This window comes from Onishia taeanensis, assembly GCF_900100755.1.
Lineage (GTDB): Bacteria > Pseudomonadota > Gammaproteobacteria > Pseudomonadales > Halomonadaceae > Onishia > Onishia taeanensis.
Map to the genome: position 1 here is coordinate 115344 of NZ_FNCI01000003.1, position 57214 is coordinate 172557.

General features: G+C 59.8%; 54 protein-coding genes and 1 tRNA gene (2 of these 55 only partly in view). 43 read left to right on the forward strand and 12 right to left on the reverse strand.

What is annotated here, in order from left to right; translation table 11 throughout:
* Positions 1-366: the start of an ABC transporter substrate-binding protein gene (locus BLR71_RS05150; protein ID WP_175491618.1), read on the reverse strand. 768 nt of this gene lie to the left of the window's left edge; only the first 366 of its 1134 coding nucleotides appear in the window; it begins with the start codon at positions 364-366; its stop codon lies beyond the left edge, outside the window.
* Positions 367-613: 247 nt separating this feature from the next.
* Between BLR71_RS05150 and BLR71_RS05155 the strand changes: the two genes are divergently transcribed.
* Positions 614-2323: a potassium/proton antiporter gene (locus BLR71_RS05155; protein ID WP_092523784.1), complete on the forward strand. Its 1710-nt coding sequence runs from the start codon at positions 614-616 to the stop codon at positions 2321-2323.
* 94 nt (positions 2324-2417) lie between these two features.
* A tRNA-Ser gene (locus BLR71_RS05160) sits at positions 2418-2507 on the forward strand.
* Positions 2508-2706: 199 nt separating this feature from the next.
* On the opposite strand, the gene BLR71_RS05165 is transcribed toward BLR71_RS05160, so the two are convergent.
* Together BLR71_RS05165 and BLR71_RS05170 are read right to left on the reverse strand one after the other, a co-directional pair.
* Entirely contained in the window at positions 2707-5271 is a 2565-nt protein-coding gene (locus tag BLR71_RS05165; protein WP_092523786.1) for a putative bifunctional diguanylate cyclase/phosphodiesterase, read from the reverse strand.
* A 412-nt stretch (positions 5272-5683) separates the two neighbouring features.
* Positions 5684-6586, reverse strand: coding sequence for a LysR family transcriptional regulator (locus BLR71_RS05170; RefSeq protein ID WP_092523788.1), 903 nt, complete (start codon positions 6584-6586; stop codon positions 5684-5686).
* Positions 6587-6690: 104 nt separating this feature from the next.
* On the opposite strand from BLR71_RS05170, the gene BLR71_RS05175 reads away from it, so the two are divergent.
* The 20 genes from BLR71_RS05175 (at position 6691) to BLR71_RS05270 (ending at position 28565) form a co-directional block, all read left to right on the forward strand.
* The gene (locus BLR71_RS05175; protein ID WP_092523791.1) at positions 6691-7812 is read left to right on the forward strand and encodes a muconate/chloromuconate family cycloisomerase; all 1122 of its coding nucleotides are present in this window, start codon (positions 6691-6693) and stop codon (positions 7810-7812) included.
* Positions 7813-7825: 13 nt separating this feature from the next.
* Positions 7826-8116 carry a muconolactone Delta-isomerase gene (gene catC, locus BLR71_RS05180; protein ID WP_092523793.1) on the forward strand — a complete coding sequence of 97 codons (291 nt, stop codon included), beginning with the start codon at positions 7826-7828 and terminating at the stop codon, positions 8114-8116.
* A 68-nt stretch (positions 8117-8184) separates the two neighbouring features.
* The gene (gene catA, locus BLR71_RS05185; RefSeq protein ID WP_092523795.1) at positions 8185-9159 is read left to right on the forward strand and encodes a catechol 1,2-dioxygenase; all 975 of its coding nucleotides are present in this window, start codon (positions 8185-8187) and stop codon (positions 9157-9159) included.
* Between the two features lie 128 nt (positions 9160-9287).
* The gene (locus tag BLR71_RS05190; protein WP_092523798.1) at positions 9288-10667 is read left to right on the forward strand and encodes a Rieske 2Fe-2S domain-containing protein; all 1380 of its coding nucleotides are present in this window, start codon (positions 9288-9290) and stop codon (positions 10665-10667) included.
* A gap of 32 nt (positions 10668-10699) precedes the next feature.
* Positions 10700-11188, forward strand: a complete 489-nt coding sequence (gene benB / locus BLR71_RS05195) for a benzoate 1,2-dioxygenase small subunit (protein ID WP_092523801.1) — start codon at positions 10700-10702, stop codon at positions 11186-11188.
* Positions 11189-11226: 38 nt separating this feature from the next.
* Entirely contained in the window at positions 11227-12255 is a 1029-nt protein-coding gene (benC, locus tag BLR71_RS05200) for a benzoate 1,2-dioxygenase electron transfer component BenC (RefSeq protein WP_092523803.1), read from the forward strand.
* Positions 12252-13082, forward strand: coding sequence for a benzoate diol dehydrogenase BenD (gene benD / locus BLR71_RS05205; RefSeq protein ID WP_092523805.1), 831 nt, complete (start codon positions 12252-12254; stop codon positions 13080-13082). Before benC ends, benD begins: the two co-directional genes overlap by 4 nt.
* Before the next feature lie 76 nt (positions 13083-13158).
* Positions 13159-14418, forward strand: a complete 1260-nt coding sequence (locus BLR71_RS05210; RefSeq protein WP_092523807.1) for a benzoate/H(+) symporter BenE family transporter — start codon at positions 13159-13161, stop codon at positions 14416-14418.
* 128 nt (positions 14419-14546) lie between these two features.
* Positions 14547-15752, forward strand: coding sequence for a benzoate/H(+) symporter BenE family transporter (locus BLR71_RS05215; RefSeq protein WP_092523809.1), 1206 nt, complete (start codon positions 14547-14549; stop codon positions 15750-15752).
* A gap of 536 nt (positions 15753-16288) precedes the next feature.
* Positions 16289-17227 (forward strand): sugar ABC transporter substrate-binding protein, encoded by a 939-nt coding sequence (locus BLR71_RS05220; RefSeq protein WP_092523811.1) that lies wholly within the window; start codon positions 16289-16291, stop codon positions 17225-17227.
* Between the two features lie 357 nt (positions 17228-17584).
* Positions 17585-18433 (forward strand): ABC transporter permease, encoded by an 849-nt coding sequence (locus tag BLR71_RS05225; protein WP_245696351.1) that lies wholly within the window; start codon positions 17585-17587, stop codon positions 18431-18433.
* 13 nt (positions 18434-18446) lie between these two features.
* Positions 18447-19406, forward strand: coding sequence for an ABC transporter permease (locus BLR71_RS05230; RefSeq protein ID WP_092523813.1), 960 nt, complete (start codon positions 18447-18449; stop codon positions 19404-19406).
* Positions 19403-20977 carry a sugar ABC transporter ATP-binding protein gene (locus tag BLR71_RS05235; RefSeq protein WP_092523816.1) on the forward strand — a complete coding sequence of 525 codons (1575 nt, stop codon included), beginning with the start codon at positions 19403-19405 and terminating at the stop codon, positions 20975-20977. The genes BLR71_RS05230 and BLR71_RS05235 overlap by 4 nt, the downstream gene beginning before the upstream one ends.
* A gap of 40 nt (positions 20978-21017) precedes the next feature.
* On the forward strand, positions 21018-22097 hold the full coding sequence (locus BLR71_RS05240; protein WP_092523818.1) for a maleylacetate reductase: 1080 nt from the start codon (positions 21018-21020) through the stop codon (positions 22095-22097).
* Entirely contained in the window at positions 22094-23461 is a 1368-nt protein-coding gene (locus BLR71_RS05245; RefSeq protein ID WP_092523820.1) for an amidohydrolase family protein, read from the forward strand. Before BLR71_RS05240 ends, BLR71_RS05245 begins: the two co-directional genes overlap by 4 nt.
* Positions 23458-24378, forward strand: coding sequence for an NAD(P)-dependent oxidoreductase (locus BLR71_RS05250; RefSeq protein WP_092523822.1), 921 nt, complete (start codon positions 23458-23460; stop codon positions 24376-24378). Before BLR71_RS05245 ends, BLR71_RS05250 begins: the two co-directional genes overlap by 4 nt.
* Positions 24379-24382: 4 nt before the next feature.
* A complete protein-coding gene (locus tag BLR71_RS05255; protein ID WP_092523824.1) occupies positions 24383-25243 on the forward strand; it encodes an intradiol ring-cleavage dioxygenase in 861 nt (286 codons plus the stop codon).
* A gap of 45 nt (positions 25244-25288) precedes the next feature.
* The gene (locus BLR71_RS05260; protein WP_092523826.1) at positions 25289-25879 is read left to right on the forward strand and encodes a malonic semialdehyde reductase; all 591 of its coding nucleotides are present in this window, start codon (positions 25289-25291) and stop codon (positions 25877-25879) included.
* Between the two features lie 109 nt (positions 25880-25988).
* Entirely contained in the window at positions 25989-26726 is a 738-nt protein-coding gene (locus BLR71_RS05265) for a sulfite exporter TauE/SafE family protein (RefSeq protein WP_092523828.1), read from the forward strand.
* Positions 26727-26789: 63 nt separating this feature from the next.
* Positions 26790-28565: an ABC transporter substrate-binding protein gene (locus BLR71_RS05270; RefSeq protein WP_245696352.1), complete on the forward strand. Its 1776-nt coding sequence runs from the start codon at positions 26790-26792 to the stop codon at positions 28563-28565.
* A 25-nt stretch (positions 28566-28590) separates the two neighbouring features.
* Here BLR71_RS05270 and BLR71_RS05275 read toward each other — a convergent pair whose 3' ends face one another.
* Positions 28591-29394, reverse strand: coding sequence for an SDR family NAD(P)-dependent oxidoreductase (locus BLR71_RS05275; RefSeq protein ID WP_092523832.1), 804 nt, complete (start codon positions 29392-29394; stop codon positions 28591-28593).
* Positions 29395-29931: 537 nt separating this feature from the next.
* Positions 29932-30711: an IclR family transcriptional regulator domain-containing protein gene (locus tag BLR71_RS05280; protein ID WP_092523834.1), complete on the reverse strand. Its 780-nt coding sequence runs from the start codon at positions 30709-30711 to the stop codon at positions 29932-29934.
* 354 nt (positions 30712-31065) lie between these two features.
* On the opposite strand from BLR71_RS05280, the gene BLR71_RS05285 reads away from it, so the two are divergent.
* The 10 genes from BLR71_RS05285 to BLR71_RS05330 all read left to right on the forward strand — a co-directional run bounded on the left by BLR71_RS05285 (position 31066) and on the right by BLR71_RS05330 (position 40876).
* On the forward strand, positions 31066-31884 hold the full coding sequence (locus tag BLR71_RS05285) for a CoA transferase subunit A (RefSeq protein ID WP_092523836.1): 819 nt from the start codon (positions 31066-31068) through the stop codon (positions 31882-31884).
* A gap of 14 nt (positions 31885-31898) precedes the next feature.
* The gene (locus BLR71_RS05290; protein ID WP_092524439.1) at positions 31899-32672 is read left to right on the forward strand and encodes a CoA-transferase subunit beta; all 774 of its coding nucleotides are present in this window, start codon (positions 31899-31901) and stop codon (positions 32670-32672) included.
* 155 nt (positions 32673-32827) lie between these two features.
* Positions 32828-34030, forward strand: a complete 1203-nt coding sequence (gene pcaF / locus BLR71_RS05295) for a 3-oxoadipyl-CoA thiolase (RefSeq protein ID WP_092523838.1) — start codon at positions 32828-32830, stop codon at positions 34028-34030.
* Positions 34031-34108: 78 nt separating this feature from the next.
* Positions 34109-34897 (forward strand): alpha/beta fold hydrolase, encoded by a 789-nt coding sequence (locus BLR71_RS05300; RefSeq protein ID WP_092523840.1) that lies wholly within the window; start codon positions 34109-34111, stop codon positions 34895-34897.
* Positions 34898-34947: 50 nt separating this feature from the next.
* Positions 34948-35778, forward strand: a complete 831-nt coding sequence (locus BLR71_RS05305; RefSeq protein ID WP_092523842.1) for a 3-oxoadipate:acetyl-CoA acetyltransferase — start codon at positions 34948-34950, stop codon at positions 35776-35778.
* A 388-nt stretch (positions 35779-36166) separates the two neighbouring features.
* Positions 36167-37093 (forward strand): LysR family transcriptional regulator, encoded by a 927-nt coding sequence (locus tag BLR71_RS05310; protein WP_092523844.1) that lies wholly within the window; start codon positions 36167-36169, stop codon positions 37091-37093.
* A 114-nt stretch (positions 37094-37207) separates the two neighbouring features.
* On the forward strand, positions 37208-38239 hold the full coding sequence (locus BLR71_RS05315; RefSeq protein ID WP_092523846.1) for a TRAP transporter substrate-binding protein: 1032 nt from the start codon (positions 37208-37210) through the stop codon (positions 38237-38239).
* A gap of 97 nt (positions 38240-38336) precedes the next feature.
* Positions 38337-38828: a TRAP transporter small permease gene (locus tag BLR71_RS05320; RefSeq protein ID WP_092523848.1), complete on the forward strand. Its 492-nt coding sequence runs from the start codon at positions 38337-38339 to the stop codon at positions 38826-38828.
* Positions 38825-40102 carry a TRAP transporter large permease gene (locus BLR71_RS05325; protein ID WP_092523850.1) on the forward strand — a complete coding sequence of 426 codons (1278 nt, stop codon included), beginning with the start codon at positions 38825-38827 and terminating at the stop codon, positions 40100-40102. Before BLR71_RS05320 ends, BLR71_RS05325 begins: the two co-directional genes overlap by 4 nt.
* Before the next feature lie 84 nt (positions 40103-40186).
* On the forward strand, positions 40187-40876 hold the full coding sequence (locus BLR71_RS05330) for a M15 family metallopeptidase (protein WP_245696353.1): 690 nt from the start codon (positions 40187-40189) through the stop codon (positions 40874-40876).
* A gap of 83 nt (positions 40877-40959) precedes the next feature.
* Here the strand turns inward: BLR71_RS05330 and BLR71_RS05335 are convergent, their stop codons facing one another.
* Positions 40960-41991: a zinc-dependent alcohol dehydrogenase family protein gene (locus tag BLR71_RS05335; RefSeq protein WP_092523854.1), complete on the reverse strand. Its 1032-nt coding sequence runs from the start codon at positions 41989-41991 to the stop codon at positions 40960-40962.
* Positions 41992-42231: 240 nt separating this feature from the next.
* Between BLR71_RS05335 and BLR71_RS05340 the strand changes: the two genes are divergently transcribed.
* The 5 genes from BLR71_RS05340 to acuI all read left to right on the forward strand — a co-directional run bounded on the left by BLR71_RS05340 (position 42232) and on the right by acuI (position 49400).
* The gene (locus tag BLR71_RS05340; protein ID WP_092523856.1) at positions 42232-42984 is read left to right on the forward strand and encodes a ZinT family metal-binding protein; all 753 of its coding nucleotides are present in this window, start codon (positions 42232-42234) and stop codon (positions 42982-42984) included.
* A 142-nt stretch (positions 42985-43126) separates the two neighbouring features.
* Entirely contained in the window at positions 43127-44491 is a 1365-nt protein-coding gene (locus tag BLR71_RS05345; protein WP_092523858.1) for an efflux RND transporter periplasmic adaptor subunit, read from the forward strand.
* Positions 44488-47634: an efflux RND transporter permease subunit gene (locus BLR71_RS05350; protein WP_092523860.1), complete on the forward strand. Its 3147-nt coding sequence runs from the start codon at positions 44488-44490 to the stop codon at positions 47632-47634. Before BLR71_RS05345 ends, BLR71_RS05350 begins: the two co-directional genes overlap by 4 nt.
* 64 nt (positions 47635-47698) lie before the next feature.
* Complete coding sequence (acuR, locus tag BLR71_RS05355; RefSeq protein WP_092523862.1) at positions 47699-48340, forward strand: acrylate utilization transcriptional regulator AcuR; 642 nt, start codon at positions 47699-47701, stop codon at positions 48338-48340.
* Positions 48341-48416: 76 nt separating this feature from the next.
* The gene (gene acuI / locus BLR71_RS05360) at positions 48417-49400 is read left to right on the forward strand and encodes an acrylyl-CoA reductase (NADPH) (protein ID WP_092523864.1); all 984 of its coding nucleotides are present in this window, start codon (positions 48417-48419) and stop codon (positions 49398-49400) included.
* A gap of 191 nt (positions 49401-49591) precedes the next feature.
* Here acuI and BLR71_RS05365 read toward each other — a convergent pair whose 3' ends face one another.
* Positions 49592-50125, reverse strand: coding sequence for a hypothetical protein (locus tag BLR71_RS05365; RefSeq protein WP_092523866.1), 534 nt, complete (start codon positions 50123-50125; stop codon positions 49592-49594).
* 284 nt (positions 50126-50409) lie between these two features.
* Between BLR71_RS05365 and BLR71_RS05370 the strand changes: the two genes are divergently transcribed.
* From BLR71_RS05370 to BLR71_RS05395, 6 genes are all read left to right on the forward strand, one after another.
* Entirely contained in the window at positions 50410-51078 is a 669-nt protein-coding gene (locus BLR71_RS05370) for a Bax inhibitor-1/YccA family protein (protein ID WP_092523868.1), read from the forward strand.
* A 224-nt stretch (positions 51079-51302) separates the two neighbouring features.
* On the forward strand, positions 51303-51695 hold the full coding sequence (gene tusD, locus BLR71_RS05375; RefSeq protein WP_092523870.1) for a sulfurtransferase complex subunit TusD: 393 nt from the start codon (positions 51303-51305) through the stop codon (positions 51693-51695).
* Between the two features lie 69 nt (positions 51696-51764).
* Positions 51765-52196: a sulfurtransferase complex subunit TusC gene (gene tusC, locus BLR71_RS05380; protein ID WP_092523872.1), complete on the forward strand. Its 432-nt coding sequence runs from the start codon at positions 51765-51767 to the stop codon at positions 52194-52196.
* 119 nt (positions 52197-52315) lie between these two features.
* A complete protein-coding gene (gene tusB / locus BLR71_RS05385; protein ID WP_092523874.1) occupies positions 52316-52606 on the forward strand; it encodes a sulfurtransferase complex subunit TusB in 291 nt (96 codons plus the stop codon).
* Complete coding sequence (locus BLR71_RS05390; protein ID WP_092523876.1) at positions 52606-52959, forward strand: TusE/DsrC/DsvC family sulfur relay protein; 354 nt, start codon at positions 52606-52608, stop codon at positions 52957-52959. Before tusB ends, BLR71_RS05390 begins: the two co-directional genes overlap by 1 nt.
* Before the next feature lie 76 nt (positions 52960-53035).
* Positions 53036-53614 (forward strand): acyl carrier protein phosphodiesterase, encoded by a 579-nt coding sequence (locus BLR71_RS05395; protein ID WP_092523878.1) that lies wholly within the window; start codon positions 53036-53038, stop codon positions 53612-53614.
* Here the strand turns inward: BLR71_RS05395 and BLR71_RS05400 are convergent.
* The 5 genes from BLR71_RS05400 to fdh3B form a co-directional block, all read right to left on the reverse strand.
* The gene (locus tag BLR71_RS05400; RefSeq protein ID WP_092523880.1) at positions 53601-54818 is read right to left on the reverse strand and encodes a molybdopterin molybdotransferase MoeA; all 1218 of its coding nucleotides are present in this window, start codon (positions 54816-54818) and stop codon (positions 53601-53603) included. The genes BLR71_RS05395 and BLR71_RS05400 overlap by 14 nt on opposite strands.
* A gap of 74 nt (positions 54819-54892) precedes the next feature.
* Entirely contained in the window at positions 54893-55423 is a 531-nt protein-coding gene (gene moaB, locus BLR71_RS05405; RefSeq protein ID WP_092523882.1) for a molybdenum cofactor biosynthesis protein B, read from the reverse strand.
* Positions 55420-55737, reverse strand: coding sequence for a DUF1244 domain-containing protein (locus BLR71_RS05410; RefSeq protein ID WP_092523884.1), 318 nt, complete (start codon positions 55735-55737; stop codon positions 55420-55422). Before BLR71_RS05410 ends, moaB begins: the two co-directional genes overlap by 4 nt.
* A gap of 119 nt (positions 55738-55856) precedes the next feature.
* Positions 55857-56909, reverse strand: coding sequence for a formate dehydrogenase subunit gamma (locus tag BLR71_RS05415; RefSeq protein ID WP_092523886.1), 1053 nt, complete (start codon positions 56907-56909; stop codon positions 55857-55859).
* A 9-nt stretch (positions 56910-56918) separates the two neighbouring features.
* Positions 56919-57214: the final stretch of a formate dehydrogenase FDH3 subunit beta gene (gene fdh3B, locus BLR71_RS05420; protein ID WP_092523888.1), read on the reverse strand. It continues 331 nt past the right edge of the window; 296 of the gene's 627 nt are visible here — the last part of the coding sequence; its start codon lies beyond the right edge, outside the window; it ends in the stop codon at positions 56919-56921.

Genomic DNA, 57214 nt, shown 5'->3' on the forward strand with positions numbered 1-57214 from the left:
CGGGGTGGTGATGGTGAGCGACACGCCACGCCGCTTGAGCTCGCCATGCGCCTTTGCGATCAATAGAGCGGCGTGTTGCGGTGACGGGTACCAGTCGAGAACCACGTGCAATTCGCGCGTCGGCGGCGGCTCGATGGGTTCGGGAGACCCCTGAATTACTGAAGGGACTTCGACGACAGTCTCTGTCGCTTTGGGACCACTATCAGAGGCGGCGCCTTGCTCGCCTCCACTCGTTGAATCGCCGCCTGTGGCCTCGGCCGACGAGGTTTGCGCTGATGCTCTTGGTTGGGCTTCTTCTGCCATAGAAGACGATTGCGGCTGTGTCTCGTCGTCGGTGGGCTGGGCCCATGCGGGGCCGGTCGCCAATGTCGCTGCCATCAGGATGGCTGGCAGCAGCCTGGCGAGTCGGGCGGTGTGCCTGGCTGGCAGCATCGAGCATGTTGTCATCAACTGTGGCTTCCCAAGGCAAAGGGTTTGTCGGGCCCATCGGCCAATTCGGCAGTAGTTTATCCCTCTTCTATATGTATGAGCCACCCGCCACCCTGTGAGCACGTCGCTGGCTTCCTATGGCTGTGACATAATAAGCGCTGGTTTGGCTTGACCACGGACGATCATGGATAGCATCAATACCCTTTTTCTGCTCAGTGGCTTTCTGATTGCCTTGAGCATTCTAGCAAGCCGCCTTTCTACCCTGTTTGGGCTTCCTCTGCTGGTCATCTTTCTCGGCCTTGGCATGCTTGCCGGCGAGGAAGGGGTGCTGGGCATAAAGTTCGACGACTATTCCCTGGCCTTTCTGATCGGCCACTTGGCGCTGGCCATGATTCTGCTCGATGGTGGCCTGCGCACTCGCTTGAAAACCTTCCGGGTGGGCTTCAAGCCTGCCCTGTCGCTTGCCACCCTAGGGGTCTTCATCACCAGCGGCGTGGTGGGGCTGATTGCCATGTGGGTCTTCGACCTGACCCTCATTCAGGGGTTATTGGTGGGCGCTATTGTCGGCTCTACCGATGCCGCCGCCGTGTTTTCGATGCTGGGTGGGCAGGGCATCAACCTGAATGAGAGGGTGGGAGCTACCCTGGAAATCGAATCCGGCACAAACGACCCCATGGCGATCTTCTTGACGCTGACACTGGTCGAGGTGCTGGTCGGTGATCTGCGAGGGGTGACCGGCACCCTGATGTTTCTGCTCTCTCAGTTCGGCCTTGGACTGGCGATCGGTCTGGGGGCTGGCTGGTGCATTGCGCGCCTGCTGCGCTGGTTGGATTTGGCCCCGGGGCTTTATTCCCTGCTGGCGCTGGCACTTGGTTTCTTCGTGTTCGGTGCCACCAGCTGGCTAGGTGGTAGCGGCTTCCTCGCCATCTATCTGACGGGGCTGATGATCGGCAACCAGCCAGGGCGTCACCTGGATTTCATTTTGCCGGTTCACGATGGACTGGCCTGGCTCAGTCAAATCGGCCTGTTCCTAGTGCTGGGGCTGCTGGTTAACCCCAGTGAGGTATTCGAGTTCGCGCTGCCCTCGCTGATGGTCGCGCTGGCGCTGATCTTCTTGGCGCGCCCGCTGGCGGTGTTGATCGCGATCAAGCCTTTCTTCAAGTTTCGCTGGCGAGAAGTCGGCTTCATTTCCTGGGTGGGGCTACGTGGTGCCGTGCCGATCGTGCTGGCCATCTTCCCGGTTATCGGCGGCGTCGCGAACGCGTCGCTGTATTTCAATGTCGCCTTCGCCGTGGTGCTGCTGTCGCTGCTCATTCAGGGCGGCTCATTGCCGTTCATGGCGCGATGGATGAAGGTCGAGGTTCCCGCCACTATCACACCGAATCGGCGCGGGCCACTCGGCGTATTGCCGGAAAACGACTATGAGATGTTCGTCTACAAGGTTGAAGATCAGGCCCTAAACGACGTACCGATTCGCCTGCTGCGTTTCCCTTCAGGGGCTCTGATATCGGCCATGTTTCGTCAGCATGTCATGCTGCATCCCAAGGGCAGCACTCGACTACGTGAAGGCGATGTGGTCTGCGTCATCGGTCGCACTGATGACCTTCCGGCCCTGAACCGCCTCTTCAATGGCGATGCAAAACTCGACCGTGCCCGTGCTTTCTTTGGCACCTTTACCTTGCAGGGAGATGCCTTGATGTCGGATGTGGCCGAAGCCTATGGCCTGACGTTAAGCCCAGGTGAACAGGAGATGACGCTGGGTGAATACGTCTCGCTGCGCGTCGGTGGGCACCCGGTAGTGGGCGATGACGTCGACTGGCATGGCTTCCACTGGGTGGTCAGCGAAATGCGCGGTAACCAGATCACCCGGGTCGGTCTGCGTCTCTACTATTAGACATGGGCCGTTGCGACATTATGTCGTAACGCATTGATCGCAAACTGCCTCTTGACGAATAAAGCAAAGCTGGTAGTATATGCACTCGTAAGCCGGAGGGATGGCAGAGCGGTTTAATGCACCGGTCTTGAAAACCGGCGTAGGCTAATACCTACCCAGGGTTCGAATCCCTGTCCCTCCGCCACCGAATTAAGCAAAAAAGCCACCTGCGGGTGGCTTTTTTGTGCCTGAACGTTGGAGAAGCTAGATTTCGCCTGCATTGGTTGCGTGCATGGAGCGGGTGTATGCTCGTTGCCTCATCCTTTGGCCGTTTTCGTTTTCACTGCCTTCCGCAGACAGTGCTCACGCAGACGTAGAAGCCGTACATAATGTATGTCATGCCTTTAGGCTGGGCGTTGGGGGCTGGATAAATATTCCACTATCTCATTCAAAGGTAGCGGCTTTGAATAGAGGAACCCTTGGATGAAGTCACACTCTTCTGCAACCAGAAAATCTTTCTGGCTCTCGTGTTCCACGCCCTCGGCAACTACCTGACAACCTAGCTTTTGAGCCATTGCAATGGTCGCTCTAACGATCGTTGAATCCTCATTGTTTATACCGACGCCATCAATGAAGGTTTTGTCTATTTTTACTTTGCTGACGGGTAAGTTTCTTAGATAGCTGAGACTTGAGAACCCTGTGCCGAAATCATCGATAGAGGTGCCCACCCCAATTTTCTTCAGCGATTTTATTTTTGCCACCGACTCATATTCGTCTTTCATTAGGAGGCCTTCGGTTATTTCTATTTCCAGGCTGCCCGGCGCCAGGGAGTTTTCTTTTAAACAGCTTTCGATATGGGGCAAGAAGTCCTCCCTGAGGAACTGTAAGGGTGAGACATTGACAGCGATGCTGACCTTGATCTCGCAGTCTCTGGCTATCGAGGCGATATCCTGACAAGCCCTTTCTATTACCCAGGCTCCAATAGAGGAGATGAGGCCGATCTCTTCTGCAAGCGGTATGAATTTCCCTGGGCTGATATAGCCTTTTCCAGGGGAGTACCAGCGTATAAGGGCTTCCAGGTAGGTTCGAGAGCCTTCCCGGCAGGGGATGATTGGCTGGTAGTGAAGCTCGAGCTCCTCATTCTTCAATGCTTTTTTCAATTCTTTGCCAAGCGTTAGCCTTTCTCTCACGCTCTGACTCAATGCGTCGGTGTGCCAATGGTAAGTGTTCTTGCCACTGCTTTTGGCTCTAAGCAGCGCCATGTTGGCGTGCCGCACTACATCACTGTCTGAGCCATTATTATCGACGCATATGCCGATGCTGGCTGGTGCCTCGACTTCATATTCCGCCACGTGGTAAGGCGCGCGTAACCTTTCGAGAATCGCCTGAGCTAACGTAGCGGCTTCTCCTTCAGATCGCATGTCATGACGAAGCACTACGAATTCATCGGCACCAAAATGGGATAGGATGTCACTTTTTTTCAAGCACCCAGTGATTCTGCGTGACGCCTCTACGATGATCTCATCCCCAGATACGTGTCCCAGAGACTCATTCACATCTTTGAAGTTATCCAGGTCGATATACAGCAACGCCATTCTGGATTCGTGTTGGTGAGATACTTTCTTGGCGTACTCAAGTCTGCTGAGAAAGCTGGTTCGATTGGGAAGGTGTGTTAATGGGTTGTGCGCCGTAAAGTAAGCGAGCTTATCTTGGTAGTGCTGTTTCTCACTGACATTGTTCTGAATGCCAATAAGGTGAGAGGTGATGCCATCTTCATCGCAAACAGGGGCTATGTGTAGGTCATTCCAGAAAACAGTACCGTCCTTTCTATAGTTCAAGATGGTCTCGCGGAAAGCAGAACCTTTGGATAGCCCGCTGCGGATTCGGCCAATGGATTCGGTTGAGGTATCTTTTCCTTGTAAGAACCTACAGTTCTTTCCGATAGTTTCATCCTGGCTATATCCGGTCATATTATAAAAAGCCGGGTTGGCGTGAACTATCGGTTGGTCCTTGGCTCTGGCATCGACGATAACCACACTGTTGGGGGTGGCTTCGACACTTCTACGAAATATCCTTAGTGTGTCCTCATCCCTTTTTCTGGCTGTGATGTCTTTAGCCATGCCGTGGATACCGATGACCTCTGTCCGGGCAATGATTGGAATGAACGTCACCAAGACAATTGAGTCCCGACTGCGAAAAGATGAAATATCGCATTCGAACCTTGATGTTGTCCCTGAAATTGCAGTGCGGAAATGTCTATCTACCGCTTCTTTATACTCTTGCTTGATTCGGCCAATGAAGGGAGAGGCCAAGATATCTCGTTCTTCAGCTTCCAGTAGAGATGTGGTGGCTTCATTGACGCTCTCGAAATTGCCTCTGAGGTTTAGCGAGAAGACGGCGTCGGGGTTCCTCGAGAATAGGCTTTCATACCTGTTTTGAATGAGCGCTAGTGACTGTCTGTCACTGTGCCGGCTGATGGCCAGAGACGTTAGTCTGGCGGTGCGTTTGATGAGCTCGACATGACGATCATCTGGCTGGCCATCACGGCTAAAATAGCTGGCGAGTGTACCTAATAGCACGCCATCCTGGTTTTTAACTGGATAAGACCAGCAAGAAAGAAGACCACTGCTTATCTCTACGTCTCGAAGGTCCGACCAGTTGTTTGCATAGCCAATGCTCTCTGTGGCGCCAGCTTCAGAGAAGAGAGTGGTATGGCCGCAGCTGCCGGCATTCGGGCTGGTGGGAATGTTGTCAAGGAGTCGGCAAAAATCGCGTGGCAAGGAGCCGTTCGCAGCAAGCGACAGGCTTCTGCCATGATCATGTGTCAGCATCACTGAACACATGATGTCACCGGCCTGACGTTCGACCATCAGGCAGATGGCCTGGAGCGTCTCTTCGAGAGGCTTGCCCATGGCAATCATTTCTTGGATGCCTTGCAGGGCTTTGAGCTCTAGGTAGGTGCTCTCCATGCCTTCTTTCTCCCGTGCCAAGGCTCATGGAATCAATCATTTATCGCTCGAGCTTATCCTGGCGATAAACCTCTGTCCAAGGCAAAGGCTATGCTCGCCTAATGGTTTTTTGAGCCTGTAGGATATCTCCATTGTGCATGAGTTGGAGATGTAGGAACGCCGGGGCGGAACTTATCGGCATGAATGAACCAGTTCGGTGAAAAAATCGCTGTTTGCCTATGGGAACCGGCATATTAGCTAGACTGGAATTAATGGCCGGGGCCACCTCCCTCTACTTTATTCGCTATTTTTTCGATAACGCAGTGTTGATAGGGCTCGCGACACAGGCTGTTGAAGCCCGAGCCGAGGCTAACCATGAAGGTGAGTGTCACTGGCGGCTTGATTTGCCTGTATGCGCTTGATAGCCCATCCCTCAGGGGTAGCGGCCACTTCGACGGTTCTCGACCAGCACGGCGAGGATGGCGTTGGCGGCCTGCATGATCTCATTTGGCTTTTCCCCTTTTCGCCGGCTGCAGAGGATGGGAATGGTGATGTGCTTCTCGGCCAGATAAACATAGTTGATACCGTCGCGCTGAAGCCTGCGAACCTGTTCCGGTACCAGGGTGATGCCCAGGTCCGAGGCCACGAGCCCCAGCGCGGTCTGCATTTCGTTGGCTTCCTGCGCGACTCTTACCCGCAGCCCTCGGCGGCGGAACATGCCGAGCACGCTGTCCGCCATACTGGGGCGCGGCGTGGCCGGAAACAGGATCAGTGGGTATTCGGCTAGCTGCGCCATGGTCGGCGTGGTGCCTTCGAGAGGGTGGCCGTTAGGCAGAGCCGCCATCATTGGCTCTTCAAACAATACTTCCTGCTCTATATCCGGATCGTCGATGCGCAACCGACCGAACCCCAGATCAATACGCCCCGCCTTCAATGCCTGAATCTGCTGCACGGTGGTCAGTTCCGCCAGCGTCAGTTCAAGGTCCTCCTTTTGTCGTAGCCCTCGCACCAGCAACGGTAGCTGGCCATAGAACACCGACGGAACGAAGCCGATCCCGAACAGCTGGTGCTTGTTGCGGGCGATACGCCGGGTGCCAGCGATGGTGGTGTCGACTTTTTCCAGTATCTGCAGGGTATGCTCATGAAAGAACTGACCCGCGGGGGTGAGGGTCAGCCCTCGGGAACTTCGCTCGAATAGTCGAGCTCCTATTTCTTCTTCTAACTGATTGATCTGGCGAGTTAAAGGGGGCTGAGCCATGTTCAGCCTGGCGGCCGCTCGGGTCATGTTCAGCTCTTCGGCCGCTATGCAGAAGTACCGCAGGTGGCGCAACTCCATGATACCTCCAGGGTATGGAAAGGCACTTAAACAATATTGGTTCCGTCTGCAGGCTGCAATCAAACTGCCCTGCAATTACCAGATTCCTGGACCTCGGAGCCGCCATGCCCCCCGTGATCAACACAATCGAGACGTTGCTGGTCGACCTGCCGACCATCCGCCCGCACAAGCTTTCCATGACGACGATGGCATGCCAGACCATGGTCATCGTGCGGATGCATCACAGCGATGGTGTCGAGGGAATCGGTGAGGGCACCACCATCGGTGGCCTGGCCTATGGTCCCGAGAGTCCCGAGAGCATCAAGACCAATATCGATACCTACCTGGCGCCTCTGCTGGTCGGCCAGCCCTCTTGCAACATCCAAGCGCTACGCGCTCGGCTGAATCGGCATGCCCGCGGCAACGCCATCGCCAAGTCGGCACTGGAAACCGCATTGCTCGACGCTCAGGGCAAGCGCCTTGGCCTCTCGGTCGCCGAGTTGCTGGGGGGTGCCCGCCAGGTGCATCTGCCGGTGCTCTGGACCCTGGCCAGCGGCGACACCGAGAAGGACATCGATGAGGCCCTGCTGCGGCTCGAGCAGCGCCGCCATTGCAACTTCAAGTTGAAGATCGGAGCCAACCCGGTGGATCAGGATGTGCGACATGTGGCGGCGATCAAGGAAGCCCTGGGTGACAGGGCCAGCATCAGGGTCGACATCAATCAGGCCTGGGACGAGCCCGCTGCGGTGCGCGGCATTCAGGCGCTCCAGGATGCCGGTATCGATTTGATCGAGCAGGCCATTTCCGCCCGCGAGCATGCCGGTCTGATCCGGCTGTCACAGCGTTTCAATGTGCCGATGCTGGCCGACGAGGCCGTTCAGGATGCCCGCGACGGGTTCGAGCTGGCGGCGGGCGGCTTCAGTGGCGCCTTTGCCCTGAAGATCGCGAAGTCCGGCGGGCTCTATGGAGTGCTGGAGTTGGCCCATGTGGCCAAGGCCGCCGGCATCGGCCTTTACGGCGGCACCATGCTGGAAGGCTCCATCGGCACCGCAGCGTCCCTGCATGCCTGGGCGACCCAGGACGACATGGCCTGGGGCACCGAGATGTTCGGTCCGCTGCTGCTCAAGGACGACATTGTCGTCGAGCCACTCCACTACCACGAGTTCGGGGTCGATCTCCCGCAAGGGCCAGGACTCGGCATCACCTTGGATGAAGACAAGCTCTCACACTACGCACGCAAGTACTGAGAAGGAGAACGTCATGCTGTTTCAGGTGGAAATGACCGTCAAGCTGCCGCCGTCCATGCCGGCCGAGCAGGCCGCCGAGATCAAGGCGACCGAGAAGGCTTACTCACAGGAACTGCAGCGCGCAGGCAAGTGGCGCCATCTGTGGCGCGTAGCCGGCAGCTACTCGAACGTCAGCATCTTCGATGTTGAAGACAACGCCGAATTGCAGGAGCTGGTCAGCAATCTGCCGCTCTTCCCCTATATGGATATCAGCGTCAAACCCCTGTGCCGTCATCCGTCCTCTATCCGCGAGGATGATGCCTGAAACGCGGATAACGCACGCCAGCGTCCGCGAGCGGAATGGAAAACCATAACAAACGAGGATAATCGACCATGACCGTTAAGATTTTCGACACCCCCGAGGTTCAAGACTTTCTGACAACCGTCGCCGGCTTCGACCAGGACGGCGGCAACGAGCGTACCAAGCAGATCATGCATCGGCTGCTTTCCGACTTGTACCGCCTGATCGATGACTTCGATGTCAGCGAGGAGGAGTACTGGTCCGCCGTCAACCTGCTCAACGCCTTGGGCAGTCAGACACAGTTCGGCTTGCTGTCGCCGGGTCTGGGCTTCGACCACTATCTGGACATGCGACAGGACGCGATCGATGCCGAGGCCAAGCGCAGCGGCGGCACGCCGCGGACCATCGAGGGGCCGCTCTATGTGGCAGGCGCGCCGCAGGCCGAGGGCTTCGCGCGGATGGACGATGGCCAGGATACGGATGGCGAGACCATGTGGCTGACCGGTCAAGTACGTGATGTCGAGGGTAACCCGGTGGCTGGCGCCAAGGTCGAGATATGGCACGCCAACTCCAAGGGCGGCTACTCCTTCTTCGACCAGACGCAGAGCGAATACAATCTGCGCCGCACCATCCTTACCGACAGCGAGGGTCGTTACACGGCTCGCAGCATCATCCCCTCCGGTTACGGCGTGCCGGTAGGTGCTCCCACCGATGTGGTGCTGAAGGCTCTGGGCCGGCATGGCGAGCGTCCAGCGCATATCCATTACTTCGTCTCCGCACCGGGGCATCAGCACCTGACGACCCAGATCAACCTGGCCGGCGACCCCTACACCTTCGACGACTTCGCCTTTGCTACCCGCGAGGAACTGGTGGTTCCTGCCCGCCGCAGCGAAGACGCAGCCGAGATTGCCAGCCGCCAGCTGGACGGTCCCTTCGCTGAAGTGGTGTTCGACGTCGAACTGGCCAAGACCGACGCCCCCGAGCTTCAGGTTCGCCACAAGCGTCCGCGGGCTATGGAAGACGAGCAGGACCAGGCGAGCCAACTGGCTGGTACCGCCAGGGTCTGATCGCACAGATCGACACCTTTCCCTATCTGTATCCAACGTGTCCGTGTTGCCGGCTCTGCCGGGAGCACGGCCGGGCCCCTGCGCCCCAATAACGTCAATAATATGATCGCCAAGCAAGGATCACCGTCATGACTACCCAGCTTGATCTTCTCGAGCAACGCGTCCGCGGCGCCGTCGTCGACGACGCTGACAACGGCGTCTTTCGCTGCCACCGCAGCATGTTCACCGACCTGACCTTCTTCGACCTGGAGATGAAGCACATCTTCGAGGGTAATTGGTTGTTCTTGGCCCATGAGAGCCAGATTGCCGAGCCGGGTGACTACTTCACCGTGACCATGGGCCGCCAGCCGGTGGTGATCACCCGCGACAAGGCCGGTGAGCTGCATGGCCTGATCAATGCGTGTGCTCACCGTGGCGCCACTCTTTGCCGGCGAAAGCGGGGCAACAAGGGCACCTTCACCTGCCCGTTCCATGGCTGGACCTTCAAGAACGACGGCAAGCTGCTCAAGGCCAAGAACGAGAAGAACGGCGCTTATCCGGAGGGGTTCAAGCAGGAGGGCTCGCATGACCTCAAGCACCTGCAGCGTTTCGAGAACTACAAGGGCTTCCTGTTCGGCAGCCTGAGTGACGATGTGATGCCGCTGGAGGACTATCTCGGGGAAACCCGCAAGGTGATCGATAATATCGTCGACCAGGCGCCGGAAGGCCTCGAGATTCTGCGCGGAACCTCGTCGTACACCTACAACGGCAATTGGAAGCTGCAGGCCGAGAACGGTGCCGACGGTTACCACGTGAGTTCGGTGCACTGGAACTATGCTTCGACCATGGAGCGTCGCAACTACGATGCCGGCGGCACCAAGGCCGTGGACGCCGACGGTTGGTCGAAGAGCAAGGGCGGCTTCTACTCCTATGAAAACGGCCACATGATGCTGTGGACCCGGCTCATCAACCCCGAGGTACGACCGGTCTTCAATCGCAAGGATGAGATCGCGGCTGAGCTGGGTGAGGCCCGGGCCGACTCCATCGTCAATCAGACCCGCAATCTCTGTCTCTACCCCAACGTTTACCTGATGGATCAGTTCTCCACCCAGATCCGGGTGCTGCGTCCGCTTTCCGTGGACAAGACCGAGGTCACCATTTACTGCTTCGCGCCCAAGGGCGAGCCCGCGGAGAGCCGCCGGGTCCGCATTCGCCAGTACGAAGACTTCTTCAACGTCTCGGGCATGGGCACGCCGGATGACCTCGAGGAGTTCCGCGCCTGCCAGGACGGCTATAACGGATCACTGGCCGAGTGGAGCGATCTTTCTCGCGGTGCCAAGCAATGGATCTCCGGGGCCGATGAGAACGCCCAAGCCATCGATATGAAGCCGCTGCTCAGCGGGGCCTCCCCGGAAGACGAGGGCCTCTATGTGCTGCATCACCAGCACTGGGTCGAGGAGATGCTGCGCGCTATCGACAAGGAACGCAGCCGGTTTATTCCGACAGCGCCCGCCGCCCAGAACGCCTAAGGTCTGCACGAATAGAGAAGGGGAGAACAGACATGAGCATCAGCTACCACGACATCCAGGCGTTCCTATACCGGGAAGCGCGCCTGCTCGACGACCGCCAGTGGGACGCCTGGCTCGAGTGCTATCACCATGACGCCGAGTTCTGGATGCCGGCCTGGGATGACGACGATCAGTTGACCCGGGACCCGCACGCCGAGATCTCACTTATCTATTACCCGAACCGTGAGGGCTTGGAGGACCGGGTCTATCGGATCAAGACCGAGCGCAGCGGGGCGAGCACTCCCGAGCCCCGCACAACCCATCAAGTCACCAATCTCGAGGTGCTCAAGGAGCAAGGCGACACAGTGGAGTTGCGCTTCAACTGGCACACCCTGAGCCACCGCTACAAGAAGACCGACAGCTACTTCGGCTGCGCCTTCTACACCTTGGATGTGTCGGGGGAGACGCCGCTGATCACCAGAAAAGTCGTGCAACTCAACAACGACTACATCCATCAGGTCATCGACGTTTATCACGTCTGATCGGGTCACGCTGACCCGGTGCGGGAGGAGATTCGACCATGAGCTACAACATTGCACTCAACTTCGAGGACGGCGTCACGCGTTTCATCGGCTGCAAGGAGGGGGAAACGGTCCTCGATGCGGCCTATCGCCAGAAGGTCAACCTGCCGATGGACTGCTCCGACGGCGTCTGTGGTACCTGCAAGGGTCACTGCGAGCAGGGCAAGTTCGATTTGGGCGACGAGTATCTCGATGACGCGCTCTCCGACGAGGAGGCCGCCGAAGGCCAGGTGCTGACCTGCCAGATGGTGCCATCGTCGGACTGCGTCATACAGGTGCCGGTGGCCTCTACGCTATGCAAGACCCAGGTGGGCAAGATCCAAGGCACCCTGGCGGCGGCCGAGCAACTGTCCGAGGGCAGCATCGAGCTGGCGGTCGACCTGGACGAGGGCGGCGAACTGGCCTTTCTGCCGGGCCAGTACATCCATATCGATGTGCCGGGCAGCGGTCAGCACCGCTCTTACTCCTTCAGCTCGAAGCCAGGTGAGGCGCGCGCCACCTTCCTAATCCGCAACATTCCCAATGGTCTGATGAGCGGCTACCTGACCCAGCAAGCCAAGGTCGGCGACCGTCTCTCTCTCACTGGGCCACTGGGCAGCTTCTATCTGCGCGAGATTACTCGTCCTGTGCTGATGCTGGCTGGCGGCACGGGCCTCGCACCCTTCCTCTCGATGCTCGAGCAGCTGGTGGAGAAGGGCAGCGACCAGCCGATGCACCTGATCTACGGCGTCAACAAGGATGATCACCTGGTCAAGGTCGATGCGCTGGACGCGTTCGCCGAGAGGCTACCGACGTTTACCTACTCCACTGTGGTGGTGGACGAGGCAAGCACGCATCCGCGCAAGGGCTATGTCACCCATCACATGGACGCTGAGGTGCTGCACGACGGCGATATCGACGTCTACCTGTGCGGGCCACCGCCGATGGTTGATGCCGTGCTCAAGCACTTTGACAAGGAGGGCATCGTGCCGCAGAGCTTCCACTACGAGAAGTTCACGCCTAATCAGGCACCGGGAGAAGTGGCATGAGCGCGCAACGCATCGACGGCTTAGGCTCTCAGGGCTCACGTCTTCAGAACTTACGTTTCCAGGACAAGGTCATGGTGATCACCGGCGCCGCCCAGGGGATCGGGCGGCGAGTGGCCGAGCGGGCCGGCGCGGAGGGAGCACGCCTGGCCTTGGTGGATCGTTCGGAATTGGTGGAAGAGGTCGTGGACGATCTGCGAGCTCAGGGCGTGGAGGCGATCAGTGTGTTGGCCGACCTGGAGACCTGGGCCGGGGCCTCTGACGTCATGGCCAAGACAGCCGAGCATTTCGGTCGTATCGACATCCTGATCAACAACGTAGGTGGGGCCATCAACTTCAAGCCGTTCACCGAATTCAGCGAAAGCGAGATCGCCGCCGAAGTCCAGCGCTCGCTGATGCCGACACTGTGGTGCTGCCGAGCCGTGTTGCCGCTCCTGGTCGAGCAGGGTGGCGGCGTGATCGTCAACGTCTCGTCAGTGGCGGCCCGGGGTATCCATCGAATTCCCTATTCGGCGGCGAAGGGAGGCGTCAATGCACTGACCGAGTCTCTGGCCTTCGAGTACGCCGAGCACGGTATTCGTGTGGCGGCCGCCGGCATCGGAGGGACCGAGGCGCCGCCGCGCAAGATTTCCCGGGGTACCCCGGAGCCCAGTAACGAGACGGAACGGGCCTGGTTTCAGGCGCATATCGACCAGACCAAGCAGAGCTGCCTGATGAAACGCTACGGCACGCTCGACGAGATGGCCGCCCCGATTCTGTTCTTGGCCTCGGACGAGGCGAGCTATATCACCGGCAGCGTACTGCCGGTCGGCGGCGGCGATCAGGGCTGAGCCCTGGACCTCTACGCATTCGAGGTCTGCCGAAGCTACCAAAAACGACAACGACAATAATTCCCTGGAGCACACCATGAAACATCTCGAGAGAGGCGTCGGCCTAGCGTCGGCGCCGCGGGACTTCCTGCGCGACTTGAATGCCGACAACCTGAGCGCCGGCGTGGTTGCCGGTATTTTTGGCCTCAGCGCTGGCATCATCCATATCAGTGCTGGTACCGCCGCCGGGCTACCCAAGGATTTCACCCTGCTATGGGTAATCAGCTACCTCTTCATCAACGGCCTGTTCGGCTTGCTGCTCCCGGCCTACTATAGGCTGCCTCTGCCGATGGCCAACTCCATTCCCGGGGCCCTGCTGTTCGCCGCCATCATTCCCATGGTTGGGCTCAATGAGGCCCTGGGGGCGACGCTGATGGCGGGCGCCATTTCGGTGGTAGTCGCCTTGGCTGGCTGGATGAGCCTGGTGATGCGGCTCATCCCCATGCCCATCGTCATGGGGATGGTGGCTGGGGTGCTGCTCAAGTTCGGCACCAACATGGTGATGCCGCTGCAGAATGCCTTGATACCGGCGATGGTGATGATCCTGGCCTTTTTCTTCTCGGCGCGATTCCTGCGCCGAGTTCCTCCGCTGGTAGTGACGCTGGCGGTGGGCGTGATCTATATGGGCTTCTCCGGTGCCGACTTTTCAAGCGTGGAGTTTTCGTTCCGCATGCCCGAGTTCATCGCGCCGGCCTTCTCCATGGATGCCTTTCTGGCCTATGGGCTGCCGCTGGCGCTGATCCTGGTGGGCATGGAGACGCCTGCCGGAGTGGGGTTGGTCAAAGGCATGGGCTTCAAGGAGGTGCCGGCCAACGCCATCACCTTCGTTGGTGGCATTGGCACCATGGTGTCTGCCTTTTTCAATCTCCATAGCACCTGCATCGCCGCGCCGATGACCGGTATCTGCTCTTCCCCTGAAGCAGGTGCCCATGACAAGCGCTGGGTGGCGGCAGTAATCGTTGGTGTTATTTTCGTGATTGCCGCTCCTTTTTATGGTTTTGTGTTTAGCCTGATCGAGGCGATGCCGAGCTATTTCATTGCGATCATTGCCGGCTTGGCGCTTTTGAGAGTGATCAGCTCGGCGATGCACATTACCTTCTCCGGTAAACATGAAGTCGGGGCGATGTTCTCCTTCCTGATCGCCGTGTCGGGCCTGCAGATCTTCGGTATCGGCGCTTCGTTCTGGGCGCTGATCCTGGGGGCGCTCATCTCTATGCTGGTAGAGTTCCAGGACTTTGACTTCTCGCTGGAACGCGCGGCCCTTCGCAAGCGGTTCTCAGCCAAGAAAGCAGGCTGACCGATAGTGCCGGCGTGTTGACGTCGGCACTGTCATGGCGCTTTCTCTTTGTGGCCCGCGATTGCCTTGGCAGCGCGGGCGTTTTCAGCTCTGCGCTGCGCGAAGGTGCATCGCTACTCGTGCCGAGGATGACTGTGATATTCAAGGATTGGTCGATATCTGCGATTACCGCCGGTTTTGTCGCCGTGCTGGTGTCTTACTCCGGGCCACTGATGATCTTCTTTCAGGCCGCCCAGAGCGCCGAGGTCTCAAACGCCATGATCACATCATGGGTCTGGGCGATTTCCATTGGCGCTGCGGTCTCGGGCATTCTGCTCAGCCTGTTGCTCAAGGTCCCTGTGGTCACCGCCTGGTCGGCGCCTGGCACGGCCTTGCTGGTCACCCTGTTTCCCGACCTTTCGCTAGGCGAGGCGGTGGGGGGCTATCTGGTGGCGGCAGCGGTGATCTTCGTGATCGGTGTGACCGGCTCTTTCGATCGCATCATTCGGCGGATCCCGCCAGGCATCGCCAGCGCCATGATGGCGGGCATCCTGTTCCAGTTCGGTGTCGGGGTTTTCGTGTCGTTGGAGTCGGTGCCGGCCCTGGCCATCGGCATGATCCTGGCCTATCTGGTCTTCAAGCGGTTGAGCCCGCGCTACAGCCTGGTACTGCTGTTGGTGGTCGGCGTCATCCTCGCGGTGGTGCTCGAAGACGCCAGCCTCGATGGGGTGACGCTGAGCCTGGCCGACCCGCAGTTCATCGCTCCGGAATGGAGCTGGAATGCCATCCTTAGCCTCGCCATGCCGCTAGTGCTGGTCAGCATGACCGGGCAGTTTCTGCCAGGCATGACGATCATTCGCAGCGCTGGCTATAACACGCCGGCCAAGCCCATCGTCACGGTGACCAGCCTGGTTTCCTTTGTCACTGCTTTCTTTGGCGGTATCACTACCGCGACTGCGGCTATCACCGCGGCCATTTGCACCAGCAAAGAGGCCCACGAAGACCCGGACAAGCGCTATGTGGCTGGGGTCGCCAACGGGGTTTTTTACCTGATCGGTGGCACCTTTGCCGGGACCATCGTGGCGCTGTTCACCTCGTTGCCCGGCGAGTTCATCGCAGTGCTGGCGGGGCTGGCGCTGATCGGGGCCATCTCCAGCAACATCCAAGCCTTTGCCTCCCGAAAGGATCACCTTGAGGCCTCGGTGATCACTTTCATCGCCACGGCGTCCGGCATGAGCTTCCTGGGCTTAGGGTCGGCCTTCTGGGGAGTGATAGTGGGCGCTTTGGCCTACAACCTCCTGCACCGGCGCTTTACCTCGGGAAAGTCGATGCAAGTCTCCGATAGCGAACGATAGGTATCCTGACCGAGCCAGGCCCACATGGCGCGACTAGAAAGCGGTGGGCCAGGCTAGGCAGCCAGTGGGTGCCGGTATGCTGTTGCTAGCGCGAGACGCTTTATCGGCAGCATGCTGGGCATGGCTCGATGCGGCGCTATCCAAGAATACGCCAAGCCTGACGGTGAGATCACGCAACGGGTCTTGCCGTCGCCCCGCCTTAATGACTATCAGTTGAGACGTTGAGTCGGGTGCGAGTTATTTTATTTCCCTCGTTATTTTGATCATCAAAGCGCAGTATATTCGCAGCCGTCGTGATACTTATTGTTTATATACTATAGTCTATAGCATATGTGTTCTGCTGAAGCCTTGTTGATGATAATCCTTTTTTGTCAGTATCTTACGGTTTCATTCTGGAGCTGTTTCGAAAAAGTCCAGATTGGATATTTCTCCATACTGGTCGCGTTGCCCGCATGCAAAAGTGACGGCTAAGATGTCGCTGACAGTTGGGTCGCCAGCCCTGAATTTAATTATTAATAAAATAAAAGGTTATTGTCATGTTTAAAAAGAAAGTTCTAAGCGTAATGGTAGCTACATTAGTTTCAGGAGCTGTCTACGCACAAGATGAAGTAAGAATTGGTATTACACAAAACAACGTCGGTGTGGATAGTTATCAGACCACCTACGAAAAGGCATTCGAGGAAGCCGCTGCGGCAAATGACAATGTCGATGTTGTCGTCCTTGATGCCGGTGGCGATGTGGCTCGCCAGATCGGTCAGGTTCGTAACCTGATCCAGCAGCAAGTCGACGCCATTATCATCTGGCCGACCAACGGTCAGGCAGTTATACCGGCCATTAGGCAAGCCTACAACGCGGGCATCCCGGTGGTGGTGACCAACTCCAAGATCGCCGATGCTGGCCTTGAATACATCGCCGCCTTCTCTGGGCCGGATAACGTCCAACAGGGCGCTTCCTCCGCCGAGATGATGTGTGAAGCCCTGGATGGCGAAGGGCAGATCGTTCAGATTGCCGGGCAACCCGGCTACACCACTGCCATGGAGCGTTCACAAGGTTTCGAGGATCGACTGGCAGAGGCCTGTCCCGGCGTCGAAATTCTGGAGACCCAGCCCGCAGACTGGAACCGCGAAAAAGCTCAGCGGGTCATGGAGAACTTCCTCACCAAGTATGACGTCATCGATGGTGTCTATGCCGGTGACGATAACATGGGAGTTGGTGCACTCAATGCAGCCAAGAGTGCCGGCAGAGCAGGGGATATCGTTTTCATCGGTGCCACCAACTTCGCGGTGGGATACGAAGCCATCGAGCGTGGCGAGTACTACGGCTCGATTTATCAGTCCCCGGTAGACGATGCCGAAGCGGCGCTTCAGACGGCACTTGATGTCCTGGCAGGAAAAGACGTTCCGAAGATGAACTTCTTCGAGACTCCCAAAATCACGGCCGACAATCTGGCCGAGTTCGACAAGCCGGTGTTCTAAAGGCTTCCGCCGAGGTGCATGAGAGTCAAGCCTCATGCGCCGCTGCGCTTCGCCAAAGAAAGTCCGTTGGTTTGAGGGATGTCTCTGCAGTGTTCTGTTCTTTCTCCGGGAATGAAGCAGTACTTGGAAAGTCAGCCCACTGAACGGACAACCGGTGACCTTTGGAAAAAGGTTGCGCCCATATAGGTGAGTGACATGGCTTCTGCAGAACATACCAAGCAAGGCTTCATGCTCAGCAAGAAACACAAGGCAGGTCTCCTGAACTTCTTATCGGCTCAGGGAATTCTTGTATTCTTCTTGATTTGCATGTTTGCGTTCTCGTTAACGTCCGAACAGTTTCTTTCCCAGTCAAACATCATGACGGTAGTCCGGCAGGCATCGATCATCGGTATCATCGCGGTGGGCGTCACGGTGGTGATTATCGGCGGCAATCTGGACCTTTCGGTAGGGTCCATGCTGTCGTTCTCCACCGTCCTGGTGGTGGATCTCCACGACAAGATCGGCCCGGTCGGCGCCATTCTGGTGATGTTCGCCCTGACCCTGATGCTCGGTGCCTTGAACGGCCTGTTGGTCGGGTTCATGCGCCTCAATTCGCTCATCGTGACGCTGGCGATGCTCTCGGCTATTCAGGGCCTCGTGCTGATCTACAGCGGCGGCCAAAACGTCGATATCGCCAATCAGAGCGACACATGGTTCGGGGTGTTCGGGCAGGGGTATCTGCTGGGCATTGCCGTTCCGATCATCATCTTTTCCCTGCTTGCCATCATCGTCCAAGTCGTCATGTCGTTTACCGGCTATGGCCGCCGCATCTTCGCTATCGGTGGCAATCCCGTTGCGGCGGTCTATTCCGGTATTCGCAAGAACTGGTGCGTGTTCAGCACCTACATGATCTCGGCTTTTTGTGTGGCCTGCGCCGCTCTGGTGCTGGGGGCACGTGTAATGGGCTCCCAGAACAACGTCGGGCAGGGGTATGAGTTGCTCGTGCTGGCCGGGATCATCCTTGGCGGCACCAGCTTGTTGGGTGGCGCCGGCAGTATCTGGAAGACGGTCATCGGTGTGTTGATCCTTGGCTTCATCCAGAACGGCCTACTCCTGATGGGCTACCCCTATTACACCCAGTGGCTAGTGACCTGGGTCATCATCATCCTCGCGGTATGGCTGGATCTTGCCAATAAGCGCAAGCGTCTGCTGACCCGCCACTCCTGACAGGGTGAATATCATGATTGATATAAAGCGTTTCATGAGCGGCAGTGCCTTCATCCAGCCGATTTGGGTCTTCGTCGTCGCTATCACCATCTTCTTCAGCATCATGTCCGACTACTTCCTGTCGGTGGGCAACCTGACGAACATCCTCGTCCAGACCTCCACCATCGGGCTGATCGCGCTGGGCATGACCTACGTGATGATCAACGGCAACATCGACCTCTCGGTGGGGGCCACTCTGGGCTTGGCGGCCTCGCTTTCGGTGGGCCTGCAGGACTATGGCATCACCGTTGCGGTGCTGGCCGCCATTGCCACCGGCGTGGCGCTGGGCGCGCTGAATGGCCTGCTCGTTTGGAAGACCGGCGTCAATGCCTTCATCGTCACCCTGGGCGCGATGATCGGGGTGCGCGGCCTGATCTTCGTCTACACCGAGGAGCAGTCCTTTTACGCCAGCAACTTCGCCTTCTCCGACTTCGGTGCCAGCACCATTGGCCCCATTCCCGTGCTGGCCATCATCTTCCTTCTCTGCACCCTGGCGATGCACCTGGTACTCAAGAAGACAGGCCATGGCCGCAACACCTTTGCCGTGGGCGGCAATCCCGAGGCGGCCATGGATGCCGGCATCCGCATCGGGCGCAACATGATGATCAACTTCATGATCGTCGGCTTCTTCGCGGCCCTGGCCGGTGTCCTGCTGGCCACGCAGATGGGCGCCTCAACACCCAACCTTGGCCGTGACTACGAGCTCTGGACCATCACGGCTGTCGTGCTTGGCGGCACCAAGCTGACCGGCGGCTACGGCAGCATCATGGGCACTCTGGGGGGCGTGCTGGCCATCGGCGTCTTGCGCAACGGCATGAACATGATGCAAGTGCCGGCTTTCTATGTGTTGGTCATCCTCGGGGTGATCCTGATTGCGGTGCTGATCATCGATCAGCAGATCAACCTCAAGTCTTTCAAGGGGGTGCAAGCATGAGCGCTGCAACGGTGACACAGGCTTCAGATGCGCCTGGGAAAGCAGAAGCGCCCATCCTCTCGCTGGTGAACATCACCAAGAAATTCCCGGGGGTGATCGCGCTCAACATGGTCAGCTTCGATGTTCGGGCAGGTGAGGTTCATGCCCTGCTCGGCGAGAACGGTGCCGGTAAATCCACGCTGATGAAAGTGCTGGCCGGCAAGCACAAACCCAATGGCGGTCAGATCCTGCTCGAGGGCAAAGAGAAGGTTTTCGATAACCCCAAGCGCGCCAAGAAGAGCGGCATCGTCTTGATTCACCAGGAGCAGTCGTTGGTGCCGGAAATGTCGGTGGCCGAAAACATCTTCCTGGGAAGCCTGCCCAAGAAGTGGGGCAACTTGGTCGATTGGAAGAGACTGCACCGGGAGAGTACTGAAATTCTCGATCGGCTGAAGTGCTCTTTCAGCTCGAAGGACATGGTAAGCGATCTTTCTATCGCCAAGAAGCAGATGGTCGAAATCGCACGGGCGCTGGTGTTTACCCCCAAAGTGGTGGTCTTCGATGAGCCGACGGCATCGCTTACCGACCATGAAAAGCCCGTGCTCTACGACATCATCAACACCTTGCGTGAGCAGGGCGTCGGCATCGTCTACATCTCCCATCGCATGGACGAGATATTTCACCTCTCGCAGCGCATATCCGTGCTGCGGGACGGCGAGTACAACGGCACGGTGAACACCGCCGACACCAACGAGGATGAAGTCACCAAGCTGATGATCGGCCGTAGCCTCGAGTTTGACCATGCCAGCAAGCCGAAGGACTTCGGCGACAACATGCTCGAGCTGCGAGGCCTCACCGTCGATGGGATGTTCCGCGACGTCAGTTTCAGTGTCCGTAAGGGCGAGATCGTCGGCATGTACGGCTTGGTTGGGGCGGGGCGCTCGGAGGTGGCGGAAACCATCTTCGGCCTGCGCAAGCCCTCAGGGGGCGAGATTCTGCTCGATGGTCAGGTCGCTCAACTGCGCTCTTCCCATGAGGCGGTCGCCCAGGGAATCGCGCTAGTGCCGGAGGACCGCAAGGATCAGGGGCTGATACTGGGGATGAACTGTCGCGACAACATGACCCTGGCGGGCCTCGAGACCGTCTCCAAGAACGGGTTCATGAGGCCCGCTGCCGAGAAGACGGTCTACGACAAGTATCAGCAGGCGATGAAAATCAAGACGCCCGGCTGGCGGCAGAAGGTGGGCAACCTCAGCGGCGGCAACCAGCAGAAGATCGTCATCGGCAAGTGGCTACATACCCAACCTAAGCTGTTGATCCTCGATGAGCCGACCCGCGGCATCGACGTGGGTTCCAAGTCGGAAATCCATGCCCTGATCAAGGAACTGGCCAGAACCGGCTATGCGGTGCTGGTGATCTCCTCGGAGATGCCCGAGGTGCTGGGCGTCAGCAATCGCATCATCGCCATGTACGACGGCAAGGTGACCGCCGAATTCGACGGCGATGCCGTTTCCGAGGATGCGCTGGTGCAGGCCATCACCGGGCAGTACGTGACCAGTGCCGGCAAGCCGGACGATCAGCCAGCTGCCTGATGCCCGATCCGTGGCTCATCCCATCAACAAGGACAACATCATGATGCCGTTTATCTACAATGGCCTACCTTCTCGGGTCATCTTCGGCCAGGGCACCCTGGCCGGGGTGGCGGAAGAGGTCAAGGCGCTGGGTTGCCATCGGGTGCTGGTGCTTTCCACGCCCGAGCAGGAAGGCCAGGCACGCCAGGTGCTGGAACAGCTCGGTCAGCTGGGGGCAGGCGTCTTCGCCGGGGCCCGCATGCACACGCCGGTGGAGACCACCGAGGAAGCAATGCGTGAGCTTGCCTCGTTTGGTGCCGATGGCGTCGTGGCGATCGGCGGTGGTTCCACCATCGGGCTCGGCAAGGCGATTGCCCTGCGCACCGATCTGCCCCAGATCGTCATTCCCACCACTTACGCCGGCTCCGAGATGACGCCGATCCTCGGCGAGACGAAGGATGGCCTCAAGACCACCCAACGGACCTTGAAGGTGCTGCCCGAAACGGTCATCTACGACGTCGATCTGACGCTCGGGCTACCCATCGGCATGTCGGGCACCAGCGGGATCAATGCCATCGCCCATGCCGTGGAAGCCCTCTATGCCAAGGATCGCAACCCGATCGTCTCGATGATGGCAGAGGAGGGCATCGCGGCCCTGGCGCGCAGCCTGCCGACGATTGCCGGTACCCCCGACGACGCCGAGGCACGCTCCGATGCGCTCTATGGCGCCTGGCTGTGCGGCACCTGTCTTGGCTCGGTGGGGATGTCGCTGCATCACAAGCTCTGCCACACCCTGGGCGGCTCCTTTGACCTGCCTCATGCTGAAACGCACACCATCGTGCTGCCGCATGCCGTGGCCTATAACGCCGCAGCCGCCCCAGAAGCAATGGCGCGCATCGCCCGGGCGCTGGGCACGGCAGATGCCGCCGCGGGGCTCTATGATCTGGCGCGGTCCGTGGGGGCACCCCTTGCCCTGCGGGACATTGGCCTGGAGGCGGTTGACATCGACCGTGCCACGGAGATTGCCACCGCCAATCCCTACTGGAATCCCCGCGAGATCGAGGCCAATGGCATCAATCGACTGCTGGATGATGCCTATGCCGGTCGTCGCCCCGACACCCTGGAGGCTACCGACGCATGAAGATATTGCTGACCAATGCCACCGTGCTGACCCTTGATCCGGCCATCGGGGATCTGACCTCGGGCCAGGTCCTGGTGGAAAACGACCGCATTTTAGCCGTGGGACACGATCTTTCCGCCGAGGATGCCGAGGTCGTCGACTGTCGCGGCGGCATCCTGATTCCGGGGCTGGTCAATGCCCATATGCATACCTGGCAGACGGCCCTGCGCGGCGTCGCCGCCAACTGGACGCTGCTCGAATATTTCGGCCATGTGCATCGCGGCCTGGCGACGCTGTTCACCCCCGAGGACATCCATGTCGCAACGCGGTTGGGTGCGCTGAACCAGCTCAACTGCGGGGCCACCACGCTGGGTGACTGGTGTCACAACAACCCCACGCCCGAGCATACCGATGCCGCCGTCAGAGGGTTGCAGGAGTCGGGCATCCGCGCCGTCTTCTTTCACGGCTCGCCCAAGCCGGACCCCAAACCCGGCCAGCCGCATTTCAGCGAGATTCCTCATCCCCGCAGTGAGGTGGAGCGGCTGCTGGCTGGGCCACTAGGGGACCCGGAGGGGCGGGTGACCCTGGGCCTTGCCATCCTTGGGCCGCATTACTCGACCCTGGATGTTTCGCTGCACGACTTCGAACTCGCCAAGGAGTTCGGCCTGGTGGCCTCCATGCATCAGGGCGGTGGCGAGGCCGTGAGCCCCGGTGGCTGGGACGTCATCGAGGAGCGTGGGCTGCTGGGCCCTGACATCAACATCGTGCACGGCCAAAGCCTGGATGATGGCCAGCTCGCGCGCTTCTGCGAGCAGGGCGTGACCTTCTCGATCGCCCCCGAGAACGAGATGACCCAGGGACACGGCTTCCCGATCACCGGCCATGTTCGCCGCCATGGCGGCGTCGTGTCGCTGGGGGTGGACCTCGAGTCGGTGATTTCGGGCGATATGTTCGCCGTGGCCCGTGCGGCCCTGGGCATGCAGCGCTCGCTGGACAACGACGCCTCGCGCCGAGAGCAGGGCAGCATTCCCGCCACTTCTACCGTGCGCACCCGTGAGGCATTGGAATGGATCACCCTCCACGGTGCGCGGGCGCTGGGCCTCGATGACCGCATCGGCAGTCTCACCCCCGGCAAGCAAGCCGACATCGTGCTGCTGGACAGCAACCTGCTCAACATGCAGCCGGTCAGCGACCCGGTGTCGAGCGTCGTCATGCAGGCGAGCCTCGCCAATGTCGATAGCGTCATGGTGGCGGGGGAGTTTCACAAGCGACACGGCCGGTTGGTGGCCGATGTCGAGGACGGTCTGCGTGAACTCGAGGCGTCCGGTCATCGCATCTATGCCGAGCTGCAGGCGCGGCAACAACACGAGGAGACAGCCAAATGACAACCATACACAAGGTGGCCTGGGTGGGCCTGGGCAAGCTCGGCCTGCCCATGGCGGCCCGTATCGCTGCCGCAGGACATGAGGTTCATGGCTTCGACCTCAGCGCCGAGCGTATGGCGCTGGCCGAGCAGGCCGGCATCACCCCGCATGCTGACCTGGCCAGTGCCATCGACGGCTGTTCCCTCGTGCTGGTCTCGATTCCCGATGACCGGGCTTTGCTAGGGCTTTGCCTCGAGGCTGGAGACCTGATCGGCAAGATGGCGCCGGGGACCACGCTGATCGAGACCAGCACCGTGAGTATCGAGGCGTCCGCACAAGTGGCGCGGGCTGCCGAAGCACGCGGTATCGCCTATCTGCGCAGCCCGGTGTCGGGCAATCCGGTGGCGGCCGAAGCCGGCACCCTGTCGGCCATGGTCTCTGGCCCCCGCGAGGCGCTGGATGATGCCGTTGCGGTGATGCAGAGCTTCACCAAGGCCCAGTACTGGCTCGGTGAAGAGGAGCAGGGCCGCTATGCCAAGCTGGCGATCAATCTGATGATCGCGGTCAGCGCCGGGATGTTGGGCGAGTCCCTGACCCTGGCGCGCAAGGGCAATATCGGCTGGGACGATATGCTCGAACTGGTTGCCGACAGCGCGGTGGGCTCGCCGATGGTGCAGTACAAGGTGCCGCCGCTGAGTCAGCGAGACTTCACCTCGACCTTTTCGGCCGCCCAGATGGCCAAGGATCTCGACCTGATCCTCGGCTGTGCTCATGTCGCCGGCGTACCGGTGCCTCTCGCCGCACAGATGCGCGAGGCTTATACCTCCTTGATCGGCACGGGGTATGGCGAAGACGACTATATTGCCACGGTGCATCATACCGAGCGCCTCGCTGGACTACCGGCCATCGAGCCCGCCGCTGACGCAAGGAGGGGCTAGCGCCATGCGCAACCTGAACGCAGACAACATCACCGAGGCGGTGATCGAGGAGTTCTCCGGCTGCCAGGATGAGCGACTCAAGACAATTCTGAACAGCCTGGTGACGCACCTGCACGCCTTCCTGCGTGAGGTGGAGCCCACTGAGAAGGAGTGGACCCAGGCTATCGACTTCCTCACCCGCACTGGCCAGATGTGCGACGACCAGCGCCAGGAGTTCATTCTGCTCTCCGATACCCTGGGGGTGACGATGCTGGTCGATGCCATCAACCACCAGACCTCGGACCCGATGGTGTCGGAAAGCACCGTGCTAGGGCCTTTCTATGTCGCTGATCCGCCCGAGATCGCCCAAGGCGAATCCATCGACTGGAATGTCGAAGGCGAGCCTTTTTTCGTTGAGGGGCGGGTCCACGATGAGCATGGAGAGCCCCTGGCCAATGTCGTCATCGACGTATGGCAGTCAGACAGCGAAGGCTACTATGACGTCCAGAAGGAGCTCGAGAGTGCCTCGCTGCGGGCCCGGTTCAGCACCGACGATCAGGGGCGATATGCCTTCTGGACGGTGACGCCTTCTCCTTATCCCATCCCGACGGACGGCCCCGTCGGCAAGATGCTGGAGGTCACCGGTCGACATCCCTACCGGCCCGCCCATGTGCACTTCATGCTGATGGCAGAGGGCTTCGAGACCCTGGTCACTCAGGTGTTCGCCGAAAATGACCCCTATCTCAATTCTGATGCCGTTTTCGGCGTCAAGGATTCCCTGGTTACGGAGTATGAGTTGTTCCCGCCAGGCAAGGCACCGGATGGACGCTCGATGGACGTTCCCTTCCGCCATTTGACATATGATTTCGGCTTGAAGGCAAGCTGAGAGTGCGACACACAATAACCCACTGTTTTACCAGAGGTATGCCACATGACCGCCATTGACCAGAATGCTATCGAGACCCTGTTTACCGCTGCCAGGACCCATAACGTCTGGCTGGACAAGGACGTGAGCGACGACAAGCTTCGCGAGCTTTATGAAGTGATGCACTTCGGCCCGACCTCGATGAATTGCCAGCCTCTTCGGATACTGTTTCTGAGGAGCCAGGAAGCCAAGGAAAGACTCAAGCCGGCCCTGATGCCAGGCAACCAGGAAAAGACCATGAAGGCGCCGGTGGTGGCCTTGCTGGGTTACGACACCACATTCTACGAGCATCTGCCGCGCATGTTCTCCCACAACAAGGATGCCAAGTCACTGTTCGAGGGCAAGACCGATTTCATCAACACCACGGCCTTTCGCAACAGCTCCATTCAGGGCGGCTATTTCATCCTGGCCGCTCGCGCGCTGGGACTGGATGCCGGGCCGATGTCCGGGTTCAACAATGCGGCCGTGGATGAAGAGTTCTTCTCCGATGGCAAGGTGAAGAGCAACTTCCTTTGCAACCTGGGGTATGGCGATGCCTCGGCGCTCTTCCCGCGCCAGGACCGGTTCGCGTTCGACGAGGTCTGCCAGCTCCTCTGACCGAGCGGGTAGACGGCGAGTTCATCTGATCGCCGAAGCAAGCCCTCATCGTCTGGGCCGTGTTTGCACGGCCCTTTTTTATTCCTGTTTGAAAAGCGCGAGGCGTCACATGCCGTATGACTGGCAGTTCATTGCCCTGATGGTGGTAGCGGTGCTGATCACCGGCATATCGAAGTCAGGATTTGCCGGGGGCGTCGGGGTGGTGGCCGTGCCCTTGATTTCGCTGAAGGCAAGCCCGGCCTTTGCCATCGCCGTCATGCTACCGCTGTTGATCGTCATGGATGTGTTCAGCTTGAGGGCCTGGTGGCGATATCGCGTCGATTCGCTACTGTGGCTGGTGTTTCCGCCGGCGGTTCTGGGTGTGGCCATCGGGTATCTGACATACGGTTTCTTCGATGACGACTTGCTCAAGGTGCTGCTGGGCGTTTTCTCGATCCTGTTTGGTCTCTGGGGATTGCTCAAGCCATTCCGTGGCCGCGTGATGCCCGCCTGGATTGGCGGCCTCTGCGGGGGAATCGCCGGGTTCACCAGCTTTATTGCCCATGCAGGGGGGCCGCCGCTGAACTTCTATCTGCTGCAATCCAAGCTATCCAAGGAAGCGTTTCTGGGCACCGCCGTGGTCTTTCTGGCCGCTGCCAATCTCGTCAAGCTGGTGCCATACAGCTTGCTCGGCTTTCTCAATGTCGAGAATCTGACGCTGGCGCTGCTGATGATTCCCGTCGCCTGGCTGGGGGTACGACTGGGGCTCGTGATCCAGAAGCGCCTTAGCGGAGAGCTATTTTTCCGGATCATTCTCACCCTGCTAATCCTGCTGGGCATTCGGCTGATCGTCGATGGTGCCGGGTGATTGCCGAGAGGGAAGGTGAGAGGTACTTTCGATACCAAGTCCATTGATATGTTTGAGGTGAGAATGATCGATGATTCGGTCACGGGGCATCCGGAGGGGCCCTACGACACGCTGCCCCAGACACCCATGTCAAAGCTCTCCAATACGGAGCTTGCGCGATTCATCGACTTTATCGAGCAGATCGAGGAGGAAACGGAGCAGTCACTCTCCATCAACCATGGCTATCGGGAGATGCGCATGATGACTCACATCATGCGTAACCATCTGATGGGCAGGCTGACGACGCCGACCTCGCTGGCCGATGCCTCTGGCCTGTCCTACGGCACCGCCAAACGAGGCATCGAGAGTATCCTCAAGCGAGGCCTGATCGTCTCGCGCCCGCGGACCAAGTCGGGAAAGACAGTGTCACTCCATCCCTCTGCGGCACTGATCGACGAGTGGGAAGCCTATGCCGTTCGGATCAAGTCCTTGCTGGGAGCAACCTTTGGAGCGGATGCCGGCTCCGGCCAGGACCGGCGAATATTGTTGGGCAAGCTCGACGAGACCTCCGCTGTCATACCGCCGCCCGCCGTGCTCTCGCACCGCCTAGAGCTTAAAGGGGGGCTGCGTGTATTGGTCCATGCCGACCCGACGTTCATGGCCATGCACAATCTCAAACGACAACTGGAGGCGGTCTTTGGGGTGGATATCAAGAACAAGGCGAAGTCCATCGATGGGCTACGCTCGGAGATACTCGCCAATGCGCGCCTAGCGAAGTCCCGATACGACGTCATCGCCTGTGACCTGCCATGGTTCGGGGAGTTGGCGTCCCAGGACATGCTGCTTCCACTAGACAGTCTGCTGGCGCGGGATGGCCATGACCTGTCCGATTTCCACCCCATGGCCATCAAGAGCTCGCAGTATGCCGGCAAGCAGTACGGCATTCCGGTTCAGACGACGCCAGAGCTGCTGTGCTATCGAAAGGATATCTTCGAACGAGAACACCTGGCTCCCCCGACGACCACCGAAGAACTGATCAAGGTTGCCAGGCGACTGCACGATCCTGGCAAGGGCCGCTACGGCATCGCCTGGAACGCTGCCCGGGGTACGCCGCTGGGTCATACGTTTGCCTTCCTGATGGCGAAATATGGCCAGCCGATCATCAACCTGCGAAGCACGCGGAACGGCTATGACTTCCAGCACGTGTCAGGGGAAGAGTATCGGCCGATGTTCCAGTCGGATGCGGCCTTTCGTGCCTGTGAATACATGCTGGATATACTGAAGTATTCGCCACCGAACATCCTCAACATGAGCTGGTATGAGCGCGCCAAGTCCTATGCGTCGGGCGAGTCCTGCATGGCCTACAATTACACCTTGCTGGCTCCCTTGTTCGAGCTCAACCAGCAGTCGCCGGCTTGGGGCAACACCGGCTACCTTCCCCATCCGGTCGGCAATCATGGCGCTCCTATCACCCCGATCGGCGGCTATGCGCTGGCCATCCCGTCCAATCTGTCCAAGGAACGTGAGGAAGCGGCCTGGAGCGCCCTGAAAACGCTGACGTCTGCCGGTCTGTCGAAGCTCTACATCATGAACGGCAGCCTGGTCACACCGCGCTTTAGTGTCAGTCGTGACCCTGAGGTTTCATCCTTGTCACCGCTTATCGATGTGGTGGACGGGATGGCACGCAAGGATGTTCTCCAGGCCTGGCCACGTCCCCCGGTACCGGGAATAACCGATTTGATCGGCATTGCCGGGCATGAGCTATTCGACATGCTCGACGGTCGCCGTTCCATCAAAAAGGCCCTGTCCATGGCACAGGACAGGGCCGACCGACTGATGCGCGACAGGGGATACTACTGAGCCTATCGTCGGGTTGCCGGGAGCATCACTGCATGATCATGCCACCGTCGATCATCAGCAGTTGGCCGGTCATATAGTCCGACTCCGGGCTTGCGAGGAAGGAAGCGGTGCCGACGACATCTTCGGGATAGGAATAGCGCTTCATAAGGATCATCTTCTCGGCAAGCTCGTCCATGGACTGGCCCTGCTTATCGAACTTGCCGATGCTGACCAGGTCCTTGTCCAGCTGCTCCCATAGCTCAGTACGCACGACCCCGGGGCCATAGCCGTTCACGGTGATATTGTGATCCACCAGCGCCTTGGCGCCGCCGTTGATCATCGCCAGTACGGCATGCTTACTACAGGCATAGGGCACGACATCGTCGAAGGCTTGACGAGAGAGAATGGAGCCGACATTGATGATCTTGTAGGGGCCGTTTTCCTTGCCTTGCTCGATCATTTGCTTGCCAGCTTCCTGCATGCCGATCAGGCAACCCAGGGCATTGACGTCCATGATCTGGTGCCAGTTCTCTTCTGTGATATCCAAGAACATCAGCGGCTTGTTGATGCCAGCATTGTTGACCATGACGTTAAGGCTGCCAAAGGCATCGACGGTGGCCTTGACGGCGGCCTGCATCTGGTCACGCTCGGTGACGTTCAGCTTCACGGCGATGGCTTTGCCACCCTTTTCCTTGATGCGTGCCACGACCTCATTGCACCCGTCGATGTTGAGGTCCGCCACGCACACATTGGCGCCTTGTTCCGCATAATGTTCAGCAACCGCCGCCCCCATGCCACGCGCAGCCCCTGTGATCAGGCAATTTTTTCCTTCAAGTCGAGTCTTGTCCATGGTGTTACCTCGGAAGTCTTGTTGCGAGTCTCTCCATATCGCCGCTAGGCCTTTTGTCATGGCGTATGGAGCCTTTGTGTACAAGGAGTTCTGATAACGCGAGCTGTAGCGTGAGCGGTACGTTGTAATTCCTTGCTGACTCGCATTGTCAGCAGGCCAGCCTGCCAATGACAGTTGCCTCCACGGCCAATTTGACCAGATTGGATGTTTCTGAAGGCGTCGCGATGTGTGCGGCCTATCTAATAAATAGAAAGGCGCAGATTGGCAAAGAGAAGGGGGCAATAACGGCTACTAGGGCGTTTGGGAAATGTCCGGAGAGTTCTCCGGCTTTCAATCAAGAACGGTTCGATAGAAATGGCATTTTACTCGTGAGGTATTGGGCCTTTCCTCGCCCGCCAAGTCGGAACGGCCTACCCGCGGTGATGGCCTCTGACAAGGGAGTATCGACTGGTGTCGGCGGTCAGACTTTAAGCCTCCTTGTCAGCAAGTAAGCCGATCGGCTAGTGGCTGATTGATGGGTTGGGCGGCAGCCAAGCGTCAGCTGACGCTGGCGTGTATTTGCCGGGCTTTCTCCTGCAGCAGGGGCAGGTACTCTCGAATCAGGGTGTCATAGTCGATGCGGGCTGCATTGGTACTGATGTTGATTGCGCCCAGCAGTCGGTCGTTGGCATCGAAGGCTGGCACGGCCACTGAACGCAATCCGGAGTCGAGTTCCTGGTCGGCGATGGCGTAACCCTGCTTGCGCACGTCGAGGATGCGGCGTTTGAGTTCGGCCTTGTCGGTGATCGACTTGTCGGTGTGAGGTTCGAGCGCCACCCGCATCAGAAAGGCATCAAGGTCGGCATCCGGCAATTGGGCTAGTAGAACCCGTCCCATGGAAGTATGAGCCGCCGGCAGGCGCGTACCCACCGAGAGCGTGATGGCCATGAGCCGGTGCCTGGACGAGGAGCGTGCCACATAGGTGACGTCGTCACCGTCTAGCACGCCAAGCGATGAGGATTCGCCACACTCGGTGGTGATGTCCTCGAGAATCTGCTGAATCACGCTGCGATAGTTATTGGCGGAAAGAAACGCATAGCCGAGGTTTAGTACTTTGGGGGCGAGCTCGAAGTGGCGGTGCTGCTTGCGCACATAGCCCAGCGCATGGAGCGTCAAAAGAAAGCGCCGGGCCCGAGCCCGGTTCATGCCCGTCTTGGTGGCCACCTCGCTCAAGGTCATGCGAGGGGAGGTCTCATCGAAGGCGAGGATCACCTCTATTCCGCTAGCCAGTGCCGTGACGAAGTCGCGATCGTCCGGGCTTATCACATCTTCCTGCATCCCGTTTCCCTCTGCCTGATGGTGGTGTCAGCGGATACTGACTATCGCCCAAATCTAGCATATTTGTTCGCTTGGCGAACATTTCTATCCTTCCTGCTGTCAGTCGTTATTCTCGCCGAGATTAGACTTTGGTCGCGCTACTCCCATCTTGCCCAGAATGAAACCCCTGTGTTGGTAGTGGGTTATCTCAAGCTATTCGGTCTTAATGGGCTGGGCGATGTCTCTCTGCGTTTGACGCTTACGGGCATTGGCGCTAGATTTGTTCGTAAAGCAAACTTGTGTGCGCATAGCGAACTTGAGTCGACTGCTTCATGTGAAGGGTCCTCGAGTTCACCACCAGAGAGGTACATTCCGATGGCCGAGTTTCTTAGCCTGCATGACGCGATCGCGCAATACGTCGAGGACGGCGCCACCGTGGCCATGGAAGGCTTTACACATCTGATCCCGTTTGCCGCGGGTCATGAGGTGATCCGTCAGCGCAAACAGGATCTAACCCTGATCCGTATGACCCCTGATTTGATCTACGATCAACTGATCGGCGCGGGCTGTGCCAAGAAGGTGATCTTCTCTTGGGGGGGTAACCCAGGCGTCGGCTCACTGCATCGCCTGCGCGATGCAGTGGAGAAGGGATGGCCACGTCATATCGATATTCTCGAGCACAGCCACGCCGCGATGGCATGTGCCTTTGAAGCCGGCGCCGCCGGCCTGCCTCTGGCCGTGCTGCGCGGCTACGTGGGCAGCGAATTACCCAGCGTTAATGACCAGATCAAGTTCATCGAATGTCCCTTTACCGGGGAGCGCCTGGCAGCGGTGCCGTCGATTCGTCCCGATGTGTCAGTAGTGCACGCCCAGAAGGCCGACCGTGCCGGCAACGTGCTGGTGGAAGGCATTGTCGGGGTGCAGAAGGAGGCCGTATTGGCCGCCACGCGCAGCATCGTCACCGTCGAAGAGATCGTCGATGACCTGGATGCGCATCCCAACGCCTGCGTGATCCCCGGTTGGGCTATCGATGCTGTTGCCGTGGTGGAGAAGGGTGCCTTGCCGTCTTATACCCATGGCTACTATCCGCGCAACAATCGCTTCTACAAGGAGTGGGATGCCATCGCGCGTGATCGTGACGTCTTTAGCCGGTGGATCGACGAGAACGTGATGAACCAAAGGGAGGATGCCTGATGAGTACGCTAGACATGAGCCAGGAATATACCTCCGCGGAGATGATGACGGTCACCGCAGCTCGCGCCCTGGAAAATGGCATGACCTGCTTCGTCGGCATTGGCTTGCCTAGTGAGGCCGCCAACCTGGCGCGCCTGACCCATGCTCCGGGCGTGGTACTGATCTATGAGTCCGGAACCCTCCAGACGAAGCCCGACGTCCTGCCACTGTCCATCGGCGACGGCGAGCTTTGCGAGTCGGCGCTGACCACTGTCTCCGTGCCGGAGATGTTCCGCTACTGGTTGCAGGGCGGCAAGGTCAATGTGGGCTTCCTGGGGACCGCCCAGATCGATCGCTTCGCTAACCTCAATACCACCCTGATTGGCGACTATCAGGCGCCCAAGGTGCGTTTGCCGGGTGGTGGCGGTGCGCCAGAGATTGCCACCAATGCGGGGGAGGTCTTCATTACCCTGAAACACTCCAAGCGTGCCTTCGTGAAGGACGTGGACTTCGTGACGACCCTGGGCTTCGGCCGCGACGGTAAAGGGCGCGATGGCGTGCCGAATATTGGCAAGGGACCCACCCGCGTCATTACCGACCTGTGTGTGATGAAGCCCGACCCCGAGACCAAGGAGCTCACCGTGGTGTCGCTGCATCCTGGCGTGAGTCGCGAGGATGTGACCGAGGCGACCGGCTGGGAGATTCGCTTCGCCGATGAACTCGAGAGCACCCCGCTGCCCGCCGAGCACGAACTCAGGATCCTGCGGGATTTGAAGAACAGAACCGAACGCCAGCACGCCGGCGAGTAAATTTACGCTATAACGGTCTGCGCTTGGCCATACGGCGTTGAGAGGCAGTTCAAAATGCTCATTTACCCATTTGTAAACTCCGCTTTTTCGCTGTCTCTCGACTTGTCTGACCATCGCTCGCCGCGTTCTAGCGGCGAATTTCAGGAGCCTAAATCATGAGCGACGTATTCCTCTGCCACCCCCGCCGCAGTGCCGTCGGTCGCTTCGGCGGCACCCTGGCAAGCGTTCGCCCCGACGATCTGGCGGCCAGCCTCTTCAGGGCGGTGCTGGCTGAGGCCCCCGGGCTCGACCCGGCGGCGATCGACGATGTGTTCATGGGCTGTGCCAACCAGGCTGGGGAGGACAACCGCAGCGTGGCACGTATGGCGCTGTTGCTGGCCGGCCTGCCGGTGTCCATACCTGGCACCACGTTGAATCGCCTGTGCGGCTCCGGCATGGACGCGGTGGGCACCGCCTTTCGTGCCATCAAGGCCGGCGAGATGGAGCTGGCGCTGGCCGGTGGCGTGGAGTCGATGTCCCGGGCGCCCTACGTGATGGGCAAGGCCGACAGCGCCTTCTCCCGCGGCCAGCAGATCGAGGACACCACCATCGGTTGGCGCTTCATCAATCCGTTGATGAAGAAGGCCTATGGCGTGGACTCCATGCCCGAGACTGCGGAGAACGTGGCTGAGCAGTTCAAGATCGCCCGCGAGGACCAGGACGCCTTTGCCCTGCGCTCCCAACGAAAAGCCGCCGCCGCTCAGCAGTCGGGCCGCTTTGCCGAGGAAATCACCGCCATTGAGATCCCGCGGCGCAAGCTGGCGCCGCTGATCTTTGACCAAGACGAGCACCTTCGTGAGACCTGCCTCGAGAAGCTAGCAAGCCTGCCCACTCCCTTCCGCGAGGGAGGAAGCGTGACCGCCGGTAACGCCTCGGGGGTCAATGACGGCGCCGCCGCCATGTTGGTGGCAAGCGCGGCGGCCGTTGAGCAGCATGGCCTCACGCCCATGGCGAAGATTCTGGGCATGGCCACTGCCGGTGTCGAGCCGAGAATCATGGGCTATGGCCCGGTGCCGGCGGTGAACAAGCTGCTCGAGCGCACCGGGATCTCGATCGACGACATCGATGTGATCGAATTGAACGAGGCCTTTGCCGCTCAAGCACTGGCCTGCATGCGTGATTTGGGGCTCAAGGACGACGATCCGCGAGTCAATCCCAACGGTGGCGCCATTGCGCTGGGGCACCCGCTGGGCATGTCCGGCGCTCGCCTGATGATGACCGCTGCCCACGAGCTGCAGAAAAGCGGCAAGCGCTATGCTCTGTGCACCATGTGCGTGGGTGTTGGGCAGGGTATCGCGACCCTTATCGAGCGAGCCTGAGAATCCCCGGCGCGCGATACAGAAGCCTGGCGTCAGAACCCGACAGCGGCTTTCGCGGCAACGAACGAAGAGGTTGATATGGTATTTCTGAACATTCACGGCCGCAGCGTGGCGTACCGATTACTGGGCGCTGAGGCCAATCCGCTGGTGATCTTGGCTCATCCGCTGGGCATGAGTCAGGCGGTTTGGGACGAGGTCCTGCCCGCGCTGCTACCGCATTACCGGGTGCTGACGTGGGATCTGCCTGGCCACGGCGCCAGTGAAGCCTGGGGAGAGGGCCCGATTACGCCGGCCGATCTGGCGGGCCAGGCACTGGCCCTGGCCGACCAGGCTGGCGTTGATCGGTTCCACTTTGCTGGAACTTCTATTGGTGGTGTGGTGGGCCAGCAATTGATCAGCCAGCACGGCGAGCGGCTGCTATCTGCCACTCTGACCAACACGGGGGCCGTGATTGGCAACGCCGAGCTCTGGAATACCCGGGCCGGCCGAGTCCGTCAGGAAGGCCTGGCGGCCATGTCCGAGGAAATCGTACCGCGTTGGTTCGCTCCGACCTGCTTCAAGGCCGAGCCGGCACTCAAGGACGGCTGGTGCATACAGATGGGCCGTAGCGACGACGATTCCTACGCCAAGCTCTGCGAGATGCTGGGTCGCGACGACTTCAAGGGCAAGCTTTCCAATAAGGAAGTGAAAGTGCAACTGCTTGGCGGCAGCGAAGATATGGCGACTCCGCCGTCGACGCTAGAGGCCTTGGCAGTCGAGCTTGATGGCGCTCCGCTGGAGATCTTCGAGGGCGTGAGCCACGTGCCTTCCGTTGAGACACCTACGCAGTTCGCCGAGACGCTGCTTGCCATTTTGCGAGCGGCCTAGACGCCACATCATCCCGCATCCCTAATGCGCTGCGGGGTAAGCGAGGTCAAATGACCAATCCCTGTATTATCTGCGTGGCCATCACCGGCAGCCTGCCCCGCAAGGAAAACAATCCAGCGGTTCCTGTCACAGTCAACGAGCAAGTCGAGAGCACTCAGGCAGCCTTCGAAGCCGGGGCCAGTATTGTTCATTGCCATGTTCGCAATGACGATCAGACACCCACTTCAGCCCCCGAGAAGTTCGCCAGATTGATGGAAGGCCTCAAGAAGCACTGCCCGGGGATGATCATCCAGCTCTCCACTGGCGGGCGCTCTGGGGCGGGCGAGGAGCGAGGCGCCATGCTGTCGCTAAAGCCGGACATGGCAAGCCTCGCGGTGGGTTCCAATAATTTCCCCACTCGAGTCTACGAGAACTCGCCGCAGCTTGTGGAGTGGCTCGCCGACGAGATGTTGAAGTACGACATCAAGCCCGAGATCGAGGCATTCGACCTGTCGCATATTCATCAGGCGGTGAACCTAGCCAAACAGGGCAAGCTCAAACCCTCGCTCTACGTTCAGTTCGTGATGGGGGTCAAGAACGCCATGCCGGTAGACAAGCCGACCTTCGATTTCTATGTGGAAACCTTGAATCGGCTCGCTCCGGATGCCCAATGGTGTGGTGCCGGCATCGGCGCCAATCAGTTGCTGCTCAACGAGTGGTCCATCGCCGCCGGCGGGCACACTCGCACAGGGCTCGAGGACAATATGCGCCTCGACCGTGACTCCTTGGCGCCCTCCAATGCCGCACTGGTCGAGCGTACCGTGTCCCTTTGCGATCGATATGAGCGTCCGGTCGCCACCTGGCAGCAGGCCCGAGAAATCCTTGGCCTGAGGGTGGCCTGATACGCCGATTTGCGATGACGACCGGGTGACCATCATCAGGGGCTTGCATCCATCAGGGGCAGGCCCCTTCTTTTGTGCGGGCGCGCTACCGGGCACAGTTTCGTGGGAAGAGTCTCGTGGGCCAGGTCTTGTGGGCAAAGTCTCGTTCCGTAAGGCGAGACCAGGGCCGCATTTGAATTGATAGCAGGGTGTTCCCCAGGTGCAGAATGCCGGTTCCGACCGCCCTGGAATAATGCCACCAGCGATTCTGCGGATTTGGGCGGCTCATGATTATGGGGTATACCGGACAGGTTTGCCGGGCCCTACCTCGCGCTAACCAGGTGGCAAACAATGGATGAGATGAACCATCCGCGATTGTTAATTCACACCTTAGGTAACCTTACTCCCCATGTTGAATCAGCGCGCATTAGCGTATCTAAGTGAAGTCGTGCGAAGAGGGTCATTCCGACGAGCCGCCGATCACCTGAACATCGATGTATCGGTGGTCAGCCGTCAGATCAAAGCACTTGAGGAGTCCCTCGGCGTGGCGCTTCTCCATCGCCACTCGTCTGGTGTTCAGGTGACAGAGTCAGGTCAGTTCCTAGTCGATCACTTTCAAGGCCAGATGTCTGCCGAGAAGGCGGTGCTATCGAAGCTTCAAAAGCTACAGGGGTTAGTCAGTGGGCAAGTGGCTATCGCGGTGGGAGAGGGTTTCATCGCTGACCTCGTTTCCGAGCCGCTGGAGTCCTTCATGACGGCTTACCCCGGTATCGAGCTCGACGTCACCATGGCGGGAATGGACGAGGCGATAGACCTGGTCACCCAGGGGCATGTGGATTTCGCCTTGCTTTACGCCCCACCCGTCGACGCGCAACTGGTCTGTCACGTTGAAACCAAGCATCCACTCGACCTGATCGTGCCTGCGGGTCACCCGCTGATGGCGCTGAGGCGGCAAGTGTTTCTGCAAGATATTGAAGGATATCCCTTGGGGCTGATGAATCACCCCTTCGGTATGCGCCATCTGGTCAACGCCGTCGCTCATCAAGAGCGGATTTCCTTACGGGCGAGGCTGCACACCAACTCGGTGGCGGTGCTCAGGAATTTCGTGGTGTCGGGGATCGGCGTCACCTTCATGCCGCAGCTTACCGTCATCGATGCGCTCGATGATGCGGAAATCGGCATTCTGGAAATGGCGCACCCGGCTCTGAACGGCGCAACAGCACAGATCGTCAGTCGGCAGGGCCGTGCGTTGACGGTATCGGCAGAAGCATGCCTGGAGCATTTACGACGTGGCATGCGCTTTTTCAACAGCGATGCGCCGCGCCTGTTGTCATAAAAACAACGCGGGGTCTATTGCAAAGGCAACAGAGGCAACCATAGCCTGACATGCAAGGCCACATGGGTGAGCCGACCACATAACTACACAAGACACTTCACTGAGGAGTTCGGTATGGACCTGTCTCGGAAATTTGCGCTTAACACTCTTGCTTCAGCCTGCGTGATGGCATCTCTCGCCACTAGTGCCCAAGCGGCCACCACGGTCAATCTTAGCTATAACGGTGCGCCGGACGCTGACAAGAACGCCGTCCATGCCTTTGCCACCAACCTGAAAGAGCTGGTCGCCGAGAAAACTGATGGCGAAATCGAGCTGAAACTCTATCCCAATAGCATGCTGGGTGAAGAGCAGGAGCGCATGGAGCAGGTGATGAACTCGCCGAGCCTCAACATTGCCTCTTTTGCGGGCATGTCGCCGGTGGTTCCGGAGATTTTCGTCAGCGCCATTCCTTTCTTGTTCGATGATTTCGCATCGGCGCGCACTTTCTTTGACGAAGGCCAGTATTGGAGCAATGTAGAAACGGCGCTTCGCGAACGCACTGGCGCGGAGTTGCTGGCTGTGGTCGAGGAGGGGGGCTTCCTGGCGTTCACCAACGATAAAAAACCCATTTCTTCGCCTGCTGATTTCGACGGCCTGCGCTTCCGGGCAATGGACCCAAGCCAGGTGGCGCTCTATGAGGCCTTCGGCGCGTCCGGTACTCCAATACCCTGGACCGAAGTCTATATGGCCCTCAAGACCGGTGTCGCAGACGGTCAGATGAACCCGCCGATGTATATCATCCTCGGCAGCCTATACGAAGTGCAGGATTACCTGACGTTGGCGAACATTCAGTATTCCGACCAATTCCTGGTAGGTAATGGCGCCATGATCGACGGTTGGGATGAGGGGATGCGAGCCAACTTCATGGAGGCGGTGGCCGAAGCCAACACCATGGCGCGCGAGCAAAATCAAGCCAAAGTCGATGAGCGTATCGCCTATCTAGAAGAGCAGGGCATGGAAGTGATCCGCCCCACGGAAGAAGAGCTCAATGCCTTCCGGGAACAGGGACAGCCAGCGTACTTAGAGTGGCTCTCCGAGCAGGGTATCGAACAAAAGTGGGTCGATATGGCGCTCGAAGATGCCGGCATGAGTGATCTCGGCAAGTAAGCAATGTGGCGCCGCTTCATGAGCGGCGCAGTTCGACATCACACTCGCGGGCAGAGAGCGGCATTCTCTGCCCGTTGCAGTTGGGGCTCTTACTCCTATGTTATCTCTACGCTCTCGGAGCCTTCTGGTCAGCCAGAAGGCCACTCTGTGGCTTGCCAGTAGTCTGCTGCTCATCGACCTGCTGGCCATTCTCTTCGGCGTCTTCATGCGCTATATCGCGGGTGGCGCACCGATATGGACCGACGAGCTTGCACGGTACCTCATTATCGCCAGTGTGTTACTGGCCATGGGGGCCGTCTGGGTCGAAGGTGGACACATGCGCGTGGCGCTTATCGAGCGCCTTCTTCCATCAGGATTATGCCGGCTTCTGAACGTCTACCAATGGCTGCTGACACTCATGCTGGCCATTGGCGGTGCCGTGGTTAGCTACCGCTATGCGATGTCAGTATCGATGTTTACCAGCTCGGGGTTGGGGATCAGCCGCACCATTCCGATGTTGTCCGTCCCGGCTGGCTTTGCCCTGCTTGCCTGGCAGGCACTGCTTTATGGCCCTGCACCGCTCAAGACAATCGCGGAGGAAGTCGAATGACACTCACCATGTTGGGGGTCTTCCTGGTTCATGTGCTATTGGGGCTGCCGCTTTTCATTGCCTTGCTGACGACCGCCTTGGTCGGCTTCCTGTTCATTGATTTCAGCATGGTACCGCGCATGATGCCGCAGCAATTCTTCAGCGGTATCAACGTGTTCTCCCTGATGGCAATTCCGTTGTTCATCCTTGCGGGTAATCTGATGAATGCCAGTCGCCTGACCGATCGATTGATGGGGTTGGCGCGTTTACTGGTTGGCCATTTCCGCGGAGGAATGGGGCACGTCAATGTCGTCTCAAGTGTGTTTTTCGCCGGTGTGAACGGTTCTGCCGTTGCGGATACCTCAGCGCTCGGTTCATTGCTCGTGCCAGCGATGCGCAAGGATGGCTATTCGACCGCATTCGCGGCCGGCTTGACCGCCGGTAGCTCCTTGATCGGGCCGATCATCCCACCCAGTATCTTCATGATTCTCTATGCCTCTCTCACCAACACCTCGGTGGGCGACCTCTTCCTGGCGGGGGTGATCCCTGGGCTTATTCTCGGCGTTGCCTTCATGGCGATGAACGCTTGGTATGCCTGGCGACACGACATGCCCAAGCAAGGCGGTTTGCCATCAGCACGAGCGCTTGGAGTGGCGACATTGGGGGCTCTCCCGGCATTGGTCGCGCCCTTCATCATCGTGGCGGGTATCGTCATGGGGTTTGTCACGCCGACCGAGTCGGGTGCACTCACTGCACTCTATGTGGCGCTCTGCGGCATGGTGCTGGGTAATCTTAAGCTGCGCGATTTCTGGCAGGCGATCGTCGAAACCACGCGTCTCACCTCGGCGATCTTTTTGATCATGGCGGCATCGGCGACGATAAGCTGGCTGCTGTCTTATGCTCAGGTGCCGACTCAGTTTGTCGAGTTGCTCACGCCCTACATTTCAGACCCCATCGTGATTCTGCTGATGCTCAGCGGTATCACCTTCGTGACCGGTATGTTCATGGAAGAGGTATCGGCCCTGATGCTGTTGACGCCGATCTTCTCCCCGGTTGCCATGATGGCAGGTATCGATCCGGTGCACCTGGGGATCATCATTACGCTCAATATCACCATCGCCTTGATTACACCGCCGATGGGGGCGTGCGTGTATGTAGCTGCCGCCGTTAGCCGGCTGGAAATCGTGTCGCTGTTTCGAACGATCTGGCCGTTTGTGCTCATGGCCATTCTGGTGCTGCTGGTTTTAATTGTGTTTCCGTCGCTGACGCTCTGGTTACCGACGGTCTTGGGGTAAAGAACGATGCCAACATTGAAAGAAGGCGCAACTAGGTCCTTCGCTACGCCTATCCCCCATGTGAGGGAGCCTGACTGGTCCAAAGTGAGCCAGATTCCCATCCATGAGAGTGATGAGCCATTGGTGCCGCTCGGTCTGGCACCGCTGCCCATCAAGGTATTTCCGGTATATGCCAAGCAAGGAGTGCCTGGCTCTGTCGATGAGTGCTACGTCAGGGAGACGACCTATCGTCGTCTGCTGAAGGTGGCACGCTCTCTTCCCGACGGCATGGGGCTGGTGGTGCTGGATGGCTGGCGACCCTGGCGGGTCCAGCAATACCTGTTCGATACCCTCTACGAGTCACTGCGAGCCCATCGCAGCGACTTGAGCGAGGTTGATCTGACGGTTCGCACGCGCGAGTTCGTGTCGGTACCCAGCCGCAGCCAGGAGGCTCCCAGCCCTCATCTGACCGGCGGGGCGGTGGATGTCACGCTGTGCGACGCTGATGGTCTCTTGCTCGATATGGGCACCTTGTTCGATGAGGCGGTGAGCGAATCGCATACCGTGTCGTTGGAAGAACTCGAGGCCCCCACCGAGCGACAGCGTGTCGCCAGAGACAATCGCCGGTTGCTGTATAACGCGATGGCGGCCCAAGGCTTCACCAATCTGCCTAGTGAATGGTGGCATTACGACTGTGGTGATCAGCTCTGGGCCTACCATAGTGGCCAAGCTGCCGCTCGTTACGGTCCGGCTGAGTTAGAGACGGTCGAGGAACGCTGGCGTAAACAGCTATAGGGTGAGCACTCCCCACTTTTTTCCATCAACAGGAGTGGGCGCGAGCGCCACCTTCGTCGCGCCTGCGCCCTGCCACTAGGCGTTCATTCGACGGTCAGCAGCATCTTGATAGCCTGTTCTTTTGCCGCTTCGCCAAAGATATCGTAGGCCTTTTCGATCTCGTCGAGCTTGAAGCGATGAGTCACCAGCCCTGCGGGCTCGACTCTGCCGCTTTCGACGACTCTCATCAGTACTGGAATGCTGTCGGTGTTGACAAGACCCGTTCGCAGGGTAATGTTCTTGATCCACAGATCTTGCAGCCTGAGGTCGACGCTCTTGCCATGCACGCCAATATTGGCGATATGCCCGCCTGCACGAACGATGCGCTGGCAGACATCAAACGCCTCGGGAATCCCCACCGCTTCCATGGCGACATCTACGCCTTCGCCCCCGGTGAGCTTTTCAATGGCTTCTATCGGGTCCTGGGCAATGATGTCGGTGGCGCCGAGTTGCTTTGCCATCGCCAGACGGTTCTCATCGGGATCGATCATGATGATTCGCGCGGGAGAGTAGAACTGCGAGGTCATCAGTGCTGCCAGGCCGATAGGGCCAGCGCCGACGATGGCGACGGTGTCGCCGAGCGTGACCTCGCCGTTCAGCGCGCCAATTTCGTGCCCGGTCGGCAGGATGTCGCTGAGCATCACCGCCGCCGCGCGATCGATCTCCTTGGGTAGCGGATAGAGGCTGTTATCTGCGTGTGGAATACGCACGTACTCAGCCTGGGTGCCATCAATCAAGTGGCCGAGTATCCAGCCGCCGTCTCGGCAGTGGGAATAGACACCGCGCTTGCAATAATCGCAGCGCCCGCAGGAGGTGATGCAGGAGATCAGCACTTCGTCGCCAACCTGGATATTGCTCACTCCTTCACCGACCTCTTCGACCACCCCTACGCCTTCATGCCCCAGGATGCGGCCTTCCGTGACCGCAGGGACATCGCCCTTCAAGATATGCAAATCGGTGCCGCAGATAGTGGTATGGGTGATGCGTACCACAGCGTCCGTCGGATTGATTAGCGTCGGGCGCGGCTTGTCTTCCCAGCGACGCTTGCCGGGACCATGGAATACCAGAGCCTTCATGACGCATCCTCCTTAAATGAAAAGAAACAGCCGATGAGCGGCCGCCAACGACCACTTACTTAGGATGGTATGAGGCGTTCATGGCCGCCTTGACGTACATCAAGGCAAGTCCCTGAGAACGGTACCAGGCTGCCGCGGCAGGTATGGCCCGGAGCGAATGGGTAGTGATTGATTTATGATACGTTATAACATAATGTTGGTGATTCGTTTTCCTACTCAACAGACATAGCGAGTTCCACGATGCGTTTCCTATTCGCACATACCAGCCGTGCTTTCACTTTCGGTGTGCTGACACTGGCAGTGCTGCAGAGTGCACAGGCGTCTCAGCACGACCACGGCGGGCATCAGCATCATCACGACGATCACCATGATCACAGTCATCAGCATCACCACGATGATGAGCAGCAAAATAGCCATGCACATGGCCACCACCATGAGCACGATGAAGATATCTATGCTGGGTATTTTCAGGACAGCCAGATAAAAGATCGATCGCTTGCGGATTGGGAAGGAGACTGGCAATCCGTTTACCCGTTCCTGCAAAGTGGGGTGCTCGACCGGGTCTTTGCTTATAAGGCAGCGCGAGCAGACGATAAAACCGCGCAGGCATATAAGGAGTACTACGAGACGGGCTATCAAACGCAGGTCGAGCGTATCGTCATTCAAGGCGATACGGTGAGCTTCTATCGCGGCGACGACGCGGTAACCGGCACCTATGACTATGATGGCTATGAGGTCTTGACCTACAAGGCCGGCAATCGGGGAGTGAGGTATGTCTTTGAACTCGAAGATGACGCGGCAAATGCCAATCCCGGGCTTCCCGACTTTATCCAGTTCAGTGATCACAGCATCTTTCCCACCCAAGCCGGACATTTCCATCTGTATTGGGGAGATGATCGCGAGGCGCTACTCAACGAGGTCACGAATTGGCCGACCTACTACCCGTCGAAGATGAGTGGTGACGAGGTTGCCGAGGAAATGATGTCGCACTGACCAGGCCCCTCTGATTTGCGACAGCTTTAGCCCCCATCGAGCCTGGTCGATCACCTGTCCGCTGCGCACTTTTGTCCCAGCGCGGGAAGGCGCATTAGGCTGTATCATCACCAGATGATATTGCCGGCTCGATGGGGGCCCCGTGTTCAAGCGATTCATTCCCTTGCTGATCCTGGTCTTGGGTGGACTGGTATTCCTCTACCTGAAGATGACGGCGCCGGCCCCAACTGAGGTGACCGCGGAGGAGCGGAGCTGGCGCGTGACGTCGATGCCCGTCGAGCTGAAGTCGCATCGTCCAGTGGTGCCGCTTTATGGCAGCGTGGTGGCGCCTGATTTGATCACCGTGACCGCGCCTTTGGCAGCCCGAGTGGCGATGCGGCCGGTGCATGATGGCCAGCGCGTAGCCGAAGGTGAGCTCTTGGTGGCGCTTGACGAGGCGGATGTGCAGCCGCCGCTCACCCAGGCCCGTGCCGAGGTCGCCGATCTCGAAGCGCAGCTAGAGAGCGAACAGATCGGCTATGCCAACGATCAGCAGGCACTGCGTCGCGAGCAGGCGATACTCGACAATGCCCAGCGACGCCTCGAGCGGGCCCAATCACTGGCCTCGCGCAACCTCCTTTCCCAGTCTGAGCTCGATGATGCCCGCGATGGCGAGGACCAGGCGCGGCTGACTGTGGCCAACCGCCAGCGCCTGATCGACGAGCATCCGACTCGACTCAAGCGCCTTCAGGCCCAGCTTGAGCGTGCCCGCGCAGGCCTTGGAATCGCCGAGCGAGACGCTGCGCGAAGCCGTGTCATGGCCCCCTTCGATGGCGTGATTACGCGTATTGAAGCCGCTCCCGGTGATCGTGTCGCCAGCGGTGCCGACTTGCTGAGCGTTTACCCGTTGACCGGGCTTGAGTTGAGGGCTCGGGTGCCCAACCGCTATCAGGACGACATTCTTAGCGCGCTGCGCGAGGGGCAGCCGCTGTGGGCCAGAGTGCCCGAGCGTGACATGGCATTGCGTCTTGAGCGGCTGGCCGGGGAGGGCGACCCTGCCGGCACCGAGGCGATACTGTCCGTCGCACCGACGCTTGCGACGACAGCCCTTTCAACCGAAGCCCTTTCAACACCGGCTTTCGCCAACACAGCCGAAGGCGGTCTGGTGCGCCCTGGCAGCATGCTTTCCGTGCTGCTCGAATTGCCTCCGGTGGCCAATACGCTGGCCGTGCCCTACAGCACCCTCTACGGCAACGATACGCTCTACCTGGTCAATGAAGACGACCGGCTCGAGCGGCTGAGCGTGACCGTGCTGGGGGAAACGGTGCCCAGGGCAGCCGAGCAGGAGGGAGGCGCAACGGATGAGGCCATGACGGCGTCGGGAGAGCGCTGGCTACTGGTGAGAAGCGATGCGCTGGCCTCCGGACAGCGGGTGGTAACGACGCATCTGCCCAATGCCGTGGACGGTTTGCTGGTCGACGACGGCACCTCGGCGGCAGCGGCCGGCGACGAGGAGTCGACACCTTGAGTCGGCGCCGCGGCATCATCGGTTTCTTCGTCCACCACAAGGTGGCGGCCAATCTGATCATGCTGATGATGCTGCTGGGTGGGTCCCTGGCGCTACTGCGCATGAATATCCAGTTCTTCCCGACCTTTGCGCTGGATGTGGTCAGCGTGCAGGTGGTCTGGAGCGGTGCCTCGGCGGAAGACGTCGAAGAAGGCATTACCGTGCCACTCGAGCAGCGCCTGAAGAGCGTGGAGGGGCTCAAGCGCATGAGCTCCACCTCCGCCCAGGGCGTGTCGAGCCTGACGCTTGAGTTCAATGAGGGCACCGATCCCATCATCGCACTGGATGACGTTCGCCAGCAGGTCGATGAGTTCACCAACCTGCCCGCTGATGCTGAGCGGCCTCGGGTGATGCGCGCCGCCCGCTACGACCCGATTGCGAGGTTACTGATACATGGCGACCTGGCCCCCGCAGAGTTGCGCCGGCTAGCGCACCGCTTCGAAAATGAGCTGCTGCAGGCCGGTATAGACCGGGTGGAGATCAGCGGCCTGCCGGAGCAGCAGATCAGCATCGAGGTGCCTGCCGAACGGCTGATGACGCTTCAGCTCAGTCTCGATCAGATCGCTGAACGGGTGCAGGGCTTGTCCCGGGATCTGCCGGCGGGGCTGATGGGACAGCAAGACAGCACCCGCGAACTCCGCTCGGTGGAGCAGCGTCGCGATCCCCAGGCATTTGCCGAGCTGCCTGTGATTGCCGATCAGCGGGCGGAACTTCGCCTGGGCGACATTGCCAGCCTGAGACAGGAGCCTCAGGACGGCCAGACCACCCTGTCGCGCTCCGGGGCCCCGGCGGTTGAGCTGCTGCTGCAGCGTGCCGAAGACGGTAATTCCCTCGATGCCGCCCGGATCCTCGAGCAGTGGTTGGCCGATACTCGCCCGACGCTGCCGCCGTCGGTGACCATCGAGGCCTACGACGAGAGCTGGCAGCTGATCGATGATCGTATCTCGCTGTTGGTCGGCAATGGCCTGGGCGGTCTGTTGCTGGTCATGGTGCTACTGTATCTGTTCCTGCCGGGGCGGGTCGCCTTCTGGGTGGCGGTGGGGATTCCCACCGCCTTTTTGGCGGCGCTGGCGGTGCTGTGGGGCATCGGTGGGTCGATCAACATGATCTCGCTGTTCGCCCTGATCATGGCCCTGGGGGTGATCGTCGATGACGCCATCGTGGTCGGTGAGGACGCCGATGCCCACTACCGCCTCGGTGAGGCCTCGCATCTGGCCTCGGAAGGTGCGGCCAAGCGCATGGTATGGCCGGTATTGGCCTCGTCGTTGACCACCGTGGCGGCCTTTATGCCGCTGCTGGTGGTCGGCGGGGTGATCGGTAATATCCTCGTCGATATTCCCCTAGTGATGATCTGCGTGCTGGCGGCCTCTTTGCTCGAGTGCTTCATCGTCTTGCCGGCGCACCTGCGCCATGCGTTCCAGCCGGCGCCGGCGGGGCGTCGTCCGCATCCGGTCACGCGGCTGCGCGAGCGCTTCGATAAGGGCTTCATGCGTTTTCGAGAGGTCCCTTTTCGGCGCTTCTCTGTCTTCACATTGCGCCATCGCGCCGCCACCATTGCCTCTGGCCTTGCCGTGATGCTCGTTACCGTTGGGCTGTTGGCCGGTGGGCGGATCAGCTTCGAATTCTTCCCCACGCCTGAATCCAGCATCCTCTACGCCAATGCCAGCTTCGTCTCGGGCACCGACCGTGAACGGGTGGATCGTTTCCTTGGCCACCTGGAAGACTCCCTGGACGAGACCGAGCAGGCCTTCGGCGTTCCGCTGGTCGTGCACGCCGTGACACTGCACGGCAGCAGTCTCGATGACGGTGGCGGCAGTCGAAGCGGTGACCAGGTCGGCGCGATGCGCTTGGAGCTGGTATCCCCAGATGCCCGCGAGGTACGCAATGCCGAGTTCATTGCCGCCTGGCGCAAGCGTATCCACCTACCGCCGGGGCTCGACAACCTGAGTATCAGCGAGCGCCGCGCGGGGCCGCCGGGAGAGGACGTCAATATCCGCCTGAGCGGTGATGACCCCATGGTGCTCAAGCAGGCGGCGACGACGCTTGCCGCCGCGCTGTCCAACTTGCCGGGCGTGCTCAATACCAATGACGACATGCCCTGGGGGCGAGAGCAGTTGGTCTATTCCTTGAGCCCCCAGGGCGAGGCGCTGGGGCTGACCACGGAGTCGCTGGGTAGGCAGCTGCGTGCGGCTTTCGACGGGCGCCTGGTTCAGAAATTTCAGGATGGCGCCGATGAAATTGAGGTAAAGGTCCTGCTGCCCCGAGAACAGCGCGAGCGGCTGAGCACCCTGGCGCTTTTGCCGATTCGCCTCGAGGATGGGCGCTTCGTGCCGCTCGATCAGGTGATGGAGCTTTCCTACCGCCAGGGGTTCGAGGCACTGCGGCATGCTGATGGCCAGCTTGCGGTCGAAGTGACCGCTTCGCTCAATCAGGCCGTCACCTCCAGTGACGAGGTGCTGGCGAGTCTCGAGGCCAAGGTCCTGCCGCAGCTGGCTCAGGAGCACCGCCTGCGTTACAGCTTCGAGGGCCGCTCGGCGGATCAGCGCGAGACTCTTGGTGATATGCGCACCGGTCTGATCATGGGGCTGGCGCTGATGTTCGTGGTGCTTGCGTGGGTATTTGCCTCCTGGAGCCTGCCGCTGATCGTGATGGCCATCATCCCGTTCGCCCTGGTGGGGGCGCTGCTGGGTCACTGGGCATTGGGCATCAAACTGACGATTCTCTCGCTGTTCGGGCTCTTTGGGCTCTCCGGCATCGTGGTCAATAACGCCATCATCCTGGTGAGCTTCTATCGCCAGCAGCGGGATAAGGGCTTGGATATTGATACGGCGCTGGTGGAAGCTGCGGTGCAGCGAGTAAGGGCGGTGCTATTGACGTCTCTGACCACTATCGGTGGCTTATTGCCACTGCTTTTCGAGACCTCGCTTCAGGCACAGTTCCTGATTCCAATGGCGGTCTCTATTGCCTTTGGCCTGGGCTTTTCGACGCTGCTGGTGCTGGCCGTGATTCCGGCGCTGCTCTCGTATCTGGAGCAGTGGCGGTCTTCACGAGGTCCTGACGTGTCGACATCATCCGGCTTGCCTACCGCAACATCCAACGAGTAAGGCGCCTCTTCCTGACTTGCCAGAGGGCTTGATGTTACTAGACGCCTGGTCTAAATTATTTCCCATGACAAAGACTACCGCTATTCGCCGCCGTGGCAGGCCGCCCAGAGTCCCGCGAGACAACCCGGACACCCGGGAGGCATTGATTCGCAGCGGCCTGGAAGTGCTCACCGAGCAGGGCTTCAGGGCTGCCGGCATCGACGGCATCCTCAAGCGAGTCGGCGTGCCCAAAGGCTCCTTCTATCATTACTTCGCAAGCAAGGAAGCCTTCGGGCGTGCCGTGCTCGAGCAGTATGCGGCCTTTTTTGCGCGCAAACTCGACCGCCACTTGTGTGATGCGTCCTTGCCGCCGCTGTCACGTATCGAGGCGTTTGCCGAGGATGCCAAGGAGGGGATGGCCCGACATGGCTTCCGGCGCGGCTGCCTGGTAGGCAACCTTGGGCAGGAGGTTGGCCTGTTACCAGACAGCTATCGCGCTGCCCTTGAGCAGGTTCTCGGCGATTGGCAGCAGCGCCTGGCGGTGTGTCTTGACGAGGCACGCACAAGCGGTGTGCTGGCGCCTGACGCGGATTGCGATGCTCTGGCGGACTATTTCTGGATTGGTTGGGAAGGGGCCGTGATGCGCGCAAAATTAAAGGAATCGGCGGCGCCGCTGGATACGTTTCTGGCCGCCTTCATGGCGGGATTACCTCGCCGACGTGACTGACGCCGGACGCCGGACCTCGATCCACGGGTCGAGTTTTTTTATCCACGATTAGACGACCAGTCTAAAAGGAGGAACGATGTTCAAGGCCATCCTGATCGAGAAGGACGATGCCGGCTATCGCGCCGAACTGACGGAGCTTGATGACGCCCAGTTACCTGAAGGTGAGGTGACCGTACGGGTGGAATACAGCACGCTTAACTACAAGGATGCCCTGGCCATTACCGGCAAGGGGCCGGTGGTGCGTCGTTTTCCCATGGTGCCGGGGATCGACCTGGCGGGGACCGTCGAGGCAAGCGACTCGGCAAACTTCGCGCCGGGCGATCGTGTGCTGCTCAACGGCTGGGGCGTTGGTGAGGGGCACTGGGGCGGGCTCGCCCAGAAGGCGCGCCTCAAGGCTGAATGGCTGATCCCATTGCCCGAGGCTTTTTCGGCCAAGCAGGCCATGGCGATTGGCACGGCAGGCTATACCGCCATGCTCTCGGTGATGGCGCTCGAGCGCAACGGGCTGACGCCTGCAGCGGGGCCGGTGCTGGTCACTGGCGCCAATGGTGGTGTGGGCAGTTTCTCGATCGCCCTATTGGCCGCGCTGGGTTATGAGGTCATGGCCTCCACCGGCCGGCCGGAAGAGGCGGACTATCTCAAGCGGCTGGGTGCCTCGGAGATCATCGACCGGGCCGAACTGACCGAGAAGGGCAAGCCCCTGGCCAAGGAGCGCTGGGCCGGCGCCATCGATTCGGCGGGCAGCCATACCCTCGCCAACGTCTGTGCCGGCACGCGTTATGGCGGCGTGGTGGCCGCCTGTGGTCTGGCGCAGGGCATGGACTTCCCGGCGACCGTTGCCCCCTTCATTCTGCGTGGCGTGACCCTTGCAGGCATCGACAGCGTCATGCGCCCGCGCGAGGATCGCCTCGCCGCCTGGAGCCGGCTGGCCGAGACGCTGGACACGGCGATTCTTGATGAAATCGCCCACGAGATCGGTCTCGGCGAGGCCATCGAAACGGCGGGGCAACTGATCGAGGGCAAGGTGCGCGGACGCATGGTGGTCGATGTGAGCCGCTGAGGAGGGCGAGCTCGCGGTCGATGCTCATCGAGCACTAGCCGACACCACGCCAAACATCTTGGTAGAACGTAACGCGCGGCAAATGCCGCGCGTTTTGTCATGTGCACTGGAGGGGCATGCTTACCGGATGCGCTGAATGGCGTCTGGGTTGGCGTGCGCTAAGCCGAGAAGGGGGCAAATCGAGTCCAAGGCTACCTTTCTAGCGTGACTGAAACCGTCTGCCCAGGCCGCACGCTGACCTGGTGGATGATCGGGCGCCCGTTCAGGGCGCTGACCCGGCCGGCGACGTAGTATTCGCCTGCCGGCAGGCCATTGGCCACGAAGTTGCCGTCGCCATCGGTGCGCGCATAGTGGGTGTATTCCCGGGCTCGCGGATCGGCGGGGGCGATGGCGCGTCCAGACAGCGCGACCTCGGCGGCTTCTGCCGAATAGGTGGTAACCGGTGCGATGGAAACCGTTTCGCCGGCCCCAGGGACCAGATTGCCACGAGCGTCGCGCTGATAGAGCCGGCCGCGAATGCTGGCATTGCCGGTTTTTTCCAGGGCGGCATATTCGCGTTCGGGAAAGCTGACCTGTCGGGGCACGCGGCCATCCGTTTTAGATTCGTCCGGCGCGGGGAGTTCTTCGATGCTGGGTTCGCCGCTTGGGGGCGTCGGCCACTGCGGGGCGATCTGGCAGCCCGTCAGCACCAGGGCGAGCAGTATCACCAAGCTCCATCGCATCATATCCCTTCCTCCTGAACGTTTGAGGGGGCAGTATATCCACGGCCGTACCCCGTCACGAGGTGTCGTCGAATGGCGTCAGTGGCGGGTGGTCAGGACGTATGCCTCTATGCGGGAGGTGTTCGGGCGTCAAAGTCGCTTGAAAAATAAGCGCTTGGCGACTAACAGGTGGCTCATAAGTGGCGTTGAATCCTTACTCGCCAATCAACCTTAAGTTCTTGCGTCGTGAACTCTGAGGCGGCATCCTTAGTCAAAGGTATGATCATCAACAAAGGGAGCATCGAAAGATGGCCTATCAAGACACGCATGTAACACAACGCCAGGAAAGTGCTGTAAGCGCCAACAAGGTGCTGCGTAACACCTACGCGCTGTTGGCCATGACGCTGCTGTTCTCTGCACTGACCGCTGGCGCCGCCGTTGCCATGGGCGTCCAACAGATGAACATCTTGGTCTTCTTCATCGGCGCCTACGGGCTGATGTTCCTGGTGCACAAGACCGCAAATTCTGCCATGGGCCTGCTGGCAACCTTCGCCTTCACAGGGTTCATGGGCTTTACCTTGGGGCCGATTCTTAGCGCCTATCTCACGCTGCCCAATGGTGGCTCGCTGATCATGACAGCGCTTGCCATGACCGGCGCGACCTTCATCGGCCTGTCCGCAGTCGCGCTGATCACCAAGAAGGATTTTGGCTTCCTGGCCAACTTCCTGACCGCCGGTGCGATCGTGTTGATTCTGGCCATGGTGGCGGGCATCTTCTTCCAGATCCCGGCGCTGTCGCTTGCCGTGTCTGCAGGCTTCGTACTGTTCTCCTCGGCCGCTATCCTGTTCCAGACCAGTGAGATCGTGCATCGCGGTGGCGAGACCAACTACATCCTCGCCACCATCACCCTGTACGTGTCTATCTACAATCTGTTCATCAGCCTGCTGTCGATTCTCGGTATCATGAGCAACGACTGATCCCGGCAGGTGATGCGATCTTGGCCCCGCCGAATCGGCGGGGCCAAGTCGTTTCTGGAGGCGTCGTTTTAGCTGAGTGGTTTCCGGCCAAGCCTTTCTGGCATGGTGGGTACCGGAGCATGTTGTTCTGGGAAGGGCATTCTTGAGCGACTGCACGGCAAAACTGACCCTTTAGAGCCTCTTATACTTCGGCCTTTTCAAGCGCCATTTGCTGCGAGGAAACCATGCGTTACGCATTGCTGGTTCAGGGAGCCCCCTACAGTTCGCAGGCATCCCATTCGGCCCTGCGCTTTGCCCAGGCAGTGGTCGCGCGTGGCCACCGCCTGGATACGGTGTTCTTCTATCACGACGGTGTCTACAATGCGGCTCGCCTAGCGGCGCCGCCACAGGATGAGCCGCATCTTGGGGATGCCTGGCGTGCGCTGCATAACGAGCACGGTACCGAACTGCTGGTATGCATCGCAGCCGCTCTTCGCCGTGGGCTGCTCGACGAGCGTGAAGCGTCACGACACGGCAAGCCCGGGCATAGCGTTGAGCCTCCCTTCGAGTTGACCGGTCTCGGCCAGTTGGTGGAAGCGGGCCTTAGCCATGATCGCTTGATCACCTTTTCACCGTGAATATGGCCGAGCGATGAACGAGTCTGAGATAACGGCTGACGGGACCGAGGCCGCGGTGAAGGGGGTATCATGAACGAGACAGAGAGCGCGATAGACAAGGGTGAAGTTGAAGGCAAGGTTGAAGGCAAGGTTGAAGGCATCGCCAAGGGCGACCTGCTGGTCATCCTGCGTCACTCGCCGCATGGCTCAAGCTGGCTCCGGGAGGGCCTCGATGCGGCCTTGGTGGCGGCCGCTTTCGGGCAGCAGGTGTCGCTGCTGTTTGCGGGGGATGGCGTGCTGGCGCTGATGCCCCATCAGCAGGCTGGAGCGCTTGGCCAGAAGGGGACTCACGGCGTGATCGACATGCTGGCCATGTACGATATTGAAACACTGTTGGTCGATGCGCATGCGCTGACAAGCCGGGGCTTGAGTGCCGAGGACCTGATGCTGCCGGTATCAGTGGTGGAGGGCGATGCCTTGCCCAAGCTGCTCGACCGTCACCCGCTGGTGCTGAATTTCTGAGCACCTGCCATGCCGGCACGGCGATATGCCTACTGATTGACCAATGGTTTGAACAATCCTCTGTCCTCACGGTGACGCAACTACCGTCACTGGGTAGCGCAACAAGGAGCGCCTTTCGCATGATCCTGCACCTTCTCAACCGCTCGCCGGCGACCGGCGGAACCGTCGATGACGCTCTGGCGGCGATGGGGCCCGATGATCGGCTGCTGCTCATCGAAGATGGCGTATTGGGCGCTTTGCCTGCCCAGGTGGCGCGCTTCACTGGCCTGACGGGGCGGTTATTTGCCTTGCGAGAAGACCTTGCCGCACGAGGTCTGCTCGAGCGTTGCGAGGAGCAGGCGAACATCGTCGACGTCGATGGCTTCGTGACGCTGACAGAAGAAGCCGACAAGACAGTGAGTTGGTCCTGATGGCCTCTAGTGAAATATACCGTTATCTCTCTGTGCAGGACAAAGACATAGCGCTGGATCCTGAAGGATTCCTGGTGGACATGGCGGACTGGTCGCCGGCGGTGGCAGAGGCCTTGGCGGCAGAGGAGGAGCGCACTCTCACTGCTGAGCACTGGGAGGTCATCGAGGTGCTGCGGAATTTCTATGCGCGCTATGAGATGGCGCCGGCCATGCGCCCTTTGGTCAAGGCCGTTGGCTTGGCGCTGGGCGCCGAAAAGGGCAAGTCGCTGCATCTGATGCGCTTGTTTCCGGATAGCCCGGCCAAGGTCGGGGCAAGGCTGGCTGGGCTGCCCAAGCCAGCCAACTGCTTGTGATAGCTTCCGAGACAGGTCGCCGTCGGATGGGTGGCAAAGGAAGTGAGGCATGCATGGGCGCTGAGGGTGCAGTGACATGAATTTTCTCGCCCATGCCTGGCTTTCCCACCACGGTAGCGATGACTTCCTGTATGGCAATCTGATCGCCGATGGCGTCAAGGGAAGTGACCTGAGCGCCTGGCCGGCGTCGGTGGCTGACGGCATTCGCCATCATCGGCGCACCGATACCCTGGTTGACGGCCATCCCCGCACGCGAGCCGCCCGGGGCAGGGCACCCGAGGGGCGTAGCCGATACGCGGGTATCGCGCTTGACCTTGTCTGGGACCACTTCCTGTCGCGCCTGCTGGCCAACGACCCTACCCAGCAGGCGCTGATTCAGCGCTGCTATCGGCTGCTGAAGGTCCAGCAGGCCCCTGAACGCCTGGCGTCGATGGTGCCGGCACTGGTCGAGCAGGACTGGCTGACTCGCTATGCAGACTTCGACTTCACCTGTCGCGCCATCGCCGGGATCGGCCAGCGTTTGAGCGGTCCCAATCGCTTGGCCGAATTGCGCCCCTGGCTGGAAGCCGACTATGTGCAATTGGAGGCCGACTTCCGTTCACTTTGGCCTGACATGGAAAGCGCGTTGCAGGCGCCTGGCATCAGGCTTCCGTGAGCCACAAACACTCGACGATATCGCCCGGCACCACGCTTGAATGGGCGGGTATCACGGCTAGCGCATTGGCCGTCACGCAGGAAGACAGCACTGCCGAATTCTGATCGGCGAAGGCGCTGGCAATGATTCCCTCTGGCAGGAAGCGCAGGTCAACGCGCATGTAATGTCGGCGCGCCTTGGTGTCGGTGGTGAAGTCGGCTTTTACCCTGAGCTTGGGTAGCTCCAATAAGGCGGGACAGCCCAGCAGGGCGCCGAGCAGCGGGCGCAGGTAGATCCAGGCGCCGACGTAGCTCGATACCGGGTTGCCTGGTAGCCCGACCAGCCGGGCCTCACCGCTGGCATTCGGCAGTCGCCCTAGCGCCAATGGCTTGCCGGGCCGCATGGCCAGCCGCCACAGATCGAGCTGTCCTAACTTCTCAAGGGCCGCTTTGACGTGGTCCTCCTCTCCGACGCTGACGCCGCCGGTGGTGATTACCACATCGGCCTGCTCGGCGGCTTCGCTTAGCAGTTGGCAGGTGGTATCGAAATCATCGGCGACACGCTTCGCCATCACCACCTCGCCGCCAAAGCGTTCGATCAGCCGTCTCAGCATGGGGCGATTGGAGTTGTAGATCTGCCCCGGAGCCAGGGCCTCGCCCGGATCGATGATCTCGTCGCCGGTCGATAGAAGGGCGATTCTCGGCCGGCGGCGCACCTTGACCTGGGTAATGCCTTGACCTGCCAACTGGCCAAGGGCTGCGGCTTCGAGGCGCGTGCCCGCGGCCAGTAGCCTCTCGCCGGTGCTTACATCGCGCCCGCGACGGCGAACGTTATCGCCAGCCGGAATGCCATCGGGCATTTTGGCCCGGTCGCCGTCACGTTCGACGCGCTCCTGCATCACCACGCAGTCTGCACCCGGTGGCAGCTCGCTGCCGGTAAAAATGCGCGCACATGTACCCGCTTCCAGCGGAGCAGCCTGAGAGCCCGCGGCAATCCGTTGGCTGACCTTCAACCACCTGCCAGCGTCGGCGGCGCGCAGCGCGTAGCCATCCATGGCGCTATTGTCGAAGGCGGGCACGTCCAGGCGCGCGGCAACGTCATCCGCAAGCACGCGCCCGGCGGCTTCTGCGCAGGCCAGTGGTTGACTGGCCACTGGCACGACGCCCTCGAGCAGTGCGGCCAGCGCGTCTTCGACGCTCTGTAGCTGGCTTGTCGGGTCAGCCATGGGTGCCGCGCCCCGGAATTACGAGATTGGCCTGGGGTGATAAATAGCTACAGGGTTTATGTCGAATATGTGTTTTAACCATGGGTGCCGCGCTCCGGAATGACGAGGTTGGCGTAATTGCAGGGTTTATGACTGCCATCCAACTGCTCCTTGAGAATGCCGTCCCAGGCGGTGCGACAGGCGCCAGTGGAGCCGGGCAGGCAGAACACGACGGTGGCATTGGCAAGCCCACCGAGACAGCGGCTCTGGATGGTCGAGCTGCCGATTTCGTGCCAGGACAGGTGGCGAAATAGTTCTCCGAACCCTTCGATACGCTTATCCAGCAGGACGTCGACCGCTTCCGGCGTCGAGTCGCGGCCGGTGAAGCCCGTGCCACCGGTGGTCAACACCACCTGAACGTCGGGGGCGGCAATCCAGGCCGCGACCTGGGCGCGGATCACGTAAACGTCGTCTGGCAGAATGCGCTTTTCGACCAACTGATGGCCGGCTGACGTCAGGCGTTCGACCAGTGCCTGACCGCTGCGGTCAGTATCGTCGGTACGGGTATCGGAAACGGTTAGTACCACGATGCGCAGGGGTTCGAAGCCGGGGCGCTGCTCGCTCATGCGTTATCCTTCTTGTTCTGGTTGCGGGCTTCCAGGGCGGCTAGCTGTTCGGGTGTTGCCGGTGCCTGGTAGTGCGCTTTCCATTCGCTGTAGGGCATGCCGTAGACATACTCACGGGCCGCTTCGTAATCGACGTCGGCACCCTGTTCGCTGGCGGCGGTGACCAGCCATTTGGATAGGCAGTTACGGCAGAAGTCGGCCAGAATCATCAGGTCGATGTTCTGTACGTCCTTGTTGTCATCGAGGTGCTTGAGCAGGCGGCGAAAGGCGGCCGCTTCGACTTCGGTGCGGGTCGCGTCGTCGAGATCTTGCATGGTCAAACTCCTGTTTGGGAGCGCCGCTGGGCGCTAGATCGGTGATGTCTCAAGCATAACAAAAGACACCGCCGGTGGGCGGTGTCTGTTGGATAGTGAAAAGGTCGTTGCCGGCCTGTCTAACCAGGGGTGCCGGGTGGATGAGTGGCTTGGCCCTTGTGATGACCTTCAGTCGATGGGTCGGGGGTAACGGCTTGATCCTTGACCTCTTCGTACCAGAGGTTGTGATGCTCCTTCGCCCAGGTTTCGTCGACGTAGCCGGTGGTCATGCCTTCCAGGGCGCCTTCGGTGCCGATGGTACCGATATAGATGTGGCCCAGAGAGACCGCCGTCAGCGCCAGGGCGCCCAGGGAGTGGATGACATTGGCCCACTGCATGGTGTCACGGCTTTGACCATAGTTCGGGAAGTCCATGACCAGGCCGCTGGCTATCACCAGGACGCCTGCAGTCGCCAGCAGCCAGAACCAGGCTTTTTCGCCGCCGTTGGCGAAGTGGGCATCGACGTGCTCCTTGCCGATCAGGCCGCCACCCTTCTTGAACCACTCCCAATCCGTTTTGTCGGGAATGTTCTTTTTCAGGAACTTGGCCAGGATGACGATCAGCAGGAAACCGAATATCGGTCCCAAGTAGTTATGCAACAGCTTGGTTCCCGACATCATGGCGGCCCAGACGGCGTCGCCAAGCAGCGGGTTGAACACGAACTTGCCATACAGCAGGTTGAGTCCGGTCAACGCCAGGACGACGAACAGGGTCGCCACCGTCCAGTGCAGGGCGCGCTCCAGGGTAGACCAGCGCAACAGCTTGCGACCGCTACGCGGTTCCTGAAGGTCCTTGCGACCGACGATCAGGTAGAACATCAGGATCAGGGCTGCCATGCCGCCGACCGCGATCAGACCGAAGGGCGAGACCCAGCGGTTGCGAATCTGCCGCCAGGTCTCACCGCTCGGGTTGACCAGGTTGTAGGTGGAGTCGTGGCGCGTGTCGATGAAGTTCTCGCCGCTCTTCACCTGTCGCCAGATTTCGGCATCGACCGGTGGCACGGCGGTGGCCAGTTCGCCCTCTGTACCGGCGCTTTGAGCCAGCGCCTGGCCGGCAAGCAACAGGCTTGTCACTAGCAGCAGAAGCAGGGTCAGCCGCCGGCCAAGGGCCAGGCATGCGTTATGGGTGAGCATAGGGCCTCCTTACTCCTGACGGGTCGCATCAAAGGCGAGGTTATCCATCGAGGTTTGCGGGCCGACTCGCTGGGTCGATGACCAAGCACCATCTTTGTGTCCGCGCTGAACCACCCGCTTCCGGAAGATGTCCGCTACGGTCTGGGCATCACCGGCGATCAGTGCCTTGGTGGAGCACATCTCGGCACATAGCGGCAGTTTGCCCTCGTCGATGCGGTTGGCACCGTATTTCTCGTACTCCTCTTCTTTGGAATCGGCCGGGCCGCCGGCGCAGAAGGTGCACTTGTCCATCTTGCCGCGCTCGC

Excerpts from the sequence above, each read along its gene's own strand:
- BLR71_RS05370 (WP_092523868.1), top strand. The coding sequence starts at position 50,410 with ATGGCCTATCAAGACACGCATGTAACACAACGCCAGGAAAGTGCTGTA.
- pcaF (WP_092523838.1), top strand. The coding sequence starts at position 32,828 with ATGAGCGACGTATTCCTCTGCCACCCCCGCCGCAGTGCCGTCGGTCGC.
- BLR71_RS05340 (WP_092523856.1), top strand. The coding sequence starts at position 42,232 with ATGCGTTTCCTATTCGCACATACCAGCCGTGCTTTCACTTTCGGTGTG.
- acuI (WP_092523864.1), top strand. The coding sequence starts at position 48,417 with ATGTTCAAGGCCATCCTGATCGAGAAGGACGATGCCGGCTATCGCGCC.
- BLR71_RS05275 (WP_092523832.1), bottom strand. The coding sequence starts at position 29,394 with ATGGACAAGACTCGACTTGAAGGAAAAAATTGCCTGATCACAGGGGCT.
- BLR71_RS05255 (WP_092523824.1), top strand. The coding sequence starts at position 24,383 with ATGCGCAACCTGAACGCAGACAACATCACCGAGGCGGTGATCGAGGAG.
- BLR71_RS05210 (WP_092523807.1), top strand. The coding sequence starts at position 13,159 with ATGAAACATCTCGAGAGAGGCGTCGGCCTAGCGTCGGCGCCGCGGGAC.
- BLR71_RS05290 (WP_092524439.1), top strand. The coding sequence starts at position 31,899 with ATGAGCCAGGAATATACCTCCGCGGAGATGATGACGGTCACCGCAGCT.
- BLR71_RS05320 (WP_092523848.1), top strand. The coding sequence starts at position 38,337 with ATGTTATCTCTACGCTCTCGGAGCCTTCTGGTCAGCCAGAAGGCCACT.
- BLR71_RS05265 (WP_092523828.1), top strand. The coding sequence starts at position 25,989 with ATGCCGTATGACTGGCAGTTCATTGCCCTGATGGTGGTAGCGGTGCTG.
- BLR71_RS05280 (WP_092523834.1), bottom strand. The coding sequence starts at position 30,711 with ATGCAGGAAGATGTGATAAGCCCGGACGATCGCGACTTCGTCACGGCA.
- catA (WP_092523795.1), top strand. The coding sequence starts at position 8,185 with ATGACCGTTAAGATTTTCGACACCCCCGAGGTTCAAGACTTTCTGACA.
- tusC (WP_092523872.1), top strand. The coding sequence starts at position 51,765 with ATGAACGAGACAGAGAGCGCGATAGACAAGGGTGAAGTTGAAGGCAAG.
- BLR71_RS05225 (WP_245696351.1), top strand. The coding sequence starts at position 17,585 with ATGACGGTAGTCCGGCAGGCATCGATCATCGGTATCATCGCGGTGGGC.
- BLR71_RS05240 (WP_092523818.1), top strand. The coding sequence starts at position 21,018 with ATGATGCCGTTTATCTACAATGGCCTACCTTCTCGGGTCATCTTCGGC.
- BLR71_RS05395 (WP_092523878.1), top strand. The coding sequence starts at position 53,036 with ATGAATTTTCTCGCCCATGCCTGGCTTTCCCACCACGGTAGCGATGAC.
- BLR71_RS05270 (WP_245696352.1), top strand. The coding sequence starts at position 26,790 with ATGATCGATGATTCGGTCACGGGGCATCCGGAGGGGCCCTACGACACG.
- tusB (WP_092523874.1), top strand. The coding sequence starts at position 52,316 with ATGATCCTGCACCTTCTCAACCGCTCGCCGGCGACCGGCGGAACCGTC.
- BLR71_RS05300 (WP_092523840.1), top strand. The coding sequence starts at position 34,109 with ATGGTATTTCTGAACATTCACGGCCGCAGCGTGGCGTACCGATTACTG.
- BLR71_RS05165 (WP_092523786.1), bottom strand. The coding sequence starts at position 5,271 with ATGGAGAGCACCTACCTAGAGCTCAAAGCCCTGCAAGGCATCCAAGAA.
- BLR71_RS05235 (WP_092523816.1), top strand. The coding sequence starts at position 19,403 with ATGAGCGCTGCAACGGTGACACAGGCTTCAGATGCGCCTGGGAAAGCA.
- moaB (WP_092523882.1), bottom strand. The coding sequence starts at position 55,423 with ATGAGCGAGCAGCGCCCCGGCTTCGAACCCCTGCGCATCGTGGTACTA.
- BLR71_RS05260 (WP_092523826.1), top strand. The coding sequence starts at position 25,289 with ATGACCGCCATTGACCAGAATGCTATCGAGACCCTGTTTACCGCTGCC.
- BLR71_RS05335 (WP_092523854.1), bottom strand. The coding sequence starts at position 41,991 with ATGAAGGCTCTGGTATTCCATGGTCCCGGCAAGCGTCGCTGGGAAGAC.
- BLR71_RS05415 (WP_092523886.1), bottom strand. The coding sequence starts at position 56,909 with ATGCTCACCCATAACGCATGCCTGGCCCTTGGCCGGCGGCTGACCCTG.
- benB (WP_092523801.1), top strand. The coding sequence starts at position 10,700 with ATGAGCATCAGCTACCACGACATCCAGGCGTTCCTATACCGGGAAGCG.
- catC (WP_092523793.1), top strand. The coding sequence starts at position 7,826 with ATGCTGTTTCAGGTGGAAATGACCGTCAAGCTGCCGCCGTCCATGCCG.
- BLR71_RS05190 (WP_092523798.1), top strand. The coding sequence starts at position 9,288 with ATGACTACCCAGCTTGATCTTCTCGAGCAACGCGTCCGCGGCGCCGTC.
- BLR71_RS05315 (WP_092523846.1), top strand. The coding sequence starts at position 37,208 with ATGGACCTGTCTCGGAAATTTGCGCTTAACACTCTTGCTTCAGCCTGC.
- BLR71_RS05175 (WP_092523791.1), top strand. The coding sequence starts at position 6,691 with ATGCCCCCCGTGATCAACACAATCGAGACGTTGCTGGTCGACCTGCCG.
- benD (WP_092523805.1), top strand. The coding sequence starts at position 12,252 with ATGAGCGCGCAACGCATCGACGGCTTAGGCTCTCAGGGCTCACGTCTT.
- BLR71_RS05305 (WP_092523842.1), top strand. The coding sequence starts at position 34,948 with ATGACCAATCCCTGTATTATCTGCGTGGCCATCACCGGCAGCCTGCCC.
- tusD (WP_092523870.1), top strand. The coding sequence starts at position 51,303 with ATGCGTTACGCATTGCTGGTTCAGGGAGCCCCCTACAGTTCGCAGGCA.
- acuR (WP_092523862.1), top strand. The coding sequence starts at position 47,699 with ATGACAAAGACTACCGCTATTCGCCGCCGTGGCAGGCCGCCCAGAGTC.
- BLR71_RS05400 (WP_092523880.1), bottom strand. The coding sequence starts at position 54,818 with ATGGCTGACCCGACAAGCCAGCTACAGAGCGTCGAAGACGCGCTGGCC.
- BLR71_RS05215 (WP_092523809.1), top strand. The coding sequence starts at position 14,547 with ATGACTGTGATATTCAAGGATTGGTCGATATCTGCGATTACCGCCGGT.
- BLR71_RS05390 (WP_092523876.1), top strand. The coding sequence starts at position 52,606 with ATGGCCTCTAGTGAAATATACCGTTATCTCTCTGTGCAGGACAAAGAC.
- BLR71_RS05325 (WP_092523850.1), top strand. The coding sequence starts at position 38,825 with ATGACACTCACCATGTTGGGGGTCTTCCTGGTTCATGTGCTATTGGGG.
- BLR71_RS05170 (WP_092523788.1), bottom strand. The coding sequence starts at position 6,586 with ATGGAGTTGCGCCACCTGCGGTACTTCTGCATAGCGGCCGAAGAGCTG.
- BLR71_RS05155 (WP_092523784.1), top strand. The coding sequence starts at position 614 with ATGGATAGCATCAATACCCTTTTTCTGCTCAGTGGCTTTCTGATTGCC.
- BLR71_RS05220 (WP_092523811.1), top strand. The coding sequence starts at position 16,289 with ATGTTTAAAAAGAAAGTTCTAAGCGTAATGGTAGCTACATTAGTTTCA.
- BLR71_RS05310 (WP_092523844.1), top strand. The coding sequence starts at position 36,167 with ATGTTGAATCAGCGCGCATTAGCGTATCTAAGTGAAGTCGTGCGAAGA.
- BLR71_RS05245 (WP_092523820.1), top strand. The coding sequence starts at position 22,094 with ATGAAGATATTGCTGACCAATGCCACCGTGCTGACCCTTGATCCGGCC.
- BLR71_RS05285 (WP_092523836.1), top strand. The coding sequence starts at position 31,066 with ATGGCCGAGTTTCTTAGCCTGCATGACGCGATCGCGCAATACGTCGAG.
- benC (WP_092523803.1), top strand. The coding sequence starts at position 11,227 with ATGAGCTACAACATTGCACTCAACTTCGAGGACGGCGTCACGCGTTTC.
- BLR71_RS05250 (WP_092523822.1), top strand. The coding sequence starts at position 23,458 with ATGACAACCATACACAAGGTGGCCTGGGTGGGCCTGGGCAAGCTCGGC.
- BLR71_RS05365 (WP_092523866.1), bottom strand. The coding sequence starts at position 50,125 with ATGATGCGATGGAGCTTGGTGATACTGCTCGCCCTGGTGCTGACGGGC.
- BLR71_RS05230 (WP_092523813.1), top strand. The coding sequence starts at position 18,447 with ATGATTGATATAAAGCGTTTCATGAGCGGCAGTGCCTTCATCCAGCCG.
- BLR71_RS05410 (WP_092523884.1), bottom strand. The coding sequence starts at position 55,737 with ATGCAAGATCTCGACGACGCGACCCGCACCGAAGTCGAAGCGGCCGCC.